At 67.6% G+C, this 56540-nt stretch carries 50 protein-coding genes and 2 pseudogenes (2 of these 52 cut by a window edge); 26 read left to right on the top strand and 26 right to left on the bottom strand.

Annotated elements, in window-relative coordinates; all coding sequences use genetic code 11:
* The 9 genes from J8I34_RS04555 to J8I34_RS04520 all read left to right on the top strand — a co-directional run.
* Positions 1-557: the end of an indolepyruvate ferredoxin oxidoreductase family protein gene (locus tag J8I34_RS04555; RefSeq protein WP_209805428.1), read on the top strand. 3028 nt of this gene lie to the left of the window's left edge; the window shows 557 of its 3585 coding nt (coding positions 3029-3585); the start codon falls outside the window, past its left edge; it ends in the stop codon at positions 555-557.
* A gap of 103 nt (positions 558-660) precedes the next feature.
* Entirely contained in the window at positions 661-1653 is a 993-nt protein-coding gene (locus tag J8I34_RS04550) for a tripartite tricarboxylate transporter substrate binding protein (RefSeq protein ID WP_209805447.1), read from the top strand.
* Positions 1654-2118: 465 nt separating this feature from the next.
* The gene (locus J8I34_RS35235) at positions 2119-2247 is read left to right on the top strand and encodes a hypothetical protein (RefSeq protein ID WP_255360115.1); all 129 of its coding nucleotides are present in this window, start codon (positions 2119-2121) and stop codon (positions 2245-2247) included.
* Between the two features lie 116 nt (positions 2248-2363).
* Positions 2364-3227 (top strand): branched-chain amino acid ABC transporter permease, encoded by an 864-nt coding sequence (locus tag J8I34_RS04545; protein WP_209777769.1) that lies wholly within the window; start codon positions 2364-2366, stop codon positions 3225-3227.
* Positions 3228-3237: 10 nt separating this feature from the next.
* The gene (locus J8I34_RS04540) at positions 3238-4275 is read left to right on the top strand and encodes a branched-chain amino acid ABC transporter permease (protein WP_209805427.1); all 1038 of its coding nucleotides are present in this window, start codon (positions 3238-3240) and stop codon (positions 4273-4275) included.
* Positions 4268-5032: an ABC transporter ATP-binding protein gene (locus J8I34_RS04535; RefSeq protein ID WP_012356559.1), complete on the top strand. Its 765-nt coding sequence runs from the start codon at positions 4268-4270 to the stop codon at positions 5030-5032. Before J8I34_RS04540 ends, J8I34_RS04535 begins: the two co-directional genes overlap by 8 nt.
* On the top strand, positions 5019-5726 hold the full coding sequence (locus tag J8I34_RS04530; RefSeq protein ID WP_209777774.1) for an ABC transporter ATP-binding protein: 708 nt from the start codon (positions 5019-5021) through the stop codon (positions 5724-5726). The genes J8I34_RS04535 and J8I34_RS04530 overlap by 14 nt, the downstream gene beginning before the upstream one ends.
* Before the next feature lie 99 nt (positions 5727-5825).
* Positions 5826-6998 carry an ABC transporter substrate-binding protein gene (locus J8I34_RS04525; RefSeq protein ID WP_209805426.1) on the top strand — a complete coding sequence of 391 codons (1173 nt, stop codon included), beginning with the start codon at positions 5826-5828 and terminating at the stop codon, positions 6996-6998.
* Positions 6999-7126: 128 nt separating this feature from the next.
* Entirely contained in the window at positions 7127-7597 is a 471-nt protein-coding gene (locus J8I34_RS04520; RefSeq protein WP_209805425.1) for a DUF1801 domain-containing protein, read from the top strand.
* A gap of 17 nt (positions 7598-7614) precedes the next feature.
* Here the strand turns inward: J8I34_RS04520 and J8I34_RS04515 are convergent, their stop codons facing one another.
* The 3 genes from J8I34_RS04515 to J8I34_RS04505 all read right to left on the bottom strand — a co-directional run bounded on the left by J8I34_RS04515 (position 7615) and on the right by J8I34_RS04505 (position 12706).
* The gene (locus tag J8I34_RS04515) at positions 7615-8211 is read right to left on the bottom strand and encodes a J domain-containing protein (protein ID WP_209805424.1); all 597 of its coding nucleotides are present in this window, start codon (positions 8209-8211) and stop codon (positions 7615-7617) included.
* A 71-nt stretch (positions 8212-8282) separates the two neighbouring features.
* On the bottom strand, positions 8283-11066 hold the full coding sequence (locus J8I34_RS04510; RefSeq protein WP_209805423.1) for a DUF6600 domain-containing protein: 2784 nt from the start codon (positions 11064-11066) through the stop codon (positions 8283-8285).
* 311 nt (positions 11067-11377) lie between these two features.
* Positions 11378-12706, bottom strand: coding sequence for a putative bifunctional diguanylate cyclase/phosphodiesterase (locus J8I34_RS04505; RefSeq protein WP_029047516.1), 1329 nt, complete (start codon positions 12704-12706; stop codon positions 11378-11380).
* Between the two features lie 302 nt (positions 12707-13008).
* Here J8I34_RS04505 and J8I34_RS04500 point away from each other — a divergent pair, with 302 nt between their 5' ends.
* The 9 genes from J8I34_RS04500 (at position 13009) to J8I34_RS04460 (ending at position 23325) form a co-directional block, all read left to right on the top strand.
* On the top strand, positions 13009-14643 hold the full coding sequence (locus J8I34_RS04500) for a methyl-accepting chemotaxis protein (RefSeq protein ID WP_245175764.1): 1635 nt from the start codon (positions 13009-13011) through the stop codon (positions 14641-14643).
* Between the two features lie 65 nt (positions 14644-14708).
* Positions 14709-15182 (top strand): chemotaxis protein CheW, encoded by a 474-nt coding sequence (locus J8I34_RS04495; RefSeq protein WP_029047518.1) that lies wholly within the window; start codon positions 14709-14711, stop codon positions 15180-15182.
* Positions 15179-16453: a CheR family methyltransferase gene (locus J8I34_RS04490; protein WP_209805422.1), complete on the top strand. Its 1275-nt coding sequence runs from the start codon at positions 15179-15181 to the stop codon at positions 16451-16453. The genes J8I34_RS04495 and J8I34_RS04490 overlap by 4 nt, the downstream gene beginning before the upstream one ends.
* Positions 16446-17174 (top strand): chemotaxis protein CheW, encoded by a 729-nt coding sequence (locus tag J8I34_RS04485; protein ID WP_209805421.1) that lies wholly within the window; start codon positions 16446-16448, stop codon positions 17172-17174. The genes J8I34_RS04490 and J8I34_RS04485 overlap by 8 nt, the downstream gene beginning before the upstream one ends.
* A complete protein-coding gene (locus J8I34_RS04480; protein WP_209805420.1) occupies positions 17171-19477 on the top strand; it encodes a hybrid sensor histidine kinase/response regulator in 2307 nt (768 codons plus the stop codon). Before J8I34_RS04485 ends, J8I34_RS04480 begins: the two co-directional genes overlap by 4 nt.
* The gene (locus J8I34_RS04475; RefSeq protein ID WP_209805419.1) at positions 19474-20505 is read left to right on the top strand and encodes a chemotaxis response regulator protein-glutamate methylesterase; all 1032 of its coding nucleotides are present in this window, start codon (positions 19474-19476) and stop codon (positions 20503-20505) included. Before J8I34_RS04480 ends, J8I34_RS04475 begins: the two co-directional genes overlap by 4 nt.
* Before the next feature lie 57 nt (positions 20506-20562).
* Positions 20563-21579, top strand: a complete 1017-nt coding sequence (locus J8I34_RS04470) for a response regulator (RefSeq protein WP_029047523.1) — start codon at positions 20563-20565, stop codon at positions 21577-21579.
* Between the two features lie 386 nt (positions 21580-21965).
* Positions 21966-22745, top strand: a complete 780-nt coding sequence (locus J8I34_RS04465; RefSeq protein WP_029047524.1) for a DUF4397 domain-containing protein — start codon at positions 21966-21968, stop codon at positions 22743-22745.
* 211 nt (positions 22746-22956) lie between these two features.
* Positions 22957-23325, top strand: coding sequence for a VOC family protein (locus J8I34_RS04460; RefSeq protein WP_209805446.1), 369 nt, complete (start codon positions 22957-22959; stop codon positions 23323-23325).
* 20 nt (positions 23326-23345) lie between these two features.
* Here J8I34_RS04460 and J8I34_RS04455 read toward each other — a convergent pair whose 3' ends face one another.
* The 6 genes from J8I34_RS04455 to J8I34_RS04430 all read right to left on the bottom strand — a co-directional run bounded on the left by J8I34_RS04455 (position 23346) and on the right by J8I34_RS04430 (position 28173).
* On the bottom strand, positions 23346-23654 hold the full coding sequence (locus tag J8I34_RS04455; protein ID WP_029047526.1) for a helix-turn-helix transcriptional regulator: 309 nt from the start codon (positions 23652-23654) through the stop codon (positions 23346-23348).
* 215 nt (positions 23655-23869) lie between these two features.
* Positions 23870-25372 (bottom strand): tripartite tricarboxylate transporter permease, encoded by a 1503-nt coding sequence (locus tag J8I34_RS04450; RefSeq protein ID WP_209776424.1) that lies wholly within the window; start codon positions 25370-25372, stop codon positions 23870-23872.
* A 13-nt stretch (positions 25373-25385) separates the two neighbouring features.
* Entirely contained in the window at positions 25386-25847 is a 462-nt protein-coding gene (locus J8I34_RS04445) for a tripartite tricarboxylate transporter TctB family protein (RefSeq protein WP_135703112.1), read from the bottom strand.
* Between the two features lie 119 nt (positions 25848-25966).
* Positions 25967-26368 carry a hypothetical protein gene (locus J8I34_RS04440; RefSeq protein WP_209776425.1) on the bottom strand — a complete coding sequence of 134 codons (402 nt, stop codon included), beginning with the start codon at positions 26366-26368 and terminating at the stop codon, positions 25967-25969.
* Positions 26365-27504 (bottom strand): GNAT family N-acetyltransferase, encoded by a 1140-nt coding sequence (locus J8I34_RS04435; RefSeq protein WP_209805418.1) that lies wholly within the window; start codon positions 27502-27504, stop codon positions 26365-26367. The genes J8I34_RS04440 and J8I34_RS04435 overlap by 4 nt, the downstream gene beginning before the upstream one ends.
* A gap of 264 nt (positions 27505-27768) precedes the next feature.
* Entirely contained in the window at positions 27769-28173 is a 405-nt protein-coding gene (locus tag J8I34_RS04430; RefSeq protein WP_245175763.1) for a hypothetical protein, read from the bottom strand.
* 469 nt (positions 28174-28642) lie between these two features.
* Between J8I34_RS04430 and J8I34_RS04425 the strand changes: the two genes are divergently transcribed.
* Positions 28643-30082 carry an NAD-dependent succinate-semialdehyde dehydrogenase gene (locus tag J8I34_RS04425; protein ID WP_029047530.1) on the top strand — a complete coding sequence of 480 codons (1440 nt, stop codon included), beginning with the start codon at positions 28643-28645 and terminating at the stop codon, positions 30080-30082.
* A gap of 66 nt (positions 30083-30148) precedes the next feature.
* On the opposite strand, the gene J8I34_RS04420 is transcribed toward J8I34_RS04425, so the two are convergent.
* The 6 genes from J8I34_RS04420 to J8I34_RS04395 all read right to left on the bottom strand — a co-directional run bounded on the left by J8I34_RS04420 (position 30149) and on the right by J8I34_RS04395 (position 35845).
* Entirely contained in the window at positions 30149-30535 is a 387-nt protein-coding gene (locus J8I34_RS04420; RefSeq protein ID WP_029047531.1) for a cytochrome C oxidase subunit IV family protein, read from the bottom strand.
* An 8-nt stretch (positions 30536-30543) separates the two neighbouring features.
* Positions 30544-31248: a heme-copper oxidase subunit III family protein gene (locus tag J8I34_RS04415; protein WP_209805417.1), complete on the bottom strand. Its 705-nt coding sequence runs from the start codon at positions 31246-31248 to the stop codon at positions 30544-30546.
* A gap of 30 nt (positions 31249-31278) precedes the next feature.
* Positions 31279-31926: a cytochrome c oxidase subunit 3 family protein gene (locus J8I34_RS04410; protein ID WP_209805416.1), complete on the bottom strand. Its 648-nt coding sequence runs from the start codon at positions 31924-31926 to the stop codon at positions 31279-31281.
* The gene (gene ctaD, locus J8I34_RS04405; protein WP_029047534.1) at positions 31923-33680 is read right to left on the bottom strand and encodes a cytochrome c oxidase subunit I; all 1758 of its coding nucleotides are present in this window, start codon (positions 33678-33680) and stop codon (positions 31923-31925) included. The genes J8I34_RS04410 and ctaD overlap by 4 nt, the downstream gene beginning before the upstream one ends.
* Positions 33681-33690: 10 nt before the next feature.
* A complete protein-coding gene (locus J8I34_RS04400; RefSeq protein WP_029047535.1) occupies positions 33691-35028 on the bottom strand; it encodes a cytochrome c oxidase subunit II in 1338 nt (445 codons plus the stop codon).
* A 313-nt stretch (positions 35029-35341) separates the two neighbouring features.
* A complete protein-coding gene (locus J8I34_RS04395) occupies positions 35342-35845 on the bottom strand; it encodes a membrane protein (RefSeq protein ID WP_029047536.1) in 504 nt (167 codons plus the stop codon).
* A 286-nt stretch (positions 35846-36131) separates the two neighbouring features.
* On the opposite strand from J8I34_RS04395, the gene J8I34_RS04390 reads away from it, so the two are divergent.
* Positions 36132-36311, top strand: coding sequence for a hypothetical protein (locus J8I34_RS04390; RefSeq protein ID WP_029047537.1), 180 nt, complete (start codon positions 36132-36134; stop codon positions 36309-36311).
* 68 nt (positions 36312-36379) lie between these two features.
* Entirely contained in the window at positions 36380-36547 is a 168-nt protein-coding gene (locus J8I34_RS04385; RefSeq protein WP_209805415.1) for a hypothetical protein, read from the top strand.
* Between the two features lie 46 nt (positions 36548-36593).
* On the opposite strand, the gene J8I34_RS04380 is transcribed toward J8I34_RS04385, so the two are convergent.
* From J8I34_RS04380 to J8I34_RS04370, 3 genes are all read right to left on the bottom strand, one after another.
* The gene (locus J8I34_RS04380; RefSeq protein ID WP_029047538.1) at positions 36594-36791 is read right to left on the bottom strand and encodes a rubredoxin; all 198 of its coding nucleotides are present in this window, start codon (positions 36789-36791) and stop codon (positions 36594-36596) included.
* A gap of 93 nt (positions 36792-36884) precedes the next feature.
* Positions 36885-40901: a DUF748 domain-containing protein gene (locus J8I34_RS04375; protein ID WP_209805414.1), complete on the bottom strand. Its 4017-nt coding sequence runs from the start codon at positions 40899-40901 to the stop codon at positions 36885-36887.
* Between the two features lie 212 nt (positions 40902-41113).
* On the bottom strand, positions 41114-42259 hold the full coding sequence (locus J8I34_RS04370) for an extracellular catalytic domain type 1 short-chain-length polyhydroxyalkanoate depolymerase (protein WP_209805413.1): 1146 nt from the start codon (positions 42257-42259) through the stop codon (positions 41114-41116).
* A gap of 213 nt (positions 42260-42472) precedes the next feature.
* Here J8I34_RS04370 and J8I34_RS04365 point away from each other — a divergent pair, with 213 nt between their 5' ends.
* The gene (locus J8I34_RS04365; RefSeq protein ID WP_209805412.1) at positions 42473-43267 is read left to right on the top strand and encodes a Crp/Fnr family transcriptional regulator; all 795 of its coding nucleotides are present in this window, start codon (positions 42473-42475) and stop codon (positions 43265-43267) included.
* A gap of 94 nt (positions 43268-43361) precedes the next feature.
* Here J8I34_RS04365 and J8I34_RS04360 read toward each other — a convergent pair whose 3' ends face one another.
* Together J8I34_RS04360 and J8I34_RS04355 are read right to left on the bottom strand one after the other, a co-directional pair.
* Positions 43362-43742 carry a hypothetical protein gene (locus J8I34_RS04360; protein ID WP_209776445.1) on the bottom strand — a complete coding sequence of 127 codons (381 nt, stop codon included), beginning with the start codon at positions 43740-43742 and terminating at the stop codon, positions 43362-43364.
* Between the two features lie 79 nt (positions 43743-43821).
* Complete coding sequence (locus tag J8I34_RS04355) at positions 43822-44112, bottom strand: transposase (protein ID WP_029047543.1); 291 nt, start codon at positions 44110-44112, stop codon at positions 43822-43824.
* Between the two features lie 925 nt (positions 44113-45037).
* On the opposite strand from J8I34_RS04355, the gene J8I34_RS04350 reads away from it, so the two are divergent.
* Together J8I34_RS04350 and J8I34_RS04345 are read left to right on the top strand one after the other, a co-directional pair.
* On the top strand, positions 45038-46000 hold the full coding sequence (locus J8I34_RS04350; protein WP_209805411.1) for a LysR substrate-binding domain-containing protein: 963 nt from the start codon (positions 45038-45040) through the stop codon (positions 45998-46000).
* A 343-nt stretch (positions 46001-46343) separates the two neighbouring features.
* Positions 46344-47009, top strand: coding sequence for a response regulator (locus tag J8I34_RS04345; RefSeq protein ID WP_209805410.1), 666 nt, complete (start codon positions 46344-46346; stop codon positions 47007-47009).
* A gap of 26 nt (positions 47010-47035) precedes the next feature.
* Here J8I34_RS04345 and J8I34_RS04340 read toward each other — a convergent pair whose 3' ends face one another.
* The 3 genes from J8I34_RS04340 to J8I34_RS04330 all read right to left on the bottom strand — a co-directional run bounded on the left by J8I34_RS04340 (position 47036) and on the right by J8I34_RS04330 (position 49861).
* Positions 47036-47497 carry a MarR family winged helix-turn-helix transcriptional regulator gene (locus J8I34_RS04340; protein WP_029047546.1) on the bottom strand — a complete coding sequence of 154 codons (462 nt, stop codon included), beginning with the start codon at positions 47495-47497 and terminating at the stop codon, positions 47036-47038.
* 60 nt (positions 47498-47557) lie between these two features.
* On the bottom strand, positions 47558-49153 hold the full coding sequence (locus J8I34_RS04335) for an MFS transporter (RefSeq protein WP_209805409.1): 1596 nt from the start codon (positions 49151-49153) through the stop codon (positions 47558-47560).
* Positions 49154-49219: 66 nt separating this feature from the next.
* Entirely contained in the window at positions 49220-49861 is a 642-nt protein-coding gene (locus J8I34_RS04330) for a TetR/AcrR family transcriptional regulator (RefSeq protein ID WP_245175762.1), read from the bottom strand.
* A gap of 241 nt (positions 49862-50102) precedes the next feature.
* Here J8I34_RS04330 and J8I34_RS04325 point away from each other — a divergent pair, with 241 nt between their 5' ends.
* Both J8I34_RS04325 and J8I34_RS04320 read left to right on the top strand, forming a co-directional pair.
* Positions 50103-51545: a coniferyl aldehyde dehydrogenase gene (locus J8I34_RS04325; RefSeq protein ID WP_209805407.1), complete on the top strand. Its 1443-nt coding sequence runs from the start codon at positions 50103-50105 to the stop codon at positions 51543-51545.
* A gap of 24 nt (positions 51546-51569) precedes the next feature.
* Positions 51570-51702, top strand: a pseudogene (locus tag J8I34_RS04320) (lycopene cyclase family protein); the annotation flags it as partial.
* Positions 51703-51708: 6 nt separating this feature from the next.
* Here the strand turns inward: J8I34_RS04320 and treF are convergent.
* The 3 genes and pseudogenes from treF to J8I34_RS04305 all read right to left on the bottom strand — a co-directional run.
* On the bottom strand, positions 51709-53451 hold the full coding sequence (treF, locus tag J8I34_RS04315; protein ID WP_209776458.1) for an alpha,alpha-trehalase TreF: 1743 nt from the start codon (positions 53449-53451) through the stop codon (positions 51709-51711).
* Between the two features lie 469 nt (positions 53452-53920).
* Complete coding sequence (gene mdtD, locus J8I34_RS04310) at positions 53921-55369, bottom strand: multidrug transporter subunit MdtD (protein ID WP_371748039.1); 1449 nt, start codon at positions 55367-55369, stop codon at positions 53921-53923.
* Between the two features lie 126 nt (positions 55370-55495).
* Positions 55496-56540 (bottom strand): annotated as a pseudogene (locus J8I34_RS04305) (TonB-dependent receptor family protein) (it continues 1146 nt past the right edge of the window).

Below are 56540 nucleotides of genomic sequence, written 5' to 3'. Positions count from 1 at the left end.
AATCGGTCGTCGGCGGCACCCGCCTCAGCGAAGCCGTGGCCCGCTCACTGTTCAAACTGATGGCCTATAAAGACGAATATGAGGTGGCGCGCCTGCACACCGGCGCCGCCTTCCGCGAGCAGATCGCGTCGATGTTCGAAGGCAAGGTCCGCCTGGTGCACCACCTCGCGCCGCCGCTGCTGGCGCGCAGGAACAAGGAGGGCGAACCGGTCAAGGGTGCTTACGGCCCATGGATGCGCAACGCCTTCGGCGTGCTGGCCCGCCTCAGGGGCCTGCGCGGCACGCCGTTCGATCCCTTCGGCTACACGCAGGAACGCAAGGAGGAACGCGCGCTGATCGGCGAGTACCGCCGCAGCATCGAAGCCTTGCTGCCGGCACTTTCCGCGCACAACCTCGAACTGGCACTGGAGATCGCGCGGCTGCCGCAGGAGATCCGCGGCTACGGCCACGTCAAGGCGCGCAACCTGGCCGCCACGCGCGCCCGCTGGGAGCGGTTGATGGCGCAGTGGCGCGCGGGCGGCACGCAGGCTCCGGCCCGCACCAGCGCGGCGGCATAGGCAAAAGACAAACGGCATTCCCCCCACAGACTGAAGACAGCGAACGGGCCCCGGCCGCCGCGGCCGGGGATCCCACCCAGAGAAACAGCGAGGAGACACGATGATGAAAACCGTACTGAACCGCTTTGGCCGTGCCCTGGGCGCGATCGCGCTTGCCACCTCACTTGCCGCCTGCGCCACCGGTGCGCTGGCACAAGGCGGATATCCCGACCGCCCGATCCGCATCATCGTGCCCTGGCCCGCGGGCGGCGGTGTCGACGCCGTCACGCGCACGGTGGCCGAGAAGATGAGCGCCAGCCTGGGCCAGCAGGTGATCGTCGACAACCGGCCCGGCGCCACCGGCAATATCGGCGCCGGCATGGGCGCGAAGGCGGCACCCGACGGCTACACGCTGCTGGTCGCCAGCGCGCCGATGGCGATCAATGCCAGCCTGCACAAGAACCTGCCGTTCGACCTGGGCAAGGACTTCGCGCCGCTGGGCCTGATGGCGAGCTCGCCCTACATGCTGGTGGTCAACCCCTCGGTGGCCGGGTCCGTCAAGGAACTGGTGGCGCGCGCCAGGGCGGAGCCTGGCAAGCTCAGCTATGCCTCGGTCGGCCCTGGCACGCAGCAGAACGTGGTCAGCGAGGTCTTCAAGGAAAGCGCCCATATCAACGTCGTGCACGCCCCCTACAAGGGTGGCCCGCAGGCGCTGACCGACATGGTGGGCGGACATATCCACATGATGTTCCACGGCGTGCCGGCGGTGATGCCGTTCGTCAAGGGCGGCCAGCTCAAGGCCATTGCCGTGGCGAGCAGGCAGCGCCTGCCGCTGTTCCCTGACGTGCCGACCATGGCGGAGGCCGGCTTCCCCGGCATCGAGGCCAGCGAATGGTACGGCCTGGTGGCGCCGGCCGGCACGCCCAAAGACATCGTTGCGCTGCTCGGCAAGGAGATCGACAAGGCGCTGAACGCCCCCGGCGTGCGCCAGCAGCTGGCCAGCAAGGGCTACGACCCGGCCGCGCAAAGCTCGCCGGACCAGTTCGCCTCCTTCATGGCCGCCGAGCAGAAGAAGTGGGCGCTGGCGATCAAGGAAACCGGGTTCCGCCTGGAGTAAGCGGCCGCCATCCCCCCATCGATCTCCACGACCAGCCGCTGCGGCAAAGCAGCGCCGCGCGGCGACCGGACTTAGCGGGGTCAGGCCGGTTGCCGCGCCGGCGCTGCCCCGCCATCGTCCAGGCGGGCATCCACCGCCGCGCCGACATGCCACGACGGCGAGGCGCCGCTAGCTTCGCCCGCTCCCATTCCGCAATCATGCCTGCCCCTGCAACGGGGGCGACGCCTCCAAGGCCGTAACGATTAAGGGCTTTCCCGAGGGTTTCACCGTCGCTATTTCGCCGTGCGGAATACTCCGCTGGTTTCCTTGACGATGCCGCGAAGCCTATGCAAAAGTCGGTGAAAACGAACGACCGTGCGGGAATATTCCCGACACCTCGTCACCGGGCTTTTCGCTGCCGCCGACGGCACAGCGGCGCCCGGCAAGCCGGGCGGCCACGTTGCCGCATCGCACAGGAGACAGCCCATGCATTATCCGAACCGCGCGTCCGCGCATCCGCCCCGTAACCGCTACGGCGCGACCCCGACCACGCCGACCGGCCCACGCCAGCCAGGCGCTGGCGCCCGCCGTCCGGCGCGCACTCCGCGCGCCTGATCCATACGCCCCGAATTCTTGCGTGGCAGCGCGCGGCGCTGCCGCGAGAGATCACGCGCGGCGCCTTGCCGGCGCGTGCCTGGATTTCCGATTCGCGAACCGCATGAGGTAACCCCGTGGCATTGTTCCTTCAACAGATACTCAACGGCCTGACGCTGGGCGGCGTCTACAGCCTGGTGGCGCTTGGCCTGACCCTGGTCTACGGCATCCTGCACGTGCCCAATTTCGCGCACGGCGCGTTCTACATGGCCGGCGCCTATGTGTCGTACTACCTGATGACGGCGCTGGGCGTGAACTACTGGCTGGCGATGGTGGGCGCCGCGCTGGTGGTGGCGGCCCTGTCGATGCTGGCCGACCGGCTGGTGTTCCATCCGCTGCGCAACTCGCCCGAACTGCACGACATGATCGCGGCCATCGGCATCCTGCTGTTCCTGGAAGCCGGCGCGCAGGCGCTGTGGGGCGCGGACTTCCATCGCATGCCGACGCCGTATGGCCAGATCGTCGATATCTTCGGCCTGACCGCGCCGCTGCAGCGCCTGCTGATCATCGGCGCCGCGTTCGCGCTGATGGTGCTGCTGCACCTGTTCCTCACGCGCACCATGACCGGCGCCACCATCATGGCGATGGCGCAGAACCGCGACGGCGCCGCGCTGGTCGGCATCGATGCCACGCGCGTCACGCTGCTGGTCTTTGCCATCTCCGGCGCCCTGGCCGCGATCGCCGCCACGCTGTACGCGCCGATCAACCTGGTCTACCCGAGCATGGGCAACCTGGTGATCACCAAGGCCTTCGTCATCATCATCCTGGGCGGCATGGGCAGCATCCCCGGCGCCATCGTCGGCGGGCTGATCATCGGCATGGCCGAGAGCTTCGGCGGCTTCTACGTTTCCACCGACTACAAGGACATCATCGCCTTCGTGCTGCTGGTGGTGATCCTGTCGATCCGGCCGCAGGGCCTGTTTGCCGGCAAGGCAGCCTGAGGAGTACGACATGAAAGCACTGCAAGGAAAGACCGGCTGGATGCTGCTGCTGGCCCTGGCGATCGCGTTCCCGCTGGTCACGCCTAACAGCTACTACCTGACCGTGATGACGCTGGCCTTCATCTATGCCATCGCCACGCTCGGACTCAACCTGATCACCGGCTACACCGGCCAGCTCAACCTCGCGCACGGCGGCTTCATGGCGATCGGCGCCTACACGCTGGGCATCCTGACCGTGGACCACCAGGTGCCGTTCTGGCTCGCATTCGCGCTGGCCGGCGTGGTCTGCATGGTGCTGGGCTACGTGGTCGGCGTGGTGTCGCTGCGGCTGAAGGGCCATTACTTCTCGATCTTCACCATGTGCATCGGCTACATCATCTACCTGGTGATCGAGAAGTGGGAAAGCCTGACGCACGGCACCGTGGGACTGATCGGCATTCCGGTGCCGGCGGCGATCGGACCGCTCGCGTTCGACAGCGTGCAGGCGCAGTACTACCTGGTGCTGTGCTTCCTGGCCGTGGGCACGTTCCTGATGCACCGGATCGTCACCTCGCTGCTGGGCCGCAGCTTCATGGCCGTGCGCAACAGCGATGCGCTGGCCGAAGCGCTGGGCATCAACCTGATGCGCACCAAGGTGCTGTCGTTCGTGCTGTCGGTGGGTTACGCCGGTTTTGCCGGCGCACTGTACGCCGGCCAGGTGCGCTTCCTGGGACCGGACATCGCCCGCACCGACCTGACCTTCGACATGGTGATGTCGATGCTGGTGGGCGGCATCGGGACCATCTTCGGGCCGCTGCTGGGCGCGGTGCTGGTGCCGTGGATCACGCAGTCGCTGCAGTTCATGCAGGACTACCGCATGCTGGTGTTCGGCCCGGTTCTGATCCTGCTGATCATCTTCGTGCCGGACGGCATCGTGGGTTCTTTCCTGAAGAAGCAGGCGCGCAAGGCCGCCGCCGCACGCCGCGGCAAGCCCACGCAGCCCGTGCAGCCCGCCGCTGCCGGCAATAACGCTGTCCCGACCACCCGCGCCGGAGCCGACCATGCTTGAGATCCGCAACCTGACCAAGAAATTCGGCGGCCTGACCGCGGTGCACGATGTATCGGTGACCTTCGAGCAGGGGCACATCAACGCCATCATCGGCCCCAACGGCGCCGGCAAGACCACCTTCTTCAACCTGGTCGCGGGAACGCATGCCCCTTCCTCCGGGCAGATCCTGTTCAAGGGCCAGGACGTCGCCGGCCTGCGCGCGGACCAGATTGCGCGGCTGGGCGTCGCTCGCACCTTCCAGGCGACCGCGCTGTTCGACCGCGCCACGGTGCTCGACAACCTGATCGTGGGCCACCGGCTCCGCACGCGCTCCGGGCTGGGCGACGTGCTGTTCAACACGCGCCGGCTGCGCGAGGAAGAGCGCCTGTGCCGCGACAAGGCCGAGGCCGCGCTCGACTTCGTCGGCCTGTCGCACCTGGCGCATGAAGTCGCCGCCGATATCACGCAGGAAGCGCGCAAGCGCGTGGCCTTCGCTCTGGCACTGGCGACGGACCCTGAACTGCTGCTGCTCGATGAGCCGGCGGGTGGCGTCAATCCGGAAGAAACGGTCGGCCTCGCCGAGCTGATCCGCAAGATGGTGCGGCATGGCAAGACGGTCTGCCTGATCGAACACAAGATGGACATGATCATGCGGCTGGCCGACAAGATCATGGTGCTGAACTACGGCGAGAAGATCGCCGAAGGCACGCCCGCGCAGATCCAGCAGGATCCGCATGTCATCGAGGCCTACCTGGGAGCCGACCATGTTGCAGCTTGAACGCGTCTCGCTGTCGTACGGCAGCTTCCGCGCCCTCGACAACATCACGCTGCACGCCGGCGCCGGCGAGCTGGTGGTGCTGCTGGGCGCCAACGGTGCCGGCAAGAGCTCGATCTTCCTGGCGATGAGCGCGATCCACCGCATCAGCGGCGGCAGCATGCGCTTCGACGGACGCGAGCTGTCGGGCATGAAGCCGTCGCAGATCGTGCAGGCGGGGCTGGTGCATTGCCCTGAGGGACGCAAGCTCTTTCCGGCGATGAGCGTGGAGAAGAACCTGGTGCTGGGTGCGTATGTGCATCGGCGCGACGGGGCGGGGATCCGCAAGACGCTGGAGGAAGTCTATGAACTCTTCCCGATCCTGAAGCAGAAGAAAGACGACCCCGCCGGCTCGCTGTCGGGCGGCCAGCAGCAGATGGTGGCACTGGGCCGCGCGCTGATGAGCCGGCCGCGCGCGCTGCTGCTGGACGAGCCGTCGCTGGGGCTGGCGCCGCTGGTGGTCAAGCAGATGTTCGAGATCATCCAGCGCATCAACCGTGCGGGGACCACGGTGTTGCTGGCGGAGCAGAACGCCTACGCGGCGCTGGGAATCGCCCATCGCGCGTATGTGATCGAGAGCGGGAAGATCGTGATGGAGGGGGACAGGGATACGTTGCTGAGGGATGAGGGGATTCGGAAGGCGTACATCGGCGGGTAGGTTTTGCTCCCTCTCCCGCAAGCGGGAGAGAGGAGAAAACAGAGGGGTCATTGAAGACAACCGCAACTGACAAGCGCAGTACATCCAGGAGACATAGCAATGCAAAGCAACATCATGCGCCGTATCTTCCCGCTGGCCGCCACCGCCGTGGCCGCGATGCTGGCTTCGGGCGCCGCGCTGGCGCAGGAAGTCGTCAAGATCGGCTATACCGGCCCGCTGTCCGGCGGCGCCGCGCTGTATGGCAAGAACGTGCTGTCGGGCGTGCAGATGGCGGTGGATGAAATCAACGCCGCCGGGCTCGAAGTCAAGGGCAAGAAGGTCAAGCTGGAAGTGGTGGCGCTGGACGACAAGTACTCGCCCGCCGAGGCCGCCATCAACGGCCGCCGGCTGGTGCAGCAGCACAAGACCGCGGCGATCTTCGTGCCGCACTCGGGCGGCATCTTCGCGCTGCAGGCCTTCAACGAGCAGGAAAAATTCATGGTGATGGCCTATTCCAGCGTGCCGCGCATCACCGATGCGGGCAACAAGCTGACCATCCGCATCCCGCCGGCCTACACCGGCTATATCGAGCCGTTCATCAAGGCGCAGATGAAGCGCTATGGCAAGAACGTGGCGCTGACGCCGGCCGACCACGACTATGCCAAGGCCTGGGTGCACGCCTTCGTGCCGGCCTGGGAATCCGCCGGCGGCAAGGTGGTGGCCAATAACCCGATGTCGTACACCAAGGCCACCGACTTCTACAGCGGCGTGTCGCGCGCCATCAGCGAGAAGCCGGACGTGATGTTCGTCGGCGGCCCGTCCGAGCCGACCGCGCTGGTGGTCAAGCAGGCGCGCGAACTGGGCTTCAAGGGCGGCTTTATCGTGATGGACCAGGCCAAGATGGACGAGATGGCCAAGGTCACCAACGGGCTGTCGATGCTGGAGGGCTCGATCGGCGTGCTGCCGCTGGTCAACGACAACCGCCCGGCGGCGCAGGCGTTCAATGCCAAGTACAAGAAGCTGCATGACGGCCGCGATGCAACCACCGAGATGTCGCTGAACTACACCATGGTCTATGCGCTGGCCGGCGCCATGAAGCTGGCGGGCTCCACCAGCGATGCCGCGGCGATCCGCGCAAAGATGCCCGACGCGGTGAAAGGGCTGGCCAAGGAGGTCAATCCCAATGAAGTCGATGGTATCGACGCCAAGGGTGGCTCGATGGCCGATACCGTGGTCGGCTGGGTGCAGAACGGCAAGATCTCGCAGGTGCGCCTGTCCGAGCTGGCCAAGTAAGATGTCCAGACAGGCTGGCCAAAAAAGCTGGCCTGAAAAGCCCCGCAGGCCACGCGGCCTGCGGGGCTTTTTCCTTTGGCAGGCAGCCGATAGGATCCGGCTTACGCGTCTCAGTTGGAGGAAAGCCGATGGCCAGCCAGACACCAGGGAAGCCGGCGAAAATCGCACGCAAGGCCGCTGCCACGGACAGCGCCGGAAAGCCCCGCCTGCTCTCCGGCGGTAATCCCCAGATCGCCAAGGCGGACGGCGATGCCCCGGTGCAGGCCTACATCGCCGCCATGCCGGGCTGGCAAAGCGATGTCGGCCGCCGCCTCGACGCGCTGATCGTGCGCCATGTCCCCGAGGTGCGCAAGGCAGTGCGCTGGAACTCGCCGTTCTATGGCGTCGAGGGCCAGGGCTGGTTCCTCAGCTTCCATTGCTTCACGAAATACATCAAGGTGGCGTTTTTCCGCGGCGCGGCGCTGAAGCCCCTGCCGCCCGGCGAGTCCAAGGATCCGGACACCCGCTATCTCGATATTTACGAGCAGGACGACATCGACGAGGAACAGCTGGGGAGCTGGATCCGGCAGGCATCGGCAATGCCCGGCTGGAGCCCATGACGCCCTTCGGCGCGCGGCTACGAGCGAACGCCGAACAGGCCGTGCCAGAACGAATCGAAGGCGCCGGGATGGCGCCTGTGGCGCTCGGTGGTGTCGTGGCCTGACGCCGCTGCTGAACCCGCTGCTGCCGGTTGGGGCGCTTGCTCGGCAGCTGCGCTTGCCTGCCGCGATGCCTGCAAGGCCGAAACGCTGTCGGCAATGCGGGCCGCCAGCTCCGCCTCGCAATCCCGGCCGAGCAGCACGCCAAACAGGACATCGCGGTTGTGGCCGTCATCGGCGAAGCGCATGGCGATGGTGACCATCTTCTCGTACTGTTCCTGCGCGGCGCGCTGAGCCTCGCGCTGGGCGGCGCGCTCCTGCTCTTCCTGTGCCTCCTGCTCCGCTTGCCAGCGCTGCATCTCGCGCTCGAATACTTCGTCGTAGATCTGGCGCTGTTCAGCGTCGGACAGGATCGCGTAGGCGTCGCGGATTTCCTGGAAGGCCGCGTGCGCCTCGGCCTCGCGGCCGAGGTTACGGTCCGGGTGCCATTTCATTGCGGCGCGCCGGTATGCCCGCTTGATCTCGTCAAGGGTGGCGTCGGCTTGCACGCCTAAGGTCGCGTAGAGGGTAGTCATGGGGCGATGGGGGCGCTGCTGTGCTGGCGATCATGCTAGCACGGCGCGCCGACCCATCGGGAGCATCGCTGCTACTGGCGCCGGTCGCCGTCGCGGTTATGTGCCTCCATCTGCCCTCGGTCGTGCTGGGCGCGCTGCTGTTGCTGGCGCTGCTGCTCCTGCTGCTGGCGCTGGCGGTCCTGCATCTGCCGCTGCTGTTCCTGCTGGTGGCGCTGCTGCTCCTGCATTGCCCGCTGCTGCTCCTGCTGGTGGCGCTGCTGCTCCTGCATTGCCCGCTGCTGCGCCTGAGCCGCGCGTTGCTGCTGCTCTGCCTGTTGGCGCTGCATGGCCTGCTGGCGTTGCTGTTCCTGCATCTGGCGTTGTTGTTCCTGCACCTGCCGGTGCTGTTCCTGCATCTGGCGCTGCTGTTCCATCTGCTGGCGCTGGGCGGCCTGCGCCTGCCGCTGCTGGGCCTCCTGCGCCTGGCGCTGCTGGGCCTCCTGCATCTGGCGCTGCTGCTCGAAGCGCTGGCGCTGCATCTCCTGCCCCTGCCGCTGCTGCTCGGCCATCTGGCGCTGGCGCTCCACCTGCTGACGCTGCTGCTCGCCGGCCTGGCGCTGCTGGTCCATCTGCTGGCGCTGGGCGTCGTGCGCCTGACGCTGCTGCTCCATCTGCTGGCGCTGCGCGTCCTGAGCCTGGCGCTGCTGCTCCATCTGCTGGCGCTGGGCCTCGTGCGCCTGGCGCTGGCGGCCTTCCTGCATCTGGCGCTGCTGGGCGTCCTGGGCCTGGCGCTGTTGCGCCTCCTGCATCTGGCGTTGCTGCTCGAAGCGCTGGCGCTGCATGTCTTGCGACTGGCGCGCCGGATCGGGGCGATCCTGCCCGTCTGCCCACTGGCGTTGCTGCGCGCGCTGCTGTTCCTGCTGGCGACGTTCCATCGCTTCCTGCTGCTGGCGCTGCAGTTCGCGCGCCTGCTGCTGTTCGCGGCCCGGCTGGCCTTGCCATTGGCGCTGCTGTTCCTGCTGGCGGCGCTCCATCGCCTCCTGCTGCTGGCGCTGCTGCTCGCGCGCCTGCTGCTGTTCGCGCTGCATGGCCTGCGCCTGGCGTTGCGCATCGGGCTGGCCGGCAAAGCCGCGCCCGTCGTCGGGACGCGAGCCCTGCCCACGGCCATTGCCACGCCAGCCGTCCGGACCCTGAGCCGGGTCCGGGCGACCGCCGCGCGGCTGCTGCTCGCGCGCGGCCAGCGCTGCCTGGCTCATGCGCACGTCCGGCATGGGCTGCACCTCGCGCCCCGGGCGCCCGGGGCGTCCCGGCCGTGGCTCAGAGCTGCCGCGCCATACCGGACCCGCCCCCGGGACGACACCGCCCTCGCGGGCGAAGCGCCGGGCCAGGTCATCGGTGGCCGGCCGTCCCGGTGGATGCGCCGCAATCGCCTGGCGCTCGAAGCCCGGGCGCGCCTGCGGCGGCAGCTGCCGCACCGGCGCGGCGCCGACCAGGCTGTTCTTGACCGGCGCCACCGGCGGACCGCCGCGTGCCTCGCCGGCCGGCAGGTTGCGCCATTCGGCCCGGTGCATGCCGCGCACCGGGCGTCCCTCGACGAAATTGCGCGCCGGCATGCCGGTGATCGCGCCAGGCACGTTGCGGTTGGCATAAGGCGCGGGCCGCCCGCGGTCGCCCATCACGAAGTTGTTGACGGTGACGCGGTTGATGCGCGCGACATAGCTGGGACTGGCGCGGTACGCCGGCCGATAGGCGTCGCGCGGGGCCAGCGGGTACCACGCCACGCCGGGACCGCCGCCCACGCGCACGCTGCTCCAGCTTGGGCCGCCGCCACCGACAAAGGCGACCACCGCCGGCGCGTAGCACGGCCGCACGCGCGGGCCCGGCACCCAGCCCCAGCGCGTGCCCACATAGGCCCACCGCCCGTAGTGCGAGGGGGCGAAGCCCCATGGGGCATCGTCGATCCAGGTCCAGCCCCACGGCGCGATCCACGCCCAGTGGCCGACGCTGTAGGGTGCCCAGCCCACGCTGACGACGCGCGGGAACCAGACCGCGCCATAGGCGGGTTCTTCCTGCCAGTCGCCGTAGTCGTCCAGCGCCGCGTAGCCAGGCATTTCGCGCGGCAGGTAGCGCGCCGACGGCGACGCGTCTTCGCGCGCGTCGCGTGCCGCGGTCCAGCGGTCGAAGCTGTCTTCGGCAACAGGGCCGCCGCCGGCGTCGGCCAGGTCGGTGCCGGCAAAGCGCATGCGGTCGCCGCGCTGCAGTTCGATCGAGCGGCTGTCGCCGTAGACCACGGCGCTGCCATGCCGCATCGTCACCGTGGTGGTGCTGCCGTCTGGCGCCACGTCGAGCCGGTAGTCGCCCGGCTCGCGCGGCACGAAGGCCAGGTTGGGGGTATCGATCTCGACGGTCTGGTCCTGCGGCAGCGCGCGCACGCGCACCTGCAGCGTGCCCTGCGTCAGCTTGACCTGCGTCGTATCGTCGTCCAGGTTCAGGATGCTGGCCGCGGTGGCGCCGCCCATGCGCATGGCGACGGTGCCGGCATGCAGCTCGGCGCGGCCGCCGGCGTCCATCCACAGCCGGTCGCCGGTAGTGACCGGGCGGTTCAGGCCGGTGGCGGCCCACTGGTCCGAGCCTGCCGGCGCGAAGCTCAGGTTGCCTTCGACCGCGGTCAGCGTGGCAATGCGGGCGGACGGGTCGGCCTGCGCGACCGGGGCGTCGGCCATGGGCGCGTCCAGGTAGGGCTGGTCGGGTGCCGGCACCTGGGCCAGTGCAGCAGCAGCCACGGCCAGGGCCGCCGCGGCGGCGAGCGCGGTCAGGGCAAGCCGGCGCGGGCCAGCGAGCGAACGGGTACCACCAGGTTGGACGGATTCGGACATGATTTCAGGTCGGGACAAGACACTCCGGATGCGGCGCGGGCCCACCGATCGGAGGGCGATCGGCGAAGCCAATGGCAATGCGCCATCCTATTGCCACCATACATTGCCGGGAAGCCGGGCAGCATGGCCCGCGCGGCGGACTTTGTAAGCGCGTATTTCGCCATGTGGCATGACAGCCCGCGCCGTTTCGGGGTGCGAGGCAGGCAGCGGGCGGGCCGGCGGGCAGCCGGCGATGCGCGGCCGCACGCCGGCCGTCAAAGGTGGAAACAACTATTGCCGAAGCGGCCCATGCCGGGTGGTTGGCGGCGGCGTCAGCCGCCTTGCTGCTGGCGCAGCAGTTCGGTCAACTTGTCAGCCGGCATCGGCCGCCCGTACAGGTAGCCCTGGGCCTCGTAGCAGTCGTTGGCCAGCAGGAAGTCGCGCTGCTCGGTGGTCTCGACGCCCTCGGCGACCACGCCGATGTGCAGGCTTTTGCCCACGTTGATCACCGAGCGCACGATCGCGGCGTCGACCGGATCCTGGGTGACATTGCGGATAAAGGACTGGTCGATCTTGAGCCGGTCCACCGGGAACGACTTGAGGAAGCTCAGCGACGCATAGCCGGTGCCGAAATCGTCGCAGGTCAGCGTCACCCCGTCGCGGCGCAGCGCCTGCAGCTGGTCCGAGACCTCGTCGCCCTGTTGCAGCGCGATGGTCTCGGTAATCTCGATCTCCAGGCACTCCGGCGCCAGCTCCAGCGCGCGCAGCACGTGGCGCACCTCGGTCAGAAGGCGGCTTTCGGACAACTGCGCGGCAAACAGGTTGATGGCCACGCGCGGCGGCTGCGGAAACGCCAGCGACCACGAGCGCGCCTGCGCGCATGCGGTCTGCAGCAGCCACATGCCGACATCGCTGGCGATGCTGCTGGCGGCCAATGCGTCGATGAACAGCCCCGGCACGATCAGGCCCCGGGTCGGATGGCGCCAGCGCATCAGCGCCTCTGCGCCACGGATGCGGCCGTCACGCAGGTCGACCTGCGGCTGGTACAGCAGCTCGAACTGGCGCTGCGCGTAGGCTTCGTGCAGGGCCTGGACCAGCGACAGGCGCGCGGTCACGTCCGAGCGCATCTGCGGCTTGAAGAAGCGGATGGTGCGGCCGCCGTCGTGCTTGGCACGTGCCAGCGCCAGGCTGGCGGCGGCGAGGACGTCAGAGCCCAGTTCGCCGGCGGCGGGGATCACGCAGGCGCCGATGCTGGCCAGCACATGGTGGCGGCGCCCGCCGTGCTCATGCGGGGAAGACAGCATTGACAGGATCGCCGCGCCGACATGCCGGACCAGCGTGGGATCGGAAATGGAAGGCAGCAGCACGCCGAACTCATCGCTGCCAACGCGGCCGATGACGGCATCGCGCGGCGATGCGTCGCGCAGGCGCCGGGCCACGCGCTGCAGGATGACGTCGCCCTCGGCATGCCCGTGCATATCGTTGAAGGCGCGGAAATCGTCGATGCCGATCAGCAGCAATGCGCAGCGGGGCACCGCCTCTGCCTGCAGGCGCGCCTCCAGCCGCTTCAGAAACCCCTGGCGATTGTCAACGCCGGTCAGCGGATCGAGATCCGAGCCTGGCGAGGCGCCAGCCGCCTTCGCCCCGGACTTGGCCACCATCCCTGCCCCATCTGTAATTGTCGACATTGTTACCCGCTAGCAATTTAGCAAGTGTGACGAAAACTTGGAAAAAATCAAGAAGTTCCCGCCGGCAGCCGTAAGCCCAATGCGGCGATGCAACGCTGGCGAGCCTGCGGTGCTGTTGCGCGTTGAATCGGCTTCCGGCTTACAGTACCCTACCGCGCACCAGGGCCGTGCCGGCCGCCACGCCGCCGGAGATCCGCCCTGGACGCGGCGATGCGAGCAGCGGCCGCCCCGGGCAGTCTTGCGCCCCATCGCCACTGCGCCTCCTGAACAAGAACATGACCGGGACCTTCACCGTGAACGCTTGGACCATCCGCACCCGCATCCTGGCCAGCTTTTCCATGATCCTGCTGGTCATGGCCCTGATGGGCGTGGTCGCCTATACGCGGATGAACGCGATCGAGCGCGAAACCGCGCTGATGCTGCATGACGCGCTGCCGGGGCTGAACTACAGCACCGGAATCCGCGGAGTCTGGGGCGAACGCTACGTGCTTGCCTGGCAGACCATCAATGCCTCGAACGACGCCGAGCGCCGCGGCTTCCAGGACCAGGGCAAGGACGCGGTCGCGCGCCTGGACAAGCTGGAGCAGCAGTACGAGTCCTCGATCACGCGCAGCGAGGACCGCGTCGCGTTCCAGGCTTACCGCGACCTGCGCGCCCAGTATGAACAGGCCGCGCAGGTGCTGGCCCAGTCCGGCGACTGGAACGGCGCGGCCGCGGTCGCGGCGCTGCGCGGCAACGTGCACGATCGCTGGATCGCCGCGCGCAAGGCGGCCCAGCACCTGGTCGACGACAACAGCGCCGTCGGTTCACGCGCCGCGCGCGGCATCGACGACGCCGTCAACGCCGCCAAGACCGGCATCGAGGCCGCGCTGATCGCCGCGCTGGTGGTTGCCCTGGTGTGCGGCTACCTGTTGCTGCGCGCGATCACCGTGCCGATGCAGTCGATCGTCGGCCTGCTCGCCGGCATCCGCGGCGGCGACCTGCGCCTGCGCATGGCGCTGCGCCGCAAGGACGAGTTCCAGGAGGTCGAGGAAGGCTTTAACCAGATGACCGGCGAACTGACCTCGCTGGTGGGCCAGGCGCAGCGCACCGCGATCCAGGTCACCACCTCGGTCAACGAGATCGCCGCCACCGCGCGCCAGCAGCAGGCCACCGCCACCGAGACCGCCGCCACCACCACGCAGATCGGCGCCACCTCGCGCGAGATCTCGGCCACCGCGCGCGACCTGGTGCGCACCATCCATGAGGTATCCAGCGCTGCCGAGCAGGCCGCCGGGCTGGCCGGCACCGGACAGGTGGGCCTGTCGCGCATGGAAGGCACCATGCAGCAGGTGATGGACGCCGCCGGCTCGGTCAACGGCAAGCTCGCCACGCTGAACGAGAAGGCCGGCAATATCAACCAGGTGGTAACCACCATCGCCAAGGTGGCCGACCAGACCAACCTGCTGTCGCTCAATGCCGCGATCGAAGCCGAGAAGGCCGGCGAGTACGGCCGCGGCTTCTCGGTGGTGGCCACCGAGATCCGCCGCCTGGCCGACCAGACCGCGGTGGCCACCTATGACATCGAGCAGATGGTGCGCGAGATCCAGTCGGCCGTTGCCGCCGGCGTGATGGGCATGGACAAGTTCTCGGAGGAAGTGCGCCGCGGCATGTCGGAGGTGACGCAGGTTGGCGACCAGCTGTCGCAGATCATCGCGCAGGTGCAATCGCTGGCGCCGCGCGTGGTGATGGTCAGCGAAGGCATGCAGGCCCAGGCCGGCGGCGCCGAGCAGATCAACCAGGCGCTGATGCAGTTGTCGGAAGCCGCCCAGCAGACGGTCGAATCGCTGCGCCAGTCAGGCCAGGCCATCGACGAGCTGACGCTGGTCGCCAACGACCTGCGCAGCGGCGTCTCGCGCTTCAAGGTCTAGGCGGCAGCGTCGGACGGGCACGCCGCCTTTGCCATGCCGCCTTTGCCATGCTCCGCCCCGCGACCATGAAGCTCTTCCTGCTGTTCCGCCTTGGCGCTGACCACTACGCCCTGGATGCAGCCGAGGTCGCCGAGGTGCTGCCGCTGACGCGCCTGAAGCAGGTCCCCGGCGCGCCCGCGTGGGTGGCCGGCGTGATGGAGCGCCGCGGCCAGCCGGTGCCGGTGATAGACCTGCCCGCGCTGGCGACCGGCGTGCCGGCGGCGCTGCGCACCAGCACGCGCACGGTGCTGGTCCACTACCGCCATGGCGGCACCGCCGCGCCGCGGCTGCTCGGCCTGCGGCTTGAGTCGGCCACGCAGATGCTGCGCTGCCCGGCCGAATCCTTCGTCGATGGCGGCATCGCGGGCGCCAGCCCACGCTACCTGGGGCCGGTGCGCCATGACGCGCGCGGCCTGGTGCAGTGGGTGCGCATCGACGCCCTGCTGCCGGACGAAATCCATGCGATGCTGTTCGCCGATCCGTCGGGAGAGCTCGCATGAGCACTGCCACGCACATCGAAGCCCTGCTCAAGGCCCGCATCGGCCTGGACGCCAATGCCATCGGCAGCGGCGCGGTGGAGCGCGCGGTGCGCGAGCGCAGCCAGGCGGTGCACGCGGCGGACACGCAGGCGTACTGGAGCCTGCTGCACGGTACCGCCGGCGAGTTCCAGGCCCTGATCGAGGCAGTGGTGGTGCCCGAAACGTGGTTCTTCCGGCATCGCGAGGCGCTGCTGGCGCTGGGCTGCCTTGCGGCCGAGCGCGCCCTTGCCAGCGGCACGCGCACGCTGCGCGTGCTGAGCCTGCCCTGCTCCACCGGCGAAGAGCCCTATTCGATCGCCATGGCACTGCTCGATGCCGGCGTCCCGGCGGCGCGCTTCCGCATCGACGCCGTCGACATCAGCGCCCGCGCGCTGGCGCGCGCGCACCATGGCGAGTACGGCACCAACGCCTTCCGCGGCGGCCCGCTGGATTTCCGCGACCGCTATTTCACGGCCGGCCCCGCCGGCTACGCGCTGGACCCGCGTGTGCGTGCACAGGTGCGGCTGCTGCAGGGCAACCTGATCGACCCCGGCCTGCTCGCCGGCGAACCTCCCTATGACTTCGTGTTCTGCCGCAACCTGCTGATCTATTTCGATGCGTCCGACCAGCGGCGCGCCGTGCAGACGCTGGCGCGGCTGACAATGGCCGACGGCCTGCTTTTCGTCGGCCCGGCCGAGGCCAGCCTGCTGAGCGCGCAGGGGCTGGTGCCGGTCGGCTTGCCGCTGACCTTTGCTTTCCGCAAACCCTCGCCGCGCGCCGCGCCGGGCGCTGTCGCGCATCCGCCGCAGCTGGCAAGGATGGCTGCGCCGCCGCGCCTGCCACGCTCGCCGGTGCCGCCCAGGCCGGTGCCCGCGCGGCCAGCCGCGGCGGCCGGCGCACCGGCCGCCTCGGTCATGACCGGCAATGCGCCTACCGCCGAACTGGCCCGTATCGCCGGCATGGCCGACCGCGGCGAACTGGAGGCCGCCGCCGCCTGCTGCCAGGCACTGCTCGACCGCATCGGCACCGATGCCGGCGCCGCCGGCGCCTGGTGCATGCTGGGCGTGCTGCACGATGCCGCCGGACGCACCGCGCAGGCGCACGCCGCCTACCGCAAGGCGCTGTACCTGGATCCAGCGCACCAGGAGACCCTCTACCACCTGGCCGCGCTGCTCGACACCGAAGGCGACCATGACGGCGCCATGCGCCTGCGCCAGCGCGCGCAACGCCACCCCCGCAAGCACCATGGCTGAACCGCAAGGCATCTACCGCAGAACCGCCGCGGCCACCATGGCAGTGGACGATTGCTGGCGCCGCATCGGCGTGCGCGGCGACGGCTCCTGCCCGGCACTGGTCCAGCATGCGCACTGCCGCAACTGTCCGACCTACGCGCAAGCCGCGGCCATGCTGCTGGATGCGCAGCAGCTGGACCAGCTTGACGATGCACTGCCAGACGCGGCAACCGTCGCCGTGGAAACAGACGATCCGTTGGCGGGACACGGCACGGCGCTGTCGTGCCTGGTCTTCCGCATCGGCGAAGAATGGCTGGCGCTGCCGACCGCGGCTCTGGGCGAAGTCACCGCGCCGGGTCCGGTGCATTCGCTGCCGCACCGCCGCGATGCCGCCGTGCTGGGCCTGGCGGCCGTGCGCGGCAACCTGCTGGTGTGCCTGTCGCTGGCACGGCTGTTCGGCGCTGGCAGCGCCATGCCCGCCACCGGCAAGGCCGGCAAGGAGGACAGGGCCGCAGGCAGCCGCTTCCTGATCCTCGGGCAGGGCCGCGCCGCGCTCGCGCTGCCGGTGGACGAGGTTTCCGGCGTGGTGCGCGTACCCGGGTCCGCGCTGCAGCCGCTGCCGGCCACGCTGGGCCGCGCCTCGGCACGCTACACGCAGGCGCTGTTCCTGGACCAGGGCCGCAGCATCGGCCTGCTCGACGCGGCTCCGCTGCGCCAGGCACTGGCACGGAGCCTGGCATGAATCCCGAACAATTGCGCGACGCCTCGCTGCTCGAGTTGTTCGCGCTCGAGGCCGAATCGCAGGCCGAGATCCTCAACGCCGGGCTGCTGGCGCTCGAGCGCAACCCGGCCGCGGCCGAGCACCTGGAGGCGTGCATGCGCGCGGCGCATTCGCTCAAGGGCGCGGCACGCATCGTGGGGCTCGATGCGGCCGTGCGCCTGGCGCACGCGATGGAAGACTGCCTGGTCGCCGCGCAAGGCGGCATGCCGCTCGCGGCCGCGCATATCGACGCGCTGCTGCAAGGCACCGACCTGCTGCTGCACATCGGCCATCCGCGCGGAGGCGACCCGGGCTGGGCCGACGGTGCTGGCCGCGCCGAGATCGACGCGATCGCGCAGCGGCTGGGCATGCTGGATGCCGGCCTGGCCTTGCCGCCCGTCGCGGCCGCGCCAGGCGCGCGCTCAAGGACAGGGCCGCCAGACGATGCGCCCGCTGTACCGCCAGCGCCAGCCGCACCCATCCCGCAGCCCCAGGCGCCGGTGCCAGAGCCAGCCGTCCCCGGCGAGCCGCAGGAGCGCATGCTGCGCGTCAACGCCGATACCCTCGACCAGTTGCTCGCCCTGTCCGGCGAGGCCATGGTCGAATCGCACTGGCTGCGGCCATTCGGCCAGGCGCTGCAGAAGGCCAGGCGCCAGCAGGCGCGCGCGCTGCGCGCCGCCGATGCGCTGCAGGACGCGCTGCGCGACGCACTCGGAGACAACGCCGGCGCACGCACGGCGCTGGCCGAGTTGCGCCAGATGCTCGACGACGGCCATGGCGAACTGTCGCGGCGGGCCGACGAATTCGACGAGTACGACCACCGCGCCACGCGCCTTGCGCGCCGGCTCTATGACAGCGCGCTGGGCTCCCGCATGCGCCCGCTCGCCGATGGCCTGACCGGCTACGCGCGCATGGTCCGCGACCTGGGGCGCACGCTCGGCAAGCCGGTGCATCTGGAGCTGGTCGGCGCCGGCACGCAGGTCGACCGCGACATCCTGGAAGCGCTCGACGCCCCGCTCGCTCACTTGCTGCGCAACGCGGTGGACCACGGCATCGAGCCGCCCGCGGTGCGCCAGGCTGCGGGCAAGCCCGCCGAAGGCCGGGTCACGCTGCAGGCCCGCCACAACGCCGGCAGGCTGGTGATCGAGATATCTGACGACGGCGGGGGCGTCGACGTGGACGCGCTGCGGCGCGCGATCGTGCGCCGCAACCTGGCTTCGGAAGAGACCGCGGCGCGGCTGTCGCAGGCGGAGTTGCTAGATTTCCTGCTCCTGCCCGGCTTCAGCATGCGCGACACAGTGTCGGAAGTGTCCGGCCGTGGCGTGGGCCTGGACGCGGTGCAGGAGATGGTGCGGCGCGTGCACGGCAGCCTGTGCCTGACGCAGCAGCCGGGCCAGGGTCTGCATTTCCAGCTCGAGCTGCCGCTGACGCTGTCGGTCGTGCGCACGCTGCTGGTTGAGGTCGCGGGCGAGGCCTATGCCTTTCCGCTCGGGCGCGTGCTGCGCGCTGCCGCGATCGGGCGCGCTCAGATCGAGCAGACCGAAGGCCATCAGCATTTCCGGCATGAAGGCCGTGCCATCGGCCTGGTCAGCGCGGCGCAAGTGATGCAGCGCGCGGAGACCATTGCGCATGAGCGCGATGACGTGCAGGTGATCATCATTGGCGAGGGCGAGCGTACCTACGGCATCGCGGTCGACCGCATGCTGGGCGAGCGGCTGCTGGTGGTACAGCCCCTGCCTGCCGCGCTGGGCAAGGTAAAGGACATCGCCGCCGGCAGCCTGACCGACGACGGCATGCCGGTACTGATCTTCGACGTGGAGGACCTGCTGCGCTCGGTCGAGAAGCTGGTCTCCGAAGGCCGCATTGAAGGCGTGCGCCACGCCGCCGAAGCCGGCCTGCAAGCGCGCGCGCGGCGCGTGCTTGTGATCGACGACTCGCTCACAGTGCGCGAACTGCAGCGCAAGCTGCTGGCCGGGCGCGGCTACGATGTCGCGGTGGCGGTCGACGGCATGGATGGCTGGAACGTGCTGCGTGCCGAGCCTTTCGACCTGGTCATCACCGATATCGACATGCCGCGCATGGACGGTATCGAACTGGTGCGCAGGATCCGCCATGACGCCGCGCTGCGCCAGCTACCGGTGATGGTGGTGTCGTACAAGGACCGCGAACAGGACCGCCAGCGCGGCCTGGAAGCAGGGGCGGACTATTATCTGGCGAAGGGCAGTTTCCACGACGCCGCGCTGCTCGACGCGGTACAGGACCTGATCGGCGAGGCACGCTCATGAAAATCGGCATCGTCAACGACTCCCCGCTCGCGGTCGCGGCGCTGCGCCGTGCCATCGCGCTGGATCCCGCCTTCGAGATCGCCTGGATCGCCGCCGATGGCCAACAGGCAGTGCAGATGGCCGCGGCCCGCACGCCGGACCTGATCCTGATGGACCTGCTGATGCCGGTAATGGACGGCGTCGAAGCCACGCGCCGGATCATGGCCGCCACGCCCTGCGCGATCGTGGTGGTCACCATGGATCTCGGCCGCAATGCCGCGGGGGTGTTCGACGCGATGGGTTACGGCGCCATCGACGCGGTCGATACGCCCACGCTGACGGAAGCCGATGCGCAGCTCGCCGCCGGCCCGCTGCTGCGCAAGATGCGCAATATCGGCCAGTTGCTGGCTGGCCGCGCGATCCCGCAGCATAAGCTGCAAGCCGCGCCGCGCGCCGTCGCCGCGCCGCGCCTGGTGGCGCTGGGCGCCTCCGCCGGCGGTCCGGCCGCGCTGGCGGCGCTGCTGGGCGCGCTCCCGGCCGACTTCGGCGCGGCGGTGGTGGCTGTACAGCACGTTGACGAGGCCTTCGCCGCCGGCATGGCCGACTGGCTCGACGGCCAGTGCGCGCTGCCGGTGCGCATCGCCCGCGCCGGCGACACGCCGCAGGCCGGCACGGTGTTGCTGGCCGGCACCAATGACCACCTGCGCCTGGCCGGCCCGACGCGCATGGTCTATACCGAACAGCCGACCGACTACTTGTACCGGCCCTCCATCGACGTTTTCTTTGAAAGCGTGGTCGAACACTGGCGCGGCGATGTGGTCGGCGTGCTGCTGACCGGCATGGGACGCGACGGCGCAGTCGGCCTGAAAGCGATGCGCGACCGCGGCTTCCTGACGATCGCACAGGACCGCGCCACCAGCGCCGTGTACGGCATGCCGAAGGCGGCGGCGGCGCTCGGCGCGGCGGCCGAGATCCTGCCGCTGGGCCGCATCGCGCCACGGCTGGTGCAGGCGTGCGGCCGCAGCGGCCCGGCCGCGCCGCTGCCGTGAAACTGCCAGAACACTTCCCGGGCCCATCCCGGGCGCACAACATCCCAGGATGACAGCATGAACTCCCAACGACCTGCCCTCGCCGCCAATGCATCGGACTACCCGGTCATGGTGCTGCTTGTGGACGACCAGGCCATGGTCGGCGAAGCGGTACGCCGTGCGCTATCCACCGAGTCCGACATCGATTTCCACTATTGCTCGCAGCCCGACGAAGCCGTCGCCGTGGCGCAGCGCACCCGGCCCACAGTGATCCTGCAGGACCTGGTCATGCCGGGTCTCGACGGCCTGACACTGGTCCGCCAGTACCGCGATAACGCCGCCACGCGCGATATCCCGATCATCGTGCTGTCGACCAAGGAAGAGGCCTCGATGAAAAGCGCGGCCTTCGCCGCCGGCGCCAATGACTACCTGGTCAAGCTGCCCGACAGCATCGAGCTGATCGCGCGTGTCCGCTACCACTCGCGTTCGTACCTGAACCTGCTGCAGCGCGACGAAGCTTACCGCGCGCTGCGGCAAAGCCAGCAGCAGTTGCTCGAGACCAACCTGGAACTGCAGCGCCTGACCAACTCGGACGGCCTCACCGGGCTGTCCAACCGCCGCTACTTCGACGAATACCTCGGCGCGGAATGGCGCCGCGCGCAGCGCGAGCAGACGCAACTGGCGCTGGTGATGATCGATGTCGACGCCTTCAAGGCCTACAACGACACCTACGGCCACGTCGCCGGCGACGACGTGCTGCGCCGCGTGGCCGCCGTGCTCAGGGAAAACTGCACGCGAGCATCGGACCTGCCCGCGCGCTTCGGCGGCGAAGAGTTCGCGATGGTGCTCCCGGGAACCTCGCCCGGCGGCGTGCGTCTGCTGGCCGAGAAAGTACGGCGCGCGGTGCAGGACCTTGCCATTGCGCACAGCGGCTCGCCCACCGGCGGTTGCGTGACCGTCAGCATCGGCGGCGCGCTGCTGGTGCCGCAGGCCGGCGAGCCGTCGAGCCGGCTGGTGGAAGTCGCCGATGCGGGGCTGTACCAGGCCAAGCGCAACGGGCGCAACCAGGTCATGATGTCTCTGCCTCAGGGATGAGCCCGATCGCGCCAAAACCTTTGCCATGACGGCGTCAATGGCGGCGAAACGCCGGTTGCAACAACCGGTTACACAGTAGTTGCCGCTGGCCCGCACAAGCCGGCGCGTCGGGCCGGCCGCCGCCAACCTATACCCGGTCACGCTTTGCCGTATTTCGGACGCATTGTGGACACTGTGTCTGTGGGATTCCTCCGACAGGGAATTCGGAGCCGCGCGCCTGTCTCCTGCCTGCCTTCATACCTATCGTTCCATCACGGCAGCTGCATCCATGGCACGCGCGCTCGTCGCGCCTGCACCATGCAGAACGCCAACTGGCCACGCTACCGGCAACCCCGCCGCACTGCATGGGCCAGCTCGTCTCTGATTCCAACGGTAAGAGGTGACCCATGTTCCGATCCAAGACCAGTCTTATCCTCGGCCTCGTGCTGGCCGCAACGGCAGTCCTGTCGGCCTGTGGCGGCGGCGATGACGGCATCGACGATCGCGTCGGCCTGAGCAAGCCGACCATCCGTGCGATCCATGCGATCACCGGCGGCCCCAACGTCGACATCCTGCAGAACGGCGCGCTGACCAGCTTCACCAACAAGGCGTACAAGTTTGTCTCAACTTACTTCAACGTTGAAACCGGCAACCAGCTGATCTCGTTCAACGTTGCCGGCACGCAGACCGAACTCGGCCGCGCGACCGTGGTGGCCGCCACCGGCCACAAGTACACCGTGGTCGCCCTGCCAGGCGCGACCGCCGCCGATGTGCTGCTGATCGACGATCCGTTCGAAAAGGGCCTGCTGTCGAACAAGGCGCGCGTGCGCACGCTGAACGCTTCATTCAATGCGCAGAACGTCGACATCTACCTGACCATGCCGGCGATCGATATCAATTCGGTCGGCCCGAACTTCAGCAACGTAGGATACAAGCAGGCATCGCCGGCTTCCGGGTCCGATTCGGTCGACATGGACGGCGGCACCTACCGCCTGCGTATTACCACGGCGGGCACCAAGACCGTGATCTTTGATTCGGGCGCGCTGACGCTGGACAACAACGCCGACTGGCTGATCACCACCATTCCGAGCGACGGCATCGGCGCGACCGTGCCGAACAAGATCAAGGTGCTGGTGGCACGCGGCAACGACGAATCGCAGGCCGGCCTTGAGCTGGTATCGCAATAAGCCGCAATAACGCGGCAAGCATGAGCCTGCCCGTGCCATGCGCACGGGTATGCGCCGCAGGCCGGTCCCTGGACGACCGGCCTGTTTTTCTTTCGGGCGACATTCAGCGGCCAAACCTGTACGCTGTCGGCGTGGGACGCGCGTGGCATGAATGTCCGTCGCGGCATTTGGACGCGCCGCTCCCCGCACAAAGCTTTTGGGGGATTGCGACATGGCTATCCAGCTCAATCACACCATCGTGTTTTCCCATGACAAGAAGGTCTCCGCCGACTTTCTCTGCGAGATCCTCGGGCGGCCAGCGGCAGTGCCGTTCGGGCCATTTCTCGGCGTCCGCCTCGACAACGGTGTCACGCTGGATTTCATGAACGCCGAAGGCGATGTTGCCCTGCAGCACTATGCCTTCCTGGTCAGCGACGCCGAGTTCGACCAGAGCTTTGCCCGCATCCGTGAGCGCAACCTGATGTACTGGGCCGACCCCTACCGCCGCCGGCCAGAACAAGTCAGCACTGACGATGGCGGCCGCCGGATCTATTTTGAAGATCCGAGCAAGCATTTCCTGGAAATCTTTACGAAGGAATGACGAGCAGAAGGGCTCGCCGGTCAGCCGGGCTCGCCCTCGTCCGGCGCCAGCTCCGCCTTCAGCACCGCAAGGTGCGAGATGTACTGCTCCAGTTCGGCACGCCCGCGCTCCGTGATGCAGTACACGCGGCCGCTGCCTTCGACCAGCTCGGCGGTAATGGCACGCGCCATCATCAGGCTGCGCAGCACCGGCCGCAGCGAGCGGATGTTCTTGTCGATGCCCCGTTCGCGCAGGCGTTCGACCAGGCTCAGCACCGTCGAAGGACTCGACTGTACGAGCTTGAGGACGTAGACACGTGAAAAAAAGCGGTCAAGGGTTGGCGGTTTCATGGGCGCTGTGGGCGCACCCGATGGTGCGGGAATCCTGATCATCATGCGCAGCCATGACTGCTGCCGCAGTCGGGCACTCTCTTGTCGTGATGGCGGGCAGTGCGGCCCGAGCCAAAGAAAACGGGGTGCGCAGAGGCACCCCGAAACGCTTGCGTTGTCATGCGCCGCCTGGGGTGGACCGTTCCGACGGCGCATTCCCGGGAACACGCGCGGCGCTATTCTTCCTGGAACGCCTCTTCGCGCTTGGCCTTGATCGACGGCAGGGCCACCACCGCCACCAGTGCGGCAGCCGCGATCAGCAGGCCGACCGACAGCGGGCGCGTCACGAACACGGTGAAGTCACCACGCGACAGCAGCAGCGAGCGCCGGAAGTTCTCTTCCATCATCGGCCCCAGCACGAAGCCCAGCAGCAGCGGCGCGGGCTCGCACTTGAGCTTCAGGAACAGGTAGCCGATGATGCCGAAGCCGGCAGCCATGAACACATCGAAGGTCTGGTTGTTGACCGAGTAGACGCCGATGCAGCAGAACGTCAGGATGGCCGGGTACAGGAAGCGATACGGCACGGTCAGCAGCTTGACCCAGATACCGATCATCGGCAGGTTCAGGATGATCAGCATCAGGTTGCCGATCCACATCGAGGCGATCAGGCCCCAGAACAGCGCCGGGTTGCTGGTCATCACCTGCGGGCCGGGCTGGATATTGTGGATCGTCATCGCGCCGACCATCAGCGCCATCACCGCGTTGGGTGGAATGCCCAGCGTCAGCAGCGGGATGAACGAGGTCTGCGCCGCGGCATTGTTGGCCGATTCCGGACCGGCCACGCCTTCGATCGCGCCCTTGCCGAACTCGTGCGCAAACTTGGAAGTCTTCTTCTCCAGCGAATAGGCCGCGAACGATGCCAGCGCCGCGCCGCCGCCGGGCAGGATGCCCAGCGCCGAACCCAGCGCCGTGCCGCGCAGCACCGCGGGAATCATGCGCTTGAAGTCGTCCTTGGTCGGGAACAGGTTGGTAACCTTGTTGGTGAAGGTCTCGCGCGCTTCCTTCTGCTCCAGGTTGGCGATGATTTCGGCAAAGCCGAACATGCCCATGGCCAGTGCGACGAAATCGATACCGTCTGTGAGCTCCGGCACGTCGAACGAGAAGCGTGCGGCGCCCGAATTCACGTCGGTACCGATCAGCCCCAGCAGCAGGCCCAGCACGATCATCGAGATCGCCTTTGGCAGCGAACCCGACGCCAGCACCACGGCACCGATCAGGCCCAGCACCATCAGCGAGAAGTATTCGGCGGGACCGAACTTGAACGCGATTTCCGACAGCGGCGTGGCAAACGCGGCCAGGATCAGCGTAGCCACGCAGCCGGCGAAGAACGAGCCCAGGCCCGCGGTGGCCAGCGCCACCCCGGCCCGCCCGCGCCGCGCCATCTGGTAGCCGTCGATGGTTGTCACCACCGAGGACGATTCACCCGGCAGGTTCACCAGGATGGCGGTCGTAGAACCGCCGTACTGCGCGCCGTAGTAGATGCCGGCCAGCATGATCAGCGCGGCCACCGGCGGCAGCGTATAGGTGATCGGCAGCAGCATGGCGATGGTGGCCAGCGGCCCCAGCCCCGGCAGCACGCCGATCAGCGTGCCCAGCACGCAGCCGAGGAAGGCATAGGCCAGGTTCTGCAGCGACAGGGCCGTGGAAAAGCCCAGTGCAAGATGGTCAAACAATTCCATGGTGTGCGACTCCTTAGCTGCCCAGGAAAGCCGGCCACACCGGCATCTGCAGGTTGATGCCGTAGACGAAGGCACCGAGGCTGATCAGCACCAGCACTACGCCGTTGAGCAACGCGCCCTTCCAGCTGAATTCATGGCTCGCCATCGACGACACCAGCACCAGCACGAACACCGACAGCACCATGCCGAGCGGCTTGAGCAGCAGGCCGAACAGCACTACCGAACCCAGGATCCACAGCAGGGTCTTCAGGTCCCAGCGGGCAAGGTGGTCCTCCTCGCCCTTGGACGAGAGCGAGCCCAGCAGCACTACCGCGCCCAGCACGGCGAGCACCAGGCCCAGCAGGAAGGGGAAATATCCGGGTCCCATCTTCGCCGCCGTTCCCATGGAATAGCCGCGTGCGACCCAGGAAAAGCCCAGACCGACCAGGATAAACATCAGGCCGGAGGCAAAGTCCTTTTGGCTGCGTATGCGCAAAACGATTCTCCTCAAAGTTCATGAAATGCAAGGCCGGGGCGAGCGCTGGCTCTGGCGCAACGCGGCATGCCAAGGGCATGGTTTCCGACGGTTGGATCGAACCTTAAAGAGGTGATCTTTCAGGGGGCTTTCATTTGTCCTGGCTTACGGGTATTTACCAACAGGCCTTGAAACAAGGGGTTTTTGATGGATGGTGCGCGAGTCAATACATCATGACGTGATGTATTGACTCGCATTAATTCTGATGTGAGAAAGGCTTGTCGGCGCAGGCGGAATTGGGAGCTTTGAGCCTGGCGAAGAAGACGGCGCGCGCTTGCATCCGGGCAAGACGCGGCCGTCAAGACGCGCTTGCGTGTGCCGGCGCGTGTGCTGGGAGGGAGTGCCAGCGATTGCAGGATGACAGGTTGATCTTTCGAATCGCTTTCAGCAAGCGTCAGCAGGTGGCGTGGTATGGCAAAGTCGCCGACGCAATCACGTTCCGCCGCACCAGCGATCAGCTTCCCGCCGAAGCCGGCAATCACGCCACTTCAAATATGCAACCTGCATAGCCCCTGCCGCCATCGCTTGCTTCAGGCTTCGTCTGGCAGGATGGTTTCGCCACAAGTGTCGACGGCAGCGCGGGCCCGAAACGGCCCCCGGGGCGCCGGTACGCCGGGAAGTAGCCGTCCAGTTCATCCAGCGTGGATTTGTCTCCGCCGGACAGTGCCACATAGCACTCAGGATCCACTACCACGCGCTGCGTCCTGTACACATGCGTGTCGGGCGAGAAACCTAGCTTGAATTCATGCAGAGAATCGTTCGCAGAACCCAGCCCGCCGCCCAGGTGCAGGCACTTCATGCGGTTAAGCTGGCCCCATTCGCGCGCAGCATGGATGACCGTCTTTGACGGCTGGAGATGACGGTATTCCCAGTCCCAGCCTGCGAGGTGGTATTGCATGATGCCCGACTCGCGCGACACGGTGAACAATGCCCCGCCGATGACGTCGCCGTCCTCTTCGGCCACGAACAGCAGCAGGTCGCTGCCGAGGGATCGCACCAGGGTCCCATAGTATTGCGCGTCGAAGAAGTAATACGCCGACGCATTTAACCGCCTCATGGTTTCGTTGTAGAGCCGGATAAACCGCGGCAGCATTGCGCAGTCAGTGTCTAGCCGTGCAGTGACGCCAGCGCGGCGGGCGCGGTTAATGCCACGCTTGTGGCGCGCCTGGGTTTCCTGCCACAGCCGCTCCGGGCTCTTCGTGAGGTCGATCGAGACGGTGGACCCTTGCTCGACCACCACCCCGAAGCGGCTCTGCCAGTCCGCATTTAGCAATGGGTGCATGCGGATAAACCACGACACGCAGCCTTCACGGCGCAGCAGCGCCAGCGCGGCGCCAAGTGCCTCGTCGGCGAACCCGGCCGGTGCGCCGTGGCTCACTACCGGTCCTCCGTAACCGTAGGCCGAGGTGGCGTCCCAACTGTCATTGGCGAGCGGCCGGCGCACGATCGGAACCAGCAAGTCGCAGGATCCATCGGTGACATGGACAGCAGCCGCGCTGCCACGCTCACTGCGCTCTGCTGCGACGTACCAGCCTGGCGTGTGATGGCAGTCGTGGTGACAGCGTGCCAGCGTTTCCCGCCACGCTGGCGTGTCTGGTTGAAGCAGGATCGATTGCATTGATGATTCCATATCAGACGTGCCAATGCGCTCAGCGCCGGGGCATTGGTCTCGCTAGCATCAGCCTGCGGACCGAGGCGCCGCGACGCGCTTTCGATAGGTGAATGACTGGAATGAGCGGAAAGTAGTGCCGTTCACGTGGACGAGGCCACCAACTCGGCGGCACCCACATCGAGGGCACCACTCACGCCGGCGCGAGAACTAGGCCACGATCATTCTTGCCAGGACGCAGAACGTGATCGCGCACACCGCTCACGGTGCGGATCAGCCGCGTGGAGGACGCGGCAGGCGTGGCAGGTCAGGACCGGGCAGTGGCCCGCCGGCGTATTGCGGCCGGCTGGCACTACCTGCACAGGCCGCGAGAACTAGCGGGGAGGGCGATAACAGCTGCTCGACAGGATCGGAGCCGGTCTGCTCCGACGGCTCCGCGGCTTCGGAAGGTGGCATGGGATGGCCGGCGTCGTCGCGCTCTGCAAACTCGGCCTCGGCGGCCTTGGCCGTGGCATCCGCCGACACGATGTGCGCGACCGCGTTCGCCCAGCCTTGGAGAGGCAGGAAGGCCAGCGTCAGGATCAGCAGAAGAAGCCGGATGGTGCGCACGTAAAGACAGTTTGTGGATATGGGTCCGGGAAATTCTACAGCGCGCGGCACCGGGGGGTTCACGTCCATGTGGTCAACCGCACATGGACCAGCGATATCGCGATGACATGGCGCAGACGCCCCCTGAGGCGTGTGCGGACGACAACGGGGCGCAGCCCTGCATTTCTACCTGAATGAGTTATTCCGGTGCGACGGTCGCCGCAGCATAGTCGGCGCGGGCCGGCGCCTCCCGTAGGCGATGCGCCTTGCTGGCGCCTCACGGATCGGCCCCATAGAGGCTGCGTGCGCCGCCCGGCAGTTTTCTCTCCCGCAAGTCAGTCCGGCAGCAAACGCCGCGTACCGGCGTACGCGCGCGCTCTCAGTCGCGGTACCTTCGAGGAGGTAGGGTCATGTTTGTCGGTTTCCAGCCCCCACTGCATGATCGCCGTAGTCGCGGTAAGCTTGCGTTTTCGCTGACGGCCGCGGCCGCGGGATTTTCCGCATGCCCGCGGCTGCGGCCTTGCCCTTCGCCCAACGAACGCCACCAAGGAGAACACGCATGTACCAGGATCTCGCCCTCTATATCGACGGTGAATTTATCAAGGGAGGCGACAGGCGCGAGCAGGACGTCATCAACCCGGCCACCGAGGAAGTGCTGGGCAAGCTGCCGCACGCGACGCGCGCCGACCTGGACCGCGCGCTCGCCGCCGCGCAGCGCGCGTTCGAAAGCTGGAAGAAGTCCTCGCCGCTGGAGCGTGGCAAGATCCTGCGCCGCGTGGGCGAGCTGGCCCGCGAGCGCGCCAAGGACATCGGCCGCAATATCACGCTGGACCAGGGCAAGCCGCTGGCCGAAGCCATCGGCGAAATCATGGTCTGCGCCGAGCATGCCGACTGGCACGCCGAGGAATGCCGCCGCATCTACGGCCGCGTGATCCCGCCGCGCCAGCCCAATGTGCGGCAGATCGTCGTGCGCGAGCCGATCGGGGTCTGCGCCGCGTTCACGCCGTGGAACTTCCCGTTCAACCAGGCGATCCGCAAGATCGTCGCCGCGGTGGGCGCGGGCTGCACGCTGATCCTGAAGGGTCCGGAGGACTCGCCCAGCGCAGTGGTGGCGCTGGCCCAGCTGTTCCATGATGCCGGCCTGCCGCCTGGGGTGCTGAACATCGTCTGGGGCGTCCCCGGCGAAGTCTCGACCTACCTGATCGAATCGCCGATCGTGCGCAAGATCTCCTTTACCGGCTCGGTGCCGGTGGGCAAGCAGCTGGCCGCGCTGGCCGGCGCGCACATGAAGCGCGTGACCATGGAGCTGGGCGGCCATTCGCCGGTGCTGGTGTTCGACGACGCCGACATCGAGCCCGCCGCCGAGATGCTGGCGCGCTTCAAGCTGCGCAATGCCGGCCAGGTGTGCGTGTCGCCGACGCGCTTCTACGTCCAGGAAAAGGCCTATGACAAGTTCCTGGCGCGCTTCACCGAGGTGATCGGCTCGATCAAGGTCGGCAACGGCCTGGACGACGGCACCCAGATGGGCCCGCTGGCGCATGAGCGCCGCGTGCTGTCGATGGAGCAGTTCCTGGACGATGCCAGCCAGCGCGGCGGCAAGGTGGTGGCCGGCGGCTCGCGCATCAGCGCCCTCGGCAACGACAAAGGCTATTTCTTCGCGCCGACCGTGGTGACCGACCTGCCCGACGATTCGCGCCTGATGACCGACGAGCCGTTCGGCCCGGTTGCGCCGGTCACGCGCTTCAAGGACACCGCCGAAGTGCTGCGCCGCGCCAACAGCCTGCCCTTCGGCCTGGCCTCGTATGTATTCACCAACTCGCTCAAGACCGCGACGGAAGTTTCCAACGGGCTGGAAGCGGGCATGGTCAACATCAACCACTTCGGCATGGCGCTGGCCGAAACGCCATTCGGCGGCATCAAGGACTCTGGCATCGGCAGCGAGGGTGGCCTGGAGACGTTCGATGGCTACCTGGTGACCAAGTTCATCACCCAGGTCTGAAGCCGGTGGCCAGCGGCTGAGGCGGCCTGCCGCCGGCCCCTCCCGGAGCCGGCGGCGCCCTCCCCGTCAGCGGAAGAAGATGCCGCGCGTCAGGAACGTATAGTTCGCTTCTTCCGCCATCAGCCAGACCAGTATCAGCAGGCACAGCGGCGGGACCAGGATGGCGCAGATCAGCGCCATGCGTTCCCATGCCATATGCATGAACACCGCCACGATCAGCCCCGCCTTCAACGCCATGAACACCAGGATCAGCGTCCAGCGCAGGTATCCGGTGACATGGAAATAGTCGACCAGGTAGGACAGCGTCGACAGCACGAACAGCAACAGCCAGATCTTCAGGTACAGCCCGATGGGATGCTGCTGGCCGCTATGCGCGCCGGCATGCTCGGGCTCGTGCGCGGCCGGCGGCGTGGGCGTCGTTGGGGTTGCGGGGGATGCGGGAGTCGATGCCATGGCAGCCCTCACCAGAGATAGAACAACGCAAAGATAAACACCCAGACCAGGTCAACGAAGTGCCAGTACAACCCGGCGATCTCGACGATCTGGTAGTTGCCGGTGGCTTCGTAGCGCCCGCGCAGCACGCGCGTGGCGACCACCAGCAGGTAGATCACGCCGCACGACACGTGCAGCCCGTGGAAGCCGGTGATCATGAAGAAGGTCGAGCCGAACTGCGCCGCGCCCATCGGGTTGCTCCAGGGGCGCACGCCCTCGTCGACGATCAGCTTGGTCCATTCGAATGCCTGCATGCCGACGAAGAGCATGCCGAACAACGCCGTCACCAGGATCAGCAGCGCGCATTCCCGGCGCGCGCGCCGGTAGGCAAAGTTGACGGCCATCGCCATGGTGCCGCTGCTGGTGATCAGAACGAAGGTCATGATGGCGATCAGCAGCAGCGGGATATCGGCGCCGCCCACGTGCAGCGCGAATACCTCGCTGGGATTCGGCCACGGCACTGTGGTCGCCATGCGCACCGACATATAGCCGGTCAGGAAGCAGCTGAATACAAAGGTGTCGGACAGCAGGAAGATCCACATCATGGTCTTGCCCCACGACACCTTGAAGGCCTGCTGGTCCGAGGACCAGTCCGCCAGCAGGCCGCGCAGCCCGCCCGACGGCGGCGGTGCCGCGGGCGGCGTGGCCGAGGGTGAAGACAGTTGCGTTGACATGCCGCTCTCCTCCTCTTCTGCGTGCGCGCCCTAGGCCGTGCCGCAGAGATAGCGCACCAGCTCGGGCGTGAGCCAGCCCAGCGCTGCCAGCAACACCGCCCACACGGCGAGCAGGAAATGCCAGTAGCGCGCGCACAGCCGCATGCGCAGCGCGGCGCGGTCGCCGCTGCCGCGCGCTGCCACCGCGAAGCCCCACCCTGCCAGGCCACCCAGCACGTGCAGGCCATGCATGGCGGTCAGCAGGTAGAAGAAGCTGCCTGCCGGATTGCCGGCAGGCATGACCTGCATCGCGCCCAGCGCCTGCCAGGCCCACAGCTGCGAGACCACAAAGGCGGCAGCGCCCAGGCCGCCCAGCCGCAGCGCCAGCCGCCCCACTCCCATGCTGCCGCGGCGCGCCGCGCGCGACGCCACCTCCATCGCCACGCTGCCCGCGGCCAGCAGCGCCGTCGACAGCCATACCTGCCACGGCAGCGCGATGCGGTGCCAGTCCGGGCTGTCCATGCGCAGCGCATAGGCGGTCAGGAACAGCGCGAACAGCGACGTGACCACGCCCATGAACACCCACAGGCCGATGCTTGCCGGCGACCGCCGCTGCGGGTGGCGGTGCGCGGCATTCTCGCCGGAGGGATTGCCGCCGAAGTCGTCGCGGCTGACCTTGTAGACGGCGTCGGCGTTCATGCTACGGCTCCGCGGCTGGCGTGGGGTTCAGGCTCCGATCCGCCTTCTTCGGGCGGCGCGTTCTGCGCGATGAAGTCCTCGCGCGCGCCCGGCACGCTGTAGGCGTAGGCCCAGCGGTACACCACCGGCAGGTGCGGGCCCCAGTTGCCGTGCACGGGCGGCGTCTGCGGCGTCTGCCACTCCAGCGAGGCCGCGCGCCACGGGTTGCCGTCGGCCTTCTGGCCACGGCGCAGGCTCCACACCAGGTTATAGACAAAGAGCAGCTGCGCCGTGGCGACCACGAACGCCGCCACCGAGATGTACATGTTCATCACATGCGCGGACTCGGGGATGAAGGCGTAGTTCTCCCACGCGTAGTAGCGCCGCGGCATGCCCAGCACCCCGAGATAGTGCATCGGGAAGAAGATGGCGTAGGTGCCGATGAAGGTGATCCAGAAATGCACGCGGCCCATGGTGTCGTCGAGCATGCGGCCCGTCACCTTGGGATACCAGTGGTAGATGCCGCCGAACACCACCAGGATCGGCGACACGCCCATCACCATGTGGAAGTGCGCCACCACGAAATACGTGTTCGACAGCGGGATATCCACGCTGACATTGCCCAGGAACAGTCCGGTCAGCCCGCCGATGACAAAGGTGCTGATAAACGCGATCGCGAACAGCATCGGCACAGAGAAATGGATGTCGCCGCGCCATAGCGTGATGACCCAGTTATAGACCTTGATCGCCGTGGGCACGGCGATGATCAGCGTGGTGGTGGCAAAGAAGAAGCCGAAGTAGGGGTTCATGCCGCTGACGAACATATGGTGCGCCCACACCACCACCGACAGCACGCCGATCGCCAGGATCGCCCACACCATGGTGCGATAGCCGAAGATGCTCTTGCGCGCATGCACGCTGACCAGGTCGGAGACGATGCCGAAGGCCGGCAGCGCGACGATATACACCTCGGGGTGGCCGAAGAACCAGAACAGGTGCTGGAACAGCAGCGGGCTGCCGCCCTTGTAGGTGAGCTGCTGCCCCATCGACACCATCGCGGGCATGAAGAAGCTGGTGCCCAGGGTCTTGTCCAGCAGCATCATCACCGCGGACACGAACAGCGCCGGGAACGCCAGCAACGCCAGGATGGTGGCCATGAAGATGCCCCACACCGACAGCGGCATGCGCAGCAGCGTCATGCCCTCGGTGCGTGCCTGCAGCACGGTGGTGACGTAGTTCAGGCCGCCCATCGTCGCCGCGACGATGAAGATCGCCAGCGACACCAGCATCAGGATGATGCCCCAGTCATGCCCCGGGGTGCCGGGCAGGATGGCCTGCGGCGGGTACAGCGTCCAGCCCGCACCGGTGGGCCCGCCCGGCACGAAGAAGCTGGCCAGCAGCACGATCACCGACAGCAGGTAGACCCAGAAGCTGAGCATGTTGAGGAAGGGGAACACCATGTCCCGCGCCCCCACCATCAGCGGGATCAGGTAGTTGCCGAAGCCGCCGAGGAACAGCGCCGTCAGCAGGTAGATCACCATGATCATGCCGTGCATGGTGACGAACTGGTAATAGCGGTTGACGTCGATAAACTCGAAGCGCCCCGGGAAACCCAGCTGCATCCGCATCAGGTTGGACAACGCCACGCCCACCAGCCCGACCACGATCGCCACGATGGTGTACTGCACGGCGATCACCTTGTGGTCCTGGCTCCAGACGTAGCGGGTCCAGAAGCTCTGCGGCGCGTGATGGGCGGCATCGTCGGCGTAAGCCATGCGGGTCTCCTCACTTGCGTGGCGGCGCGGGCGCCGCGCCGGGTGGCACGGCCACCGCGGTCGAGGTCGTATAGGTGCCCGAGGCAGCGCCAGGGGCTGGCGCGGGCGCGGCCGTGCCGGCTGTTGCGGTCGTGGCGGCGCTGGTGGCGGCAGCGGGCGCGCCTGGCGCCGCGGCCTCCGGTGCAGGCGCGCCGGTCCCTGCCGACTTGATATATGCGATCAGCGCAGCGGTCTCGTCCTCGCTCATCGGCAGCTTGGGCATCACCGGGCCGAAGCCCTTCACCAGGCGCGCGTGCGGGTCGTTGATCTCCTTGTGCAGGAAGGCATCGTCGACCGCCGCGCTGCTGCCGTCGGCAAAGGTTTCGGTCTTGCCGTACAGGCCCTTCCACGTCGGGCCCACGCTGGGATTGCCGTCGATGCTGTGGCACGCGGTGCAGCCCTTGCTTTGCGCCAGCGCGCGGCCCTTTTCCACCATGCCGGCGTCGCCGGCGGCGCCCGGCGCTGCAGCGGCCATGGCCGCCGGCGGGGCCGCCGCCTTCGCCAGGGCCATGGCAAAGGTCTGCTGCTTCGCCAGCCAGGCTTCGTACGCGGCGGGTTCATCCACCACCACGATGCCGCGCATGTTGTAGTGCCCCACGCCGCACAGCTGCGCGCACAGGATTTCAAAGCGTCCCGTTTGCGTCGGCGTGAACCAGAACGACGTCACCATGCCCGGCACCATGTTCATGCGCGCGCGGAACTGCGGCACGTAGAAGTCATGCAGCACGTCCTTGGAGCGCAGCAGCACTTTCACCGGCTTGTTCAGCGGCAGGTGTACCTCGGGCCCCACGATGACAATGTTGTCCTGTCCGCGCGGGTCGTCCGGGTCAAGGCCCAGCGGATTGGAACCGGTGATGAAGCGCGGGTCGGAGGCACCCAGCTCGCCGCTCTTGCCGGGAAAGCGAAACGCCCACGACCATTGCTGGCCAACCACCTCCAGCACCATCGCCTCGCGCGGCGGGCGCACATAGTCGGCGTAGACGAGCAGGCCCGGCGCCAGCAACGCCACCACGCCAAGGGTAGTGCCCCCGATCAGCCACCACTCGAGCTTGCGGTTTTCAGGCTCGTAGGCGGCGCGGTGGCCGGTGCCGCCATTGGGATGCGGCGCATTGTGCCGGTAGCGCCAGATGATGTAGCCGAGGAAGAGGTTGATGACGACGAAAAATATCCCGGTGATGACGAGGGTAATGGTCAGCGTGTCGTCCATCTGCTTCCAGTTGGACGCCAGCGGGGTCGCCCACCACGGGCTCAGGAAATGGAAGAGCACCGAAGCGACGACGATGACGACGAGTGCAATGGCCAACGCCATAACCACCCTCCTCCTCGCGCGCGGCGAGGGATGCGGAAGTCACGCAGGTTAGATAAGACTAGTGCATGCCGTCAGGTCACTGCAAGGCGACATGACGACCTGATGCGTGCGGCCATGCACAAGCGATCCGCCGAGAAAAAGCGGCGGCAGGAACCCTCGGTTCCATGCCGCCGCCGTGGTCGCGCGCAGACCCGTGTAGTGGCCAAAGCGCGCTGATAAACGAGCATGCGTCTTGCCGTGCCGTTCGGGCACGATCCCCGGGTTAAAAAAGGTCCTGATTCGGCCGCTGAGCGCCGCGGCTAAGCGCATCACCTCAGTGGGACACGTCCTTGCTTTCCAGCTTCCAGTAGCACGCCGCCGCAGTCAAGCCGAAGATCACGTGGCCGATGAACGTATGCCAGCCGCGCACCTCGACAAACCACGGGAACGCACGCGTCATCACATAGAAGTTGAAGAAGTAGACAACCAGCCCGAACACGGCGCCGGCCAGCATTGCCATGCCAAGGCTCGAGTCCAGCGTGAACGGCGCGATGATCGCCGCCAGGATCATGCCCAGCACCGCGCCCAGCACGAAGTGGATCACCAGTGCCGCCGCCACGGTGCCGACGCTGAACAGCGCCGTCTGCAACTCGTCCGGGCCCATCACGATCGCCGCGATCATGCGCGTGGCCACCCACGGATTGACGCCCGACACCATCGACGACCAGAACAGTTCCAGCACCAGCAGCAGCGCGCCCGCGGCCAGCCCCGACACCGCTGCCGCGGTCCAGTCTGGCTGGCGCCGCACGTAGTGGTGCGATCGCATGTGAAGTTCCATAGCCACCTCCGTCTCTCTCTCGAATCGGCGGGGCCTTCGACATGGATGGGATCGGGCCCCGCGTCTCTGATCAGCATAGGACACGCGCCTCCCATGAGACTGCTGGTACGGCAAAAAACACTTCCGCTGCGTGCGTGGCGCAACGCCCGCGGCGCGGAATGTGCCGGCGCCGATACCCGCGGGGCGCGCCTGCTGTGCGCACTACGGGACAATCCCGATGCGCGCTGCCTTGCGCGCAGCACACACTGCCTATACTGGAATCACAAAAGAGAGACAGGAGACCGCCATGCACTTCACCGCGCATGATCTTGTATTCCTGATTCCGATGGCGCTGGTGGGCGTGATCGCCATGGGTTCGATCCCGGTGACCGCCAAGTACCTGCGTATCAGTTGCCGGACCATGGGGGCGCTGATCGGCGCGCTGGTTGCGGTGCTGGTGCTGGAAGCACTGCCGATGCTGATCTGAGCCCGGCCTGAGTCCGGCCAGATGGGCCGGCCCGGCGTTTCGCTGCATCCGCGAGAAGGAGGGCCGCCATGTCGATCGGCCTGCTTGCCGCCATCATGGCGGCGCTGCTGTTCATTACCGTTCTGGCGGCGCTCTGGCGCTGCAGCAGCCACCCATACCGGATGCGCTACCGGCGCTGCGCCCCGCAACGGCAGCGCGCCACGCTATGCAGGCCGCCATTGCGGCGGCATGGCTAGTGCTGCACGTCGGCGCTGCCAAGCGCCGCTTGCGTTACAACCCGGGTTATAACTCGATCATCGCGAACTCGCCCTTGCCGACGTCGCATTCCGGGCAGCGCCAGTCGTCAGGGATGTCTTCCCAGCGCGTGCCGGGGGCGATGCCGTCTTCGGGCCAGCCTTGTTCCTCGTCGTACACCCAGCCACAGATCACGCACACCCAGGTCTTGTAGGCGACGGCGGCTTCAAGTTGATCCTGCTGCAAAACTCACTCCTGATTCGGTCGTAACGGATTGTCCGGGCCGAATCATACCGTCTTTTGCCGGCGTCACCGTGACGGGCGCCGCCGGCCACCGGGCTACTGGCGGATCGAGAAGTCCACCCGGTTAGGCGCCCCCTTGTCCTTGATGCCCTCGGCCGTGAGCTTGGGCGCGGTCAGGAACAGCCGGCTCTCCGGCACCTTGCCGTCGCGCTCCAGCGACTGCTTGACCACCAGCGCGCGCTGCTCGGCAAGACGCTTCAGGTCGGCTTCGGTGACCGTGGCGTTGGCCATCAACAGCTTCTCCATCTCCTCAGGCGGCAGAGTCTTGGCAAAGCCGACAAAATTGCGCGGCTTCTTCATCGAGGTGCGCTTGTAGACCTCTTCCAGGTACTTCGGGTATTCCTGCTTCGACACCTTGATCTCGGCGCCCTGCTCGCCCGATTCGTCAGCGCCGGCCTCGGCGCCAGCCTGCGCGCTGTTGCGCAGGTCGCGCCGCTTCTGTTCGGCCACGCGCGCATCCAGCCACGCGCGGCGCGCACCGGCCTCGTCGGTCGCCGGGTCGATGCGGCCGCTGATTTCCAGCCGCAGCGAAGGCCGGTCGTTCAGTGCCTGGCCGAGCTTTCCGATCTTGTCCTTCGCCGCCGGCGTCAGCGTCGACGTGCCGGGCGCGAACTCGACATAGCCGAGTTCTTCGCCGCCACCGCCGCCGAAGGCCGAGGCGATCAGCGAGAATGGCGACGTGAGCGCCTTGGTCAGCAGGTTGACGATCACGCGCACGATCACGCCGCCGATGCTGAACTCCGGGTCCGACAGCGAGCCGGAGACGGGCAGGTTCACGTCGATCACGCCGTTGCGGTCCTTCAGCAGCGACACCGCCAGCAGCACCGGCAGCTTGGTCGCGTCCGGGCTGTCGACGCGCTCGCCGAAGGTGAGCTGGTCGAGGAACAGGTGATTGCGTGCATCCAGCTTGCCGTTCTCGATCTTGTACGCGACGTCGACGGTCAGCTTGCCCTTGGTGATCGGGTAGCCTGCGTACTTGGCCGCGTACGGCGTCAGCCGCGTCAGCTCGACCCCCGATGCCTTGGCGGCGATGTCCAGGAACAGCTGCTCGCCCAGCGGATTGATCTTGCCGCTGATGGTGACCGGCGCGTCGTCGTCGATACGGCCGTCGAGCACCAGGTCGGCAGGCGCGGGATCGGCCGACGAGACCTTGGACACCGAGCCTTTCATGCCGGTGAGGTTGGCGGTGTAGTTCGGCTTGACGAAGAAATCCGAGAAATTGACGTTGCCCTGGCTCACCGACACACCACCGATGCGGATCTGCGGCTTGGGCCCGCCCGGCTTCTGCTCGACCTGCGCGGTGCGGGTGTCGCCGGCCCGCACCGGGGGCGTTGCCGGCGCCGAGGCCGGATTGGCCTGCGTCAGGCTGGTGGACGGCGCAGCCTCGCCCTTGGCCGCGCCGCCGGCCATCACGTCCTGCAGGTTCAGGCGGCCGTTGGCGTTAAGGATCACGCGCGCGTAGAAATCGGACAGCGCGATATTGCCCAGGCTGACGCGCATCGGCCCCTTGCTCTCGTCCATCGCGAAGTCGATGCCCGACACCGCGAGCGAGCGCCAGCGCAGGAAATCGTCGCCGCTGACGCGGTCGACCGTGCGCACGTTGCCGGCCAGCACGTTGCCGGCAAAGTGCGCGGCGATCGGCTTGCCGGTGGGGGCATCGACATCGAGCTTGCCCTTGACGGTCAGCGTGCCTCTGCGCAGCGCCGCATTGAAGCGGTCGGCCAGGTACGGCTGCAGCGGCCCCACTTCCACCTGGCGCAGGTCCAGCTGCAGGCGGCTGGCCGGCATGGCGGGCAATATGGTGCCATCGATGCCGATCACGCCGCGGCGGCCGGATTCGGCATGCAGCTTGACCGGCACCGCCGCCGGTGTCAGCGGCCACGCAATGGCGCCGGTGCTGAGCGCGATATTGCGGAACTGGTGGACCACCGGGCGGCCGCGGTTGGCCTCGGCCGGCTGGTAGTCGGCCACGCGCGCGCTGCCGCCGTCGATGGCGATCTTGCCGATCCTGGCTTGCCAGACACCTGCGGCGGCACTGCCGTTCTTGCCATTGGTCCTGTTCGCGGCATTCGCGGCGTTCGCGGCGTTCGGGGCATTCGCGGCATTCGCGGCGGCGGGTGCCTTGCGCGGCGTGGCGCGAGCCTGCTGGGCCGATTCGCTGGCCCACATCCGTGCCATTTCGAGCAGTTCCCCGCGGTGGTCACGCGTGGCCGCGATCTGCGGCTGCGCCAGCGTCACCTGGCTGGTCGCGAACGTCTGCCGCGCGAGGTCGAGCTGGATATCGTCGAGCACCAGCTTCTCGGCGCGCAGCAGCGGCAGGTTGGCGCCCGCTCGGTCGGCCTCGGCGCGCTCGCGCGCACGGCGGCTGGCGCGCTGCGGAGCCTGTGTCGACGCGTCCTTGGCGGTGTCGGCGGTGGCGGCGGGCGTGGCCGGCATCACCACTGGGTCGCGCGTGGCGACATAGAGCGGCGCCAGTTCCACCCGGGACTTTTCCAGTACGAACTGGAACTGCGGCGCCGCCCACGACATGCGGTAGTGCAGTTCGGCATTGACCGCGGTCTCGCCGAACTGGCTGCGCAGCTCGCGCGGCCACCACGCGGCGAAACCCTGCGGCCGCAGCCCCGTGGTCTCGAGCGTGCCGGCCAGAGTGCCGTCGCGCAGCAACAGGTCACCGGTATGGCGCAGGGTCTGGCCGTCGGCCACGGTCAGGGTGGCATCGATATGCGCCGGCTTGTCGCCTTCGGTGCCGGCAAAGCCCTTTACCTCCGCGTCGAGCGGGCCGAGCGCCAGCATGCCCGGGCCCGACGGCGCCAGCGCATCCTCAAACCCGACGTTGGCCTGCTTCACCACGATGCGGTCGACCGCGTAGCGCCAGGGCTGATCCTTGGGCGCGGGGCCGGCCGCTGCGGCTTGCGCGGAAGAAGCGGAGGAAGGCGCGGCGGGCGCAGACGCCGCCGGGGCCGGAGCCGGCGCCACGCCGTCGGTCGACTTGCTTGCCACCTGCGGCAGGAACGCCGTCGCCAGGTTCAGCGTACCGTCGGTGCGCCGCACGGCCTGCACCCCCAGCCCTTCGATTTCCACGCTGCGCAACTGGACCCGACGCGCCAGCGGCTCGATCCGGGCGATGTCCAGCGCCAGCCGGCCGCTCTTCAGCAGCGGCTGGCCCGCGCGCGAGCGGATATCGGCATCGCGCAGCGCGGCGGTGCCCATCAGCAGCATTTCCTGCGTGTCCTTCTGCTGGCGGAACGCCACCGTCAGGCGCGTATCGAGCTTGCCGGACTTGACCTCGGCATCGCGCAGCGGCGGCGCGAAGGCCATGAAGCGCGTCACGTCGAGCCCGTCGAGGTTCACATTGAGCCGGGTCTGGCGCGAATCGGCGAAAGGCAGCACCTCGCCGTCGAGCGCCACCGGCGTGCCATTGACCAGGGCGCTCAGCGTCGGCCGCGTCACGATCTCGACGTCATGCGGCAGGTTGGACAGGAACGGCAGCGTCAGCGTCAGGTGGTCGACGCGCATGCTGGTGTCGAGCCGCTTGTCGTCATAGCTGAAGCTGCTGCCGGTCACGGCAATATTGTTGACCGAGAAGCGCGCCGGCTCGGCATCGGCCGGCTTGGGCGGCAGTGCCGCGAACTTTTCCTGGACATCGGCAAAGCTCATGCGGCCGTCGGCACCGCGCGCCACGCGCACGGCAAGGCGGTCGACATGCAGGTTGTCCACCACCGGGGCCAGGTGCCACAGCGATGCCAGCGAAGTATTGGCCTCGGCTTCGCCCAGCGTCAGCGCGGGCGTCTTGCCGTCGCGCTCGTAGATCGTCAGGTCAGACAGCGTGGCGGCCAGCTCGAACGGCCGCACGTGCGCCTTGCCCAGCGTGACCTTGCGCCCGAGCGCTTCGGTCGCGTTCTTTTCGATCAGGTATTTGAGCAGCGGCGGTCCGCCAAAATAGCCCGCCAGCCCAAACACCGCAAGCGCGGCAACCACGCCGCCGGCAATGCGGGTCACCAGCCGGCCGCGCGGCGTAGCGGCCACTGCCTGAATGGATTGCTTGAATTCCATGTCGTCCCAGAAGATCTGACCCCGCACTCCGGCGCTGCACGCTTGTTTGTGCCCCGGATTTCACTTTTTCGTCGACATTATGGCAACGGTTTCAGACAAAGCAAAGACATCGGAATTGCGCAGTCAACGCCAAAATTGCCGAGCTGTTATCTTTGCGGCCTTAGGAAGGGAGGGCAGTTGCCCTCCCCTTATTTCATGCACGCGGCCACGGCTCAGCGCCGGTGCTGCCGCAGGAAATCCCACATCATCGCGCTGGCATCGGGACCGATGTCGCTGTGGAAGCCGTAACTGGCATCGCCGCCGCTCCAGGCGTGGTCCAGCCCTTCCACCTCAACCAGCGCGACCAGGTCGCGGCTCCAGCGGCCGAAGCGGTATTCGCGGCAGCGGCCCGGTTCTTCGGCAGGCGCCGGATCCGGCGTCGCGGCAAGCCGGTCCTCCAGACCGTTGTAGGCGAGGAACTGGCGCGCCAGCAGCCTGCCATTGACCGGGTGCACCGCATCGTCGGCAAGCCCGTGGATCACCAGCGCCGGCATCGCGGGGCCGCCTGGCGTGACACCGGCGGCGTCGAGCAGCCACGCCGGCTCGGCCGTGGCGCCGTGCCGCATGGCGTACAGGCCGGAGCGCGGCGTATTGGCAGCGCCAATCACGACACCCGAATGCATGGCCACCGCCGCCACCTTGCCAGGGTAGCGCAGCGCCACCACCGCGGCCATGGCCGCGCCGGCGGACATGCCGGCGATGTAGATCTCTCGCTCGCGCACGTCCTGGCGCGCGGCCAGCGCATCAAGCAGCGCCGACACGGCATGCGCCTCGCGCCCGCCTTCGGCGGCGCTCAGGTCGAACCACTGCCAGCAGCGCTGGACCTGTCGCCGCAGCGGCTGTTGCGGGTAAGCGACGATAAAGCCTTCCTGTTCGGCCAGCGCATTCATGCGCGTGCCGGCGCTGATGGCGTCGGGCGTCTGCCGACAACCATGTAGCAGCACCACCACCGGCAGGGGGGCGCGATGGCGCTTGGACGGGATATAGAGGTGATAGGACAGCTGCGGCACCAGCTCTCCGGGCAGCGCCGCCAGGCGCAGCCGGTGTGCCTGCCATGTGCCGGGCAGTTCGTCCGGCGTAATGGCCGCCCAGGCCGCCCTGGCCGACCTGGGCGACCAGGGCGGCGTCGTGGGCGGCGTCGCGGGCACAACGGCCGGACGGGGCGGCCGGGACGGCACATCCTGCGGACGTGACGGTGTCAGCGGATTCAGTGAGTCGAAGCGTTCCAGCCAGGACTTCACCCGCGTTTCAGTTCGGGCCTGCACCCGGCTCAGGCGCCGGAGTTGTGCTTGCCAGTCAGCGGCTAGGCTCTTGGTCATGAGGACTCCTGCTCATATGACGGAATCTCCCCCTTTGCCTTTGTTGTGCGTTGCAGCATATCACACCCGCCACTCGTCTTTTTGTGTCCGGTTTTTGCCCTGGCATGGCGAAAATATTGAACACCAGATACGAAAGAATGCAGAACGCAGCAAGTTGGCCGGCGATAGCGGCGTCTTATACTGGCTCGTCCATTCCCTTCGCCTCAAACTGCCATGCCGGATCACGGCGCCCCCGCCTGTTCGCTTTGCCTGTTCCATGCCATCTGTGGCGTTGCCGAGACAGGTGGCACGCGCGCCGACGCTGTTTTTCGCTTGCATCCGGAGCGCCAGGCGGTGCGCGCCGGCGACTTTGTGTTCCACCAGGGGCGCCCGGCCCTCACGGTCTATCCGCTGCGCGCGGGCAGCGCCAAGCAGGTCTACGAATCGCCGCTAGGCTGGCGCCAGGTCACGGGCTTCTCCTTGCCCGGCGACGTGCTGGGTCTGGAACCGCATGAAGCGCCGCAGCATGGCACCGCCGCGGTCGCACTGCAGGACTCGGTGGTGTGCGTGGTTCCGGTCGAATCGCTGCACGAGCTGATGGCGGTGCCGGCCTTCCGCGAAGCCGCCCTCGAAGTCATGCGCCGCAATGCGCAGCGCGAGCGTGTGCTGCTGGTTGCCATTGGCTCGATGAAGGCGCCGCAGCGGTTGGCCATGCTGCTGCTGGACCTGGCCGGCGAGCAGGCACGACGCCATGGCCGGCAGGACGGCACGCTGACGCTGGCGATGTCGCGCACCGATATCGCCAGCCTGCTTGGCCTGACGCTGGAAACGGTATCGCGGCTTCTGTCGCGCTTTGCGTCGGTCGGGCTGATCGCGGTACGCCAACGGCGGCTGCGCATCATCGACCCCGCAGGGCTTGCCTCGATCTATGCCGACCTTGAAACCTGTACGCACCGGCCCGCGCGCGCGGGCGATCCGGGCGCGGAATTCGCGCCCGGGATGACAATGTGCCGGGGATCGGCCTCTTAGGGCCGGCGACCCGCTACCAGCCGGGGAAGCGGTGGAAGGCATGCACCGCGGGCGCATGTAGCCGTATGCGGCCGCCCCGCGGCAAGCGCGTCGCTCAGCGGCTTTGCTGCGCGCACTCCTGCCGATACGCCTCTTCCAGGCGCTTGCGATCCGGCTGGCGCTCCAGCGTCGGATAGGTACGCCCGTCTGCAGTGGTAACCGACGACTTGCCTTCGGACCATTGGGGACCCTTCGGCAGCGCATTGATCTGGCCCAGCAAAGCCTGGCAGTGCTGACGCTGCGATGCGGACAACGTGCCACCGGGGCCTTCGACCACGGCGGTGGCTTCATCCAGCATCCGCGGCGGCGGTGGCGCCACCATCGGCGTACCGCCGGCTGCGGCTTCGGCCTGGCTCGCTGCCCACGAGGTAGCGTGCGGGAACATTGCCACCATGGCGGCCGTCAGCAGGCCGCACTTGCAAACGAACTTCTTCAAAACCAGTACTCCAGGAGCCTGCGCGGCGCATGGCGGCAGCCATGGTGCGCGGCGTGCGTTGCGGAAACCGGCCGCGCCTTCAGCGATCCTTGCCGCTGCCCTGGCGGCGGCCGGTACGGTTGCGCAGCAGCTCGAGCTTGAGCAGTGCATCCGCAAGCATACTCTTGAGCCGCGCATTCTCCTCTTGCAGCTCGCGCAGCTTGCGCCCGTCGCGGGCGTCGTTCTGGCTCTGGTCTCCGTAGCGCGCGCGCCAGCCATAAAACGAAGCATCGCTGAAGCCATAGCGCGCGCACAGCTCGCGCACCGGCACGCCGCTGGCCGCCTCGGCCAGGTAGCTGCGGATCTGCTCTTCCGAATACCGTCTGTTCACGAATCTCTCCGCTCCACAACGGGGCCAGCGCTGGCGCAGGCAACGCCGGCCGCGCCGTCAACAACCGTGCCGACTCTGGGCGTACGTTAGCCCACGGCCGCGCCAAAAGGAATTCAGTGTCTTCGCAAGGCGAGTTAAGAAAATTATCTGGGTGGATGCGGCTTGCAGCGTCGCCGCAATGGCCAGCTCAAGCCACTGGACCACAGGCGCGCGGGAATTTCCGGCACCTCGTCTTCCAGAAAATCCGCGGACCCGTGCCGTAACCGCACAGGCTGTCAGCCGTGCCGGCAAGGACGCTGTCACTGCCATATTTTGTTAGGCCAATTTGGAGTCCACTTTGTTTAGGCACTGTGACAATGGCATGGAAAGCCATGGCAGACCGCGCGCCGCTTGCGCCGGCAGGCGCTAACTCCCATGTACAGCGCACCGATAAGAGCGATGACAGCAAAATTAGAGGTCTGTGATCAAATCAAGTTTCTAGGACTTTTGCAGACCATGTATTAAGATTCCTCGGCACAACTAAATTTCGCACGCTTTCGCAATGCGCCACGCGGCGCGGGCAGGAAGCGGCCCGGCAGCCCGCAGCCACCGTGAACAGAACCGGTGCGCGGCCCCCACGTTGCCGGTAATCATCAGGCCTGAAGGATCAAGGAGTCACCGCGCCAAATTGTCGACGCAAGTCGGAAATTAGGAGTCGTGCATGATCATCCAAAGTGTCCTGCCCGGAGGGCGTGGGCCGATCCAGTCTGCCGCGCCGAGTGTGACAGGCGTCATTTTCCTAACTGGCTTTGCAGTATGGGGGGCGGATCGCCGCCCGGTCGGATAAGCACGTTTCATGCTTTTGCCGCGCGCGCCATGGCGCGGCGCTGTACGCATCGGACAAACAAAAAAGCAGAAAATGAATCGTGGATCGGGAGAGGCCAGAATGCGTCACGTCAGCACCAAGCTATTGCATGTCTTCATCCTGGTGATGGAGTATCGCGACCTCAACGCGGTCGCCGCCTGTACCCAGGGACGCGTTCCCACTGTTGCTTATAGCCTGACGCGCTTGCGCGAAATCACGGGCGATCCGTTGTTCGTCAAGCGCAATGGCATGCTCGAACCGACGCCCCACGCCTTGCGCCTGGAGCAGACCGCACGCCAGATCCTGGCCAAGTGGAACCAGCTGGTGCGCCCGGGCGAAGCGGGCGTGAGCCAGCGCCGCGCGGCGGGCAGGCGGATTTCCATCGGCTTCTCGTCGTCGATCGGCGATCCGGTCATCACGGAGATCCTGACCGCGCTGTGCGAGCAGTTCCCGCAAGACAGTTTCATCACGCGCCCCGTGATCGCGGATGCCACGCTTGCCGGCCATCTCGATAGCGGCGAACTGGATTGTGCGTTTGTCGTCGATGGCGGGCACGACCCCGAACGCGTGCAACAGCAGAACATCATGGCCACGCCGCGCCGCCTTGTCAGCGCCGCCCGCGAAGGCAGCCACGACGAAGGCGAAACGGACTGGATCCTGCTGCAGGAAGATTGCGAAGCCGGCAGCCCGTTGCGCGCCTTTCTGAGCCGGCAGGCCGGCACGCCCGGGCACCGCGAGACCGTGGTGCCCTCCTGGCATACGCAGATCACGCTGCTGCATGCCGCCGGCGGCATCTGCCCGGTGCTGGACTTCAACGTGCCGCTGGTCACGCGCGAGCGCAAGACGCGGCTGCTGGCACCGCCGAGCAGTTTTCCCGAATGGGCCGCGCTGCATTTCTGGGGACCGGAGCGCAGCCACGACAAAGCGGTGCTGCGCGACATCATGGAAGTTGGCAGCGCGGTGCTGCGCGATCCGCTCAAGGCCATCGACGGCCGCCGCAGCGGGCGGCCGGCCGGCTCGGCGCAGGCGGCCGCGCTCGCGTGATGCGCACAAAGGCGTCCGCAGCCCAGTAGCCGATATTTATACGCACTCGATGCGCGACCAGGCGCTGGCCACCCGCAGGGGCCAGCGCCTTTTTCATGGGGTGTCACGGCCGGCTGCGCTTTGCGAATTCTCCTACTTTCGTGCCAGGGCACAGCAAGTATCCTGCGCATGCATCGCAGCGCGCCGGCCGTCTCCCGTTTGGCCCGTCCCGCGGCGATGCATGCAGCTGTCTGGCGTCAACTTGTCTGGCGTCGCCATTTCGCCGCACGTCGGCCGACGTGCGGCGTTTTCTTGAGCGAGGCGCGGCATGACGCACAGCACGAACCAGGACCGAGGAGACCCGATGGCATTGAGGATCCTGCTTGCGGACGACCATCCGGTGGTCAGCGCGGCCGTTGCCGACCGCCTGCACACCCAGACCGGATGGGAAATCTGCGGCACAGTGACCAACGCAACGGCACTGCTGAACAGCGTCGCGTCCCTGCGGCCCGATGTCGTCGTCACCGACTACCACATGCCCTCGCAGCAGGAGGGCAGCGGCGACGGGCTGCGCATGCTGGCCGCCCTGCGCCGGCGCCATCCTTCGCTAGCCGTGACCGTGCTGACCATGATCACCAACCCGCTGGTGCTGCGCTCCATCCTGGACACGCAGGTGCATGGCCTGCTGCTGAAAGACGCCCCGCTGTCGGAGCTGGTCACCATGATCAGCCGCATCCAGCGCGGCTTCCACTACATCGGCAAATCCGCCATGGAGATCCTGTCCCAGGCTGATCCCGGCAACCCCGCGGCAAGCCGTGGCGGCGCCGAGCGGCTGTCGGCGCGTGAAATGGAAGTGCTGCGGATGTACCTGGCCGGGCGCTCCGTCAGCGAGATAGCGATCCTGCTGTGCCGCAGCGTCAAGACCATCAGCCGCCAGAAGAACTGCGCCATGCACAAGCTGGGCGTCACCAACGACCGCGAACTGTTCGAATTCGCGGCCCTCAACGGTATGCTGCTGTCCGGCTGCTGAATGGCCGTTGCCGGCACGGCCCGCACTCAGGCCACGGCGTCGGGCTGTTCCAGCCGCGCCAGCGCATGCGCGATGCCCGTCTCCAGCTGCGCCAGCCCGCGCGACAGGTCTTGCATGGTCGTGGCCGAGACCTCGGTCAGCACGTCCTGCAGGAAGGCAGAGCGCAGCGGCATCACGCGCGCCACCAACTGCTGCCCCGCCTGTGACAGCGTGACATGGGTCACGCGGTTGTCGCGCTCCGACGTGGTTCGCTCTACCCAGCCCAGTTCCTGCATGGCCTTGAGCTGGCGCGTCAGCGCACCCGGATCCATGCCGACGCGGTCGGCCAACGCCCGCTGGGCGATGGCATCCTCCTGCAGGTAAAGCACATGCAGGATCCGCCAGCGCGCCAGCGGCAGGCCGATGCACTGCTCGAATGCAGCCGCATACGCGCGGTAGGTGCGTCCGAACTGCTGCAGTACGGCCACGCTTTGTCGCTCCAGTTCCATCCGTTCTCCTCAGGGATACACAGGCGCCATCACAGGCGCAAGCGCCGCATCCGGCTGCGCTCACTCCACCGCCATCGCGGGCTCCGCGGTGCGCACCAGCCTGACCGGCGGCACCCGGTGCGCGCACCAGATGCCTACCGCAGCGGCGATCCCGGCGGCCAGCAGGCCCAAGTGGATCGCGCTGACCAGCGACATGCGCGCCTGCTCCAGCAGCAAGGCGCCATTGTGCCCGGCCTGGCCCAGTTCGCCGAGCAGTGCCAGTTGCGAGGCCTTGTCGATCAGCACCTGCGGATCGCCCATGCGCGCCGCCCATTGGCTGGCGCCGGCGGCAGCCATGGCGTGGTCGACGCCGCCGGTATAGCTGCGCGTGACCAGTGTGCCGACGATCGCCGTACCGACCATGCCGCCCACCATGCGCAACGATTGCAGCATCGCCGTGGCAATGCCAAGGTGCTCGCGCCCCGCGGTCTGCTGCGCAAACACCGTCAGGTTAGGCATGATGAATCCCAGCCCGAAGCCCCCCACCAGCATGATGGCGAGCAGCATCCCATGCGGCATGGCGCGCGTGGCCTGTGACAGGGCAAGCGTTGCCAGTGCCAGCATGCCAAAGCCGGCATACAGCATCGCGTTGGGCCGGCGGATGCGGGTGATGACGCGGCCGTTGACGATGCTGCCGACCGTGATGCAGACCACCAGCGGCGTGATCAGCAACCCCGCTTCCTTCGGCGACAGGCCAAAGCCGCCCTGGAACAGCAACGGCGCATACAGCAGCAGGGCGAACATCGTGACGCCGGCGAACACGGACAGCTGGAACAGTGGCGCCAGGCCCGGGTTGCGAAACATCTCCACCGGCAGGATCGGGTTGGCGCAGCGCTGCTCCCAGTGCCACAACGCCACCATCGCGAGGGCTGACAGCACCAGCAGGCCCGCGGTATAGGCATCGAAGCCGCGCCCGGGCAGCAATTCGACACTCATCTGCATGGCACCCAGCCCAACCGCGATCAGCAAGGCCCCGAGCCAGTCCACGCGCACCGGCCCGCTGTGAGCCTGCTGGCGCAGGTGCGGCAGGTAGCGCCAGGCAAACCACAAGCCCAGCACGCCGACCGGCAGGTTGACATAGAAGACCGCGCGCCAGCCATACCACTCGGTCAGCACGCCCCCCAGCGAAGGTCCGATGGCATTGGCAATGCCGAATGCCGCGCTCAGCATCACCTGCCAGCGCAGCCGCACATGCGAATCGGGAAACAGGTCGGCAATGCAGGCGAAGGCCGTGCCCACCAGCATGCCGCCACCGATCCCCTGCAGTGCCCGCGCCAGCACCAGGAACGGCATGCTGGGCGCGAGCCCGCACAGCGTCGACGCGACGGTGAATACCACGATCGACGCCAGCACGAAAGGCTTGCGTCCGTAATAGTCGCCCAGCCGGCCGAAGATCGGCACGGTGATGACGGACGTCAGCAGGTACGCAGTGACCACCCAGGCGTAGTACTCGAAGCCTTGCAGTTCCGCCACGACGGTCGGCAGCGCGGTACCGACCACGGTCTGGTCCAGCGCCACCAGCATCACCACGAAAGACACGCCCAGCATGGCCAGCAAGGATTTGCGGAACGGCAGGACCTGACCGGCGGGCTCACCGCTGTGTGGCTGGGACGTCATGTTATTGCTCGATCAATCGTTGTGGTATCAACGATTATAGGAACAGGCTTCGCAGGCCGCCAGCCTTTATTTCGCGCCGAAATACCAGTAGCGGAACATTTCGCGGGCCGGCGCAAGGTAGCTGCGGATATCCTCCTGCCGGCCATTGGCATACCAGTGGCAATAGCAGCCATGGAATACCGCCAGCAGCGCACGCGCCGTTTCCGGCGGAAGCGGGCGCTCCGGCGTACCGAGTGCCTCCGCCAGCACGCGAACATGGCCGTTCCACCCCTCGCGGATATGCTCGCGCACGCTCTGCGGGGCATTGCCCGAAAACAGCAGCGCCAGCACGATCCCCTTGGTTTCCGGGTTGCGCGCGAAGTAGTCGGCCACGCGCTCGAACAGTTCATCCACCCGCTGCGACACGGTCAGGCCTTGCAGGTCGGCCGGGTCGAATTGCACCTCGATCTCCTGGAACAGGCTGATCGCGGCTTCCGCTAGCAGCATCTCCTTGCTGCCGAAATGCCACAACAGGCTGCTCTTGGCCACGCCAGCGTGCGCCGAGACCTGGTCCAGCGTGACTTCGCCATAGCCATGCTCGGCGATCAGGGCCTTGGTCAGGTCGATGACCCGCTGCCGCGTTTCGAGGCCGCGGCGGTATTTGGTCGACCCGGCCCCACGCGACGGTGGTGTTTTCGGTGCGGTGTCGTCCTGGCGTTCGGCGCCCAAGGCCCCTTCCTCTGATGAATGCATAGCTACGTCGACGCGGAGCCTGGAAAATGCTGAGCGTCGGCCATTTTTCTCTCGGTGTTTGCCCTAAAGGCGGCGTGCTGTCCTTGACAGCCTATCATCGCCCTACCCAAACTCTAAATTGTACCGACCGTTCAGCACAATTTGAAATATCGTTGTGGCGAATACAGCACTATCCGATAGCCCGCTGGCCCTGTTCACAAGGCAGCGGGCAGCCTTCATGGCGTCTCCCTTTCCGTCGCTGGCCCAGCGCCGGAGCGCATTGCAGCGGCTGCGCCAGGCACTTCGGGGCCACGCCCAGCGACTCGCCGCCGCCGCGGCCCGTGACTTCAGCGCGCGCGCCGATGCCGAGACCCTGATGGTCGACGTGCTGCCGTCGGTGCTTCATGTCAACCACCTGCTGCGGGGCCTGCGGCGCTGGATGAAGCCGTCGCGCCGGCACACCGAACTGCTGTTCCTCGGCAACGGCGCGCGGGTGATGTACCAGCCCAAGGGCGTGGTCGGCATCGTGGTGCCGTGGAATTTCCCGGTCTACCTCGCGCTCGGTCCGCTGGCGACGGCGCTGGCCGCCGGCAACCGCTGCATGGTGAAGACCTCCGAATACGCGCCGCATACCTCGGCCGCGCTGCGCGACCTGCTGGCCGAAGCCTTCGATGAAGACGAGGTGGCCGTGGTCGAGGGCGATGCCACGGTCGCCCGCGCCTTCACCGGCCTGCCGTTCGACCATATCGTCTTCACCGGTTCGCCGGAGGTGGGCCGCCACGTCATGCGAGCCGCCGCCGACAACCTGACACCCGTGACGCTGGAACTGGGCGGCAAGTCGCCGGCGATCGTGTCGCGCAGCGCGGCGCTGGAAACGGCGGCCACGCGCATCGCCCACGGCAAGACGCTGAACGGCGGCCAGATCTGCGTCGCGCCAGACTACGCGCTGGTGCCGCACGAACTGGCCGGGGATTTCGCCAACGCCGTGCTGGCCGCCGCCGCCCGCATGCATCCACCAGGCAGCAACGACTACACCGCGGTCATCCACGACGCCGCGCTGGCACGCCAGCGTGCGCTGCTCGACGATGCCCGTGCGCTGGGCGCGCGGGTCCTCGCGGCGGCGATGCCGGCGGACGGACGGCGCCTGCCCTTGCACGTCGTGCTCGGCGTCACGCCGCAGATGCGCCTGGCACGCGAGGAAATCTTCGGGCCGATCCTGCCGGTCGTGACCTACCGCACCTTCGATGAAGCCATCGCCTACGTGCAGCGGGGCACTCGGCCGCTGGCGCTCTACTATTTCGGCCATGACAAAGCCGAAACCAGCCCGCTGCTGGAACGCACCCACGCCGGCGGCGTCACGCTCAACGACTGGGGCTGGCATGTGGTCAACCACGACCTGCCCTTTGGCGGCACCGGCACCTCCGGCATCGGCAATTACCACGGCGCCGAGGGCTTTCGCGAGCTGTCGCACGCCAAGGCGGTGTTCACCGAGCGCCGCTGGTTCCCGATCGGGCTGTTCCATCCGCCTTACGGCGGCCTGATACAGCGGCTCGCGCTACGCCTGTTCCTGGGCACGCCGCATCCGACCGAGCCAGGCGCGCGCACCGCCGTCGGCACGCAGGCGGCATCGACCGCATCTGCCACATCCGCCAAATCCGCCAAATCCGCCAGCAGCGACTGATCCCTCTCTTTATCCCTGACTGCAATGGAATTCGACTATGTGGTCATAGGCGCCGGATCGGCTGGCTGCGTGCTGGCGAACCGCCTCAGCGCCGACCCCGCGGTGCGCGTCTGCCTGATCGAGGCCGGCCCCACCGACCGCTCCCCGCTGATCCACACGAGCGTCAGGCGTTCCGGCACGTCGCCGGCAAGTCCCCATAAAGCGCCATCAGCGCACTGGCAACGCCGTTGGTCCACCCGAACCCGTCCTGCAGCGGATACTCGCCGCCTCCACCACCCCTGGCCCGTTCGCCGGTGGCCTCGATGTGGTATTTCTCCACCAGCTTGCATTCTTTGCCATAGACGCCGGCGACCGTGGCAAGCCAGCGCTGCGCGATGTCGAGTGCCAGGCCGTCATGGCCATAGCGAGTCAGTCCGCGCACCGCGAGCCATTGCAGTGGCGCCCAGCCGTTGGGATGGTCCCACTGCTGGCCGGAGGTGAGTTCGGTGGTGGCCAGGCCTCCCGCGTCCATCAGGCGTGCGGCCACTGCGCCGGCAACGCCGCCGGCTTCCCCGGCCCGGGCAAGGCCGAGGTATAGCGGCATCATCGTCGCCGCTGTCAGGCACGGCCGCGGCGATCCGCGGCACCAGTCGTAGTCGACGAAGATGCCGGCTGCGCCGTCCCACATGTAGTGGCGGATAGCGGCTTCGCGCCGGCGCGCGGCGGCAAGGAAGCGGTCGGCATCGGCATCGCCGGCCTCGTCGCACAAGGCGGCAAGGCGCATTTCGAGGTGCCACAACAAGGCGTTGAGGTCGACGGGCAGGACCGCGGTGGTGCGGATGGTGGCGAGATCGGCCGGTTGCCCCGCCAGCGGCAGGTCCAGCCAGCGGGAGCTGAAATCCCAGCCCGATTCGGCGGCAGCGCGCAGGTCGCGGAACACCAGGTGATGAGGCCGGCCGCTGCGCTCGGCAGTCTGGACGTCTTCCAGGAAGGCTTCCTCGCGCGGGCAAGGCCGGTCGTCCCAGTAGCGGTTGAGCACGGCGCCGTCGGGCAGGCAGAGGGCGCGCCGGTGCGCGCAGCCCGGACGCAGGGCCTGGGCGCCGTCCATCCAGAAGTCGTATTCGCGCCGAAGCTGCGGCAGGAAGTCGCGCGCTCTGGCGACCTGCTCGCGCTCGAGCAGGTCTACCATCAGCGCAAACACTGGCGGCTGCGAGCGGCTCAGGTAGTAGTTGCGCGTACCGTTGGGCACCAGCCCGTAGGTGTCGATCAGGTAGGCGAAATTGCCCGCCATTTCCAGCAGCAGGTCGCCGCGCCCGCTTGCGGCCAGCCCGACCATGGTGAAGTAGGAGTCCCAGTAGTACAGCTCGCCGAAGCGCCCGCCCGGCACCACATACCGATGCGGCAACGGCAGCAGCGACGACAGCGGCGGATGTGCGGCCGGCTCGCGCGTGAGCACCGGCCACAGGCCGTCGATGTGTTCGCGCAGCGTGTGGGCCGGGTCGGAGACATAGTGGCTGTCCGGCACCACCGCGCGCGTGAAATGCGCCTGCACGAAGTCGGCCAGGCAGAAGCCAGGCTCGACACGTGTTTCGCGATAGTGCGTGACGATGCATTCGGGGTCGCAGCCGGGAATGCAATCCGGAAAGGTCTTGCTGTCCGCGAACAGGCCGCTGTGCTGGACATCGACGAACAGTTCGCCGTAGCGCACGGCCGGCGACAGCGTATCGGCCTGCGGACAGCTCGCCAATGCATGCGGCGGCGGGCACTCGCGATGCGCGACCAGCGGCGGATGGGCCACCGCGTGGACCTTGGCCGGCGCGGCAACTGCGCCGGCGACTGCGCCGGCACCATCGGGCGTGGCCGGATCCGTGCGCGGCACCGTGTAGGCACCCGCGCTCGCGGCGCGACGGTCGTCATTGTTTCCCATGATTCCGCGCCTGCCTCTGCGCGATCGCACGGCCGATGCCGCTTGCTGTGCCGGTGACGCGCGTGGTCATGCCGGACATTTCCATGGCGCCTCCCTGCGTCGGTGCCGGCGATGGCGCCTGCCGTGGGCGCCGCCGGCTCATGATGTTAGGAGCCGCCAGGCGCCGCGAAGTTCGCCCGCCGGCGCGGCGGCCTTCGGTGCAGTGCAGCGAGGTCCGCCGCCGTGGCCCCAGGCCCCTGCCTGCCATCCCGCGGCAGACAGATCCGCACCGCCAGGCGGTGCGTGCGGTGCGTGCGGTGCGGTGCGGTGCGGTGCGGTGCGGTGCGGTGCGGTGCGGTGCGGTGCGGTGCGGTGCGGTGCGGTGCGGCATTGTGCACGGCGACTGCGCCGCGATGCGTGACCGAAGGCCGCTAACCTGCAAAAAACCCCTTTGCGCGACCGGCCCACGGCGTCTGCCCTCTAGCTGCTGTCACACCTCCTTCTCCCCATGCCTGACCGGCAACGCCGGCGCCGCCTCTTGCCTCCCCAACTGCATGAAAATCCAAGCCGACGCACAAGTGATCAGCCCCATGCAGACAAAGGTGGCATGAAACGCCGGCAACACCGCCGCCGTGTCCCCGCCAAACCGATGCTGGAACGTGGCCAGCAGCGCCCCCGCCGACGTCACCGCCAGGCTCATCGACAGCATCTGCACCATCGACAGCATGCTGTTGCCGCTGCTGGCGCCCGCGCCGCTCAGGTCCTTGAGCGTCACGGTATTCATCGCCGTGAACTGGACCGAATTGACCATGCCGAACACGGCCAGCAACGGGACCAGCAGCCATAGCGGCAGTTGCGGCGTGATCAGCCCGAAGGCGGCCATCACCAGGCCGACCACGAAGGTGTTGGAGACCAGCACGCGGCGGTACCCGTGGCGCTGGATCAGCCGCGTGGCGAGCCGCTTGGAGGCCATCCCGGCGGCGGTAACGGGCAGCATCATCAGGCCGGCGTCGAACGGTGAGTAACCCAGGCTGACCTGCAGCGTCAGCGGGATCAGGAACGGCATCGAGCCATTGCCGATGCGGGCGAACAGGTTGCCCAGCAGGCCGACGCTGAAGCTGTGGATGCGGAACAGTCGCAGCGGAAACAGCGGCTGCTTGCGGCGGTTGGCATGCAGGCCATAGGCGGTCAGCGCGGCCATGCTGGCGATCAGCAGCAACAGCACGGTGGCGTGCTCGAAGCCCAGGCCGGCCAGCCCGTCGAGCGAGAAGGACAGCGCCAGCATGGCGACGGCCAGCAGCAGGTAGCCAGCAATGTCGAAGCGGCCGATGCCGGACAGTTTTGCGTTCGGCATATAGCGGATCGTGGCAAGCGCGCCGAGCAGGCCGACGGGCACGTTGATCAGGAAGATCCAGTGCCACGAAAGCGCCTGCGTCAGCCAGCCGCCCAGCGTGGGGCCGATCAACGGGCCGATCATGCCCGGGATGGCGACGAAGCTTAGCGCCTGCAGGTACTGTTCGCGCGGAAAGGTGCGCAGCACCGAGAGCCGTCCGACCGGCAGCAGCATGGCGCCGCCCACGCCCTGCACCACGCGCGCGCCGACCAGGAAGTTGAGCGTCGGCGCATACGCGCACAGCAGCGAGCCGGCCACGAACAGGCCGATCGCGGTCTGGAAGATGGTGCGCGTGCCGAAGCGGTCGGCAAGCCAGCCCGAGGCCGGGATGATTACCGCCATGGTCAGCGAGTAGGCGATCACCACGGACTGCATCCGCAGCGGGCTCTCGCCCAGGCTGCGCGCCATCGACGGCAAGGCGGTGTTGACGATGGTCGAGTCCAGCGTCTGCATGAAGAAGCCGACCGCCACGACCCACAGCATGATGCGGCGGGTATGGTCGTCCGGCGGCGGCACGACGGGAACGTCTGGCAAGGGCGCGGTCATTACGCAAACTCCGGGCTGGCGCGCTGCCGGCCCGCAGGCGGACGCGGCCAAAGCCAACACCTTAAAGGGCAATGGCGCAACAGGCAATCAAACGAAATTGGGCGCAACCACCGCCGCGCGCCGAGCCTACAAGGCCGCGCGCAGCCCGATGAAGAAGCGCCGGCCCGGTGCCGGCTCGAAGTAACGCCCGTTGGCCTCGTTGACGATCACCGAGCCGATATAGCGCCGGTCGGTCACGTTGTCGATGCGGCCGAACAGGTAGACGCGGGTCGGGCCGAGGCGGAACTCGTAGCCGGCGCGCAGGTTGAAGACCGCGTAGCCGGGCGCGGCTTGCGTGTTGAGGTCATCGGCATAGACGCGGCTGTCGACGCGCATCTCGGCGCCGAGCGTGAGCGGCGCCAGCGGCCGCCAGGCCAGGTCGGCGCTGACGCTATGGCGCGCGGTGCCGGGCAGCCGGTTGCCCGCGGCCACGGTCTGGCCCTGCGCGTTGATGAAGGCATCGCCGAAATAGGCATCGAGCCAGGTATAGGCCAGCCCGGCCTCGATGCGGCTGCCGCCACCTTGCCCCGGCGTGCCGACCTGCCCCAGGAAGCCGCCGCGCCAGCCCAGCTCGAAGCCGCGCCGGCGCACGCCGTTGACGTTCTGGTAGACGGTGCGGCCCGCGTTGTTCGATTGCGGCACCACTTCGTCGTGGCTGTCGGCATCGAACAGCGCCGCTTCCAGGCGCTGCCCGTCGGCCTGCCACTTGATGCCGATCTCGCCCTGGCGGCTGGTCGAGGCGCGCAGGCCGAGGTTGCTGCCGACCCCGCCGGGGCCGTAGGCGACCTCGGTCAGCGTCGGCGTCTCGAAGCCGCGACCGAGGTTGGCATAGACGTTCAGGCTATCGAGCGCATGCCACACCAGCCCGAGCACCGGGCTGACGTTGCTGTAGGTGGCGGTGCCGCTGTCGTCGGGGCTGGCCGCGGTGATGAACTGGTCGTCGATGCCCAGCCGCACGCGGCTGGCGCGCACGCCGCCGACCACTTGCCAGTCGGGATGGAAGGTCCAGTCGGCCTGCGCGAAGGCGCCCAGGTCGGTCGCGGTATTGGTCTCGTCACGCCGCAGCGCGCCCTGGCTGCCGTCCTGGTTGACGTAGCCGTTGCGGCCGTCGCGCATGCCGTTGGCCTCCACC

It is taken from the genome of Cupriavidus phytohabitans, from assembly GCF_017815025.1.
Taxonomy (GTDB): Bacteria; Pseudomonadota; Gammaproteobacteria; order Burkholderiales; family Burkholderiaceae; genus Cupriavidus.
This window is presented reverse-complemented; position numbering and strand designations above follow the sequence as displayed.

What these genes read in the sequence shown, in the direction of transcription:
- J8I34_RS04460 (WP_209805446.1), top strand. Translation starts at nt 22,957, where the DNA reads ATGGCTATCCAGCTCAATCACACCATCGTGTTTTCCCATGACAAGAAG.
- J8I34_RS04410 (WP_209805416.1), bottom strand. Translation starts at nt 31,926, where the DNA reads ATGAACGCCGACGCCGTCTACAAGGTCAGCCGCGACGACTTCGGCGGC.
- J8I34_RS04395 (WP_029047536.1), bottom strand. Translation starts at nt 35,845, where the DNA reads ATGGAACTTCACATGCGATCGCACCACTACGTGCGGCGCCAGCCAGAC.
- J8I34_RS04335 (WP_209805409.1), bottom strand. Translation starts at nt 49,153, where the DNA reads ATGACGTCCCAGCCACACAGCGGTGAGCCCGCCGGTCAGGTCCTGCCG.
- J8I34_RS04325 (WP_209805407.1), top strand. Translation starts at nt 50,103, where the DNA reads ATGGCGTCTCCCTTTCCGTCGCTGGCCCAGCGCCGGAGCGCATTGCAG.
- J8I34_RS04425 (WP_029047530.1), top strand. Translation starts at nt 28,643, where the DNA reads ATGTACCAGGATCTCGCCCTCTATATCGACGGTGAATTTATCAAGGGA.
- J8I34_RS04480 (WP_209805420.1), top strand. Translation starts at nt 17,171, where the DNA reads ATGAATCCCGAACAATTGCGCGACGCCTCGCTGCTCGAGTTGTTCGCG.
- J8I34_RS35235 (WP_255360115.1), top strand. Translation starts at nt 2,119, where the DNA reads ATGCATTATCCGAACCGCGCGTCCGCGCATCCGCCCCGTAACCGCTAC.
- J8I34_RS04500 (WP_245175764.1), top strand. Translation starts at nt 13,009, where the DNA reads ATGACCGGGACCTTCACCGTGAACGCTTGGACCATCCGCACCCGCATC.
- J8I34_RS04455 (WP_029047526.1), bottom strand. Translation starts at nt 23,654, where the DNA reads ATGAAACCGCCAACCCTTGACCGCTTTTTTTCACGTGTCTACGTCCTC.
- J8I34_RS04470 (WP_029047523.1), top strand. Translation starts at nt 20,563, where the DNA reads ATGAACTCCCAACGACCTGCCCTCGCCGCCAATGCATCGGACTACCCG.
- J8I34_RS04450 (WP_209776424.1), bottom strand. Translation starts at nt 25,372, where the DNA reads ATGGAATTGTTTGACCATCTTGCACTGGGCTTTTCCACGGCCCTGTCG.
- J8I34_RS04430 (WP_245175763.1), bottom strand. Translation starts at nt 28,173, where the DNA reads ATGGACGTGAACCCCCCGGTGCCGCGCGCTGTAGAATTTCCCGGACCC.
- J8I34_RS04520 (WP_209805425.1), top strand. Translation starts at nt 7,127, where the DNA reads ATGGCCAGCCAGACACCAGGGAAGCCGGCGAAAATCGCACGCAAGGCC.
- J8I34_RS04530 (WP_209777774.1), top strand. Translation starts at nt 5,019, where the DNA reads ATGTTGCAGCTTGAACGCGTCTCGCTGTCGTACGGCAGCTTCCGCGCC.
- J8I34_RS04510 (WP_209805423.1), bottom strand. Translation starts at nt 11,066, where the DNA reads ATGTCCGAATCCGTCCAACCTGGTGGTACCCGTTCGCTCGCTGGCCCG.
- J8I34_RS04490 (WP_209805422.1), top strand. Translation starts at nt 15,179, where the DNA reads ATGAGCACTGCCACGCACATCGAAGCCCTGCTCAAGGCCCGCATCGGC.
- J8I34_RS04465 (WP_029047524.1), top strand. Translation starts at nt 21,966, where the DNA reads ATGTTCCGATCCAAGACCAGTCTTATCCTCGGCCTCGTGCTGGCCGCA.
- J8I34_RS04390 (WP_029047537.1), top strand. Translation starts at nt 36,132, where the DNA reads ATGCACTTCACCGCGCATGATCTTGTATTCCTGATTCCGATGGCGCTG.
- J8I34_RS04505 (WP_029047516.1), bottom strand. Translation starts at nt 12,706, where the DNA reads ATGGTGGCCAAGTCCGGGGCGAAGGCGGCTGGCGCCTCGCCAGGCTCG.
- J8I34_RS04550 (WP_209805447.1), top strand. Translation starts at nt 661, where the DNA reads ATGAAAACCGTACTGAACCGCTTTGGCCGTGCCCTGGGCGCGATCGCG.
- J8I34_RS04420 (WP_029047531.1), bottom strand. Translation starts at nt 30,535, where the DNA reads ATGGCATCGACTCCCGCATCCCCCGCAACCCCAACGACGCCCACGCCG.
- J8I34_RS04345 (WP_209805410.1), top strand. Translation starts at nt 46,344, where the DNA reads ATGGCATTGAGGATCCTGCTTGCGGACGACCATCCGGTGGTCAGCGCG.
- J8I34_RS04375 (WP_209805414.1), bottom strand. Translation starts at nt 40,901, where the DNA reads ATGGAATTCAAGCAATCCATTCAGGCAGTGGCCGCTACGCCGCGCGGC.
- J8I34_RS04525 (WP_209805426.1), top strand. Translation starts at nt 5,826, where the DNA reads ATGCAAAGCAACATCATGCGCCGTATCTTCCCGCTGGCCGCCACCGCC.
- ctaD (WP_029047534.1), bottom strand. Translation starts at nt 33,680, where the DNA reads ATGGCTTACGCCGACGATGCCGCCCATCACGCGCCGCAGAGCTTCTGG.
- mdtD (WP_371748039.1), bottom strand. Translation starts at nt 55,369, where the DNA reads ATGACCGCGCCCTTGCCAGACGTTCCCGTCGTGCCGCCGCCGGACGAC.
- J8I34_RS04365 (WP_209805412.1), top strand. Translation starts at nt 42,473, where the DNA reads ATGCCGGATCACGGCGCCCCCGCCTGTTCGCTTTGCCTGTTCCATGCC.
- J8I34_RS04535 (WP_012356559.1), top strand. Translation starts at nt 4,268, where the DNA reads ATGCTTGAGATCCGCAACCTGACCAAGAAATTCGGCGGCCTGACCGCG.
- J8I34_RS04415 (WP_209805417.1), bottom strand. Translation starts at nt 31,248, where the DNA reads ATGTCAACGCAACTGTCTTCACCCTCGGCCACGCCGCCCGCGGCACCG.
- J8I34_RS04435 (WP_209805418.1), bottom strand. Translation starts at nt 27,504, where the DNA reads ATGCAATCGATCCTGCTTCAACCAGACACGCCAGCGTGGCGGGAAACG.
- J8I34_RS04385 (WP_209805415.1), top strand. Translation starts at nt 36,380, where the DNA reads ATGTCGATCGGCCTGCTTGCCGCCATCATGGCGGCGCTGCTGTTCATT.
- J8I34_RS04485 (WP_209805421.1), top strand. Translation starts at nt 16,446, where the DNA reads ATGGCTGAACCGCAAGGCATCTACCGCAGAACCGCCGCGGCCACCATG.
- J8I34_RS04350 (WP_209805411.1), top strand. Translation starts at nt 45,038, where the DNA reads ATGCGTCACGTCAGCACCAAGCTATTGCATGTCTTCATCCTGGTGATG.
- J8I34_RS04400 (WP_029047535.1), bottom strand. Translation starts at nt 35,028, where the DNA reads ATGGCGTTGGCCATTGCACTCGTCGTCATCGTCGTCGCTTCGGTGCTC.
- J8I34_RS04340 (WP_029047546.1), bottom strand. Translation starts at nt 47,497, where the DNA reads ATGGAACTGGAGCGACAAAGCGTGGCCGTACTGCAGCAGTTCGGACGC.
- J8I34_RS04515 (WP_209805424.1), bottom strand. Translation starts at nt 8,211, where the DNA reads ATGACTACCCTCTACGCGACCTTAGGCGTGCAAGCCGACGCCACCCTT.
- J8I34_RS04495 (WP_029047518.1), top strand. Translation starts at nt 14,709, where the DNA reads ATGAAGCTCTTCCTGCTGTTCCGCCTTGGCGCTGACCACTACGCCCTG.
- treF (WP_209776458.1), bottom strand. Translation starts at nt 53,451, where the DNA reads ATGGGAAACAATGACGACCGTCGCGCCGCGAGCGCGGGTGCCTACACG.
- J8I34_RS04370 (WP_209805413.1), bottom strand. Translation starts at nt 42,259, where the DNA reads ATGACCAAGAGCCTAGCCGCTGACTGGCAAGCACAACTCCGGCGCCTG.
- J8I34_RS04475 (WP_209805419.1), top strand. Translation starts at nt 19,474, where the DNA reads ATGAAAATCGGCATCGTCAACGACTCCCCGCTCGCGGTCGCGGCGCTG.
- J8I34_RS04540 (WP_209805427.1), top strand. Translation starts at nt 3,238, where the DNA reads ATGAAAGCACTGCAAGGAAAGACCGGCTGGATGCTGCTGCTGGCCCTG.